The sequence below is a fragment of the Rhodococcus sp. IEGM 27 genome, assembly GCF_033142305.1.
GTDB classification, from domain to species: domain Bacteria; phylum Actinomycetota; class Actinomycetes; order Mycobacteriales; family Mycobacteriaceae; genus Rhodococcus_F; species Rhodococcus_F oxybenzonivorans.
On the sequence record NZ_JAWLSG010000008.1, the window covers coordinates 57,342 to 115,012 of the forward strand.

Here is a 57,671-nt window from a genome sequence, read left to right on the forward strand (position 1 = left end):
CAGAAGGCCGGACAGTCCCAGCGCGGCGAGTGCGCCTGCGCCGACGAGAGCGAGTCCGCCGCCGATCCCGGGACCTTCGTTCACCTGGACGCGAGGCGTGATGACCGCCGGATCCGGCGGGGGGACGAAGGCGAGCGCGAGACTCTCCTGGGTAGTGGCCGCCCACGCGGTCGCGAAGAGCAGCATCCGGCACGTCAGGTAGATGAAGACCAGGAGACCGATGATGGGTCCGAACGCCACGCCGGCCGGACCGCTGGTGACGATCGAGAGATAGATGGCCCCGACCTGCTTGAAGGCCTCGAACACCACCGCGGCGAGCACAGCCGCCTTCATCGCACTGCGGAAGGCAACAGGTTCGCGGGGTAGGCGGGAGATCACCCAGGTGAACACCGCCCAGGTAGCGACCACGGACACCAGCGTCGACAGGACGCGCAAACCGAGGTCGATGCCCGCGATGTTGCCGAGGTTCAACACACTCACGACTGTGCCTGCCACCGGACCGCTACTGAGGGCCGATGCGCCCAGCGACACCACCATCGCCAGACCGAGTCCGATGAGAGCCCCCGCATCACCCAGCTTGGTCTTCAGGAAGCCCGGCGATTCGTGGGTACTTTCCCACATCGCGGTGAGGGCATCGCGCAGATTCGCCATCCACCCGAGCCCCGCGTAGGCGGCGCCGAGCAGGCCGAGGACACCCACGCCGGCGCGGGACGCAATCGCCGAATCGATGACGGTGTTGAGCGTGTCCCCGAGACTCCCGGGAACATTCTTGGTGATGCTCTCCTGCAGTTCCTGCAACAACTCGGGCTGGCCGGCGAGTACGAAACCGGCGATGGCGAACGCGATCATCAGAATCGGAATGAGTGCCAGCACACTGAAATACGTGATTCCTGCGGCGTAGTAGTCGCCCTTCTGCTGCTGATATCGCCCGGCGGCCCGTATCACGTGGTCGAACCAGGGGCGCGCTGCCCGCTGTTTCTCGAGGATGCTCGCTTCGTCCGCCACGGTGCTCAACCCTTCGGTGTCAGGAACCCGACCTTCTCGTACACGGTCGCCAGCGTCTGCGACGACACCTCACGGGCGCGGTGCGCACCGGCTGCGATGATCCGATCCAGTTCGGCCTCGTCCGCGAGGAACTCGTCGACCTTCGCCCGTAACGGTGTCACGAAGTCGGTGAGAACGTCGGCCGTATCGGATTTCAGATCGCCGTATCCCTTGCCCTCGTAGCCCGCCACCAATGTCTCGATAGGCGTGCCGGACAGTGCGGACTGAATGGTCAGCAGGTTGCTCACACCAGGTTTGGTCTCCCGGTCGTAGCGGATCTCCCGCTCGTTGTCGGTCACGGCGGACTTGATCTTCTTCGCGGATACCTTGGGGTCGTCGAGCAGATTGATCAAACCGGAGGGACTCGGCCCCGATTTGCTCATCTTCGACGTCGGATCCTGCAGGTCGAAGATCTTGGCGGTGCCCTTGATGATCTGGGCCTCGGGGATCACGAACGCCTTGCCGAACCGGGTGTTGAACCGCTGGGCGAGATCGCGGGCCAATTCGAGGTGCTGGCGCTGGTCTTCGCCGACTGGTACACGCTGCGGCCGGTAGAGCAGGATGTCGGCGGCCATCAGCACCGGGTAGGTGAACAGGCCGACGCTGGCGTTCTCGGTGCCCTGTTTTGCGGACTTGTCCTTGAACTGCGTCATGCGGCTGGCCTCACCGAAACCGGTGATGCAGTTGAGCACCCACGCCAACTGCGCATGCTCCGGAACCTGGCTCTGCACGAACAGCGTCGAGCGGTCGGGGTCGATTCCGACGGCGAGCAACTGGGCCACAGCGATCTTGGTGCGACGACGCAACTCCTTGGGATCCTGCGCGACGGTGATCGCGTGCAGATCCGGGATGAAGTAGAACGCGTCGAATTCGTCCTGCAGAGGAACCCACTGCTGCAGCGCGCCCAGGAAGTTGCCGAGGTGGAACGAGTCGGCGGTGGGCTGGATGCCGGAGAGCACCCGGGGCCTGGCGGTGGGCTTCTGATCTGCAGGGGTCGACATGAGTACTGATCTTTTCACGTGGGGCGGAACGAGACGAATCAGATACCGGGGTCAGCGGTACTGGACGGTGACGGGTGCGTGATCCGACCACCGCTGGTCGTAACTCTCAGCTCTCTCGACCACGGCCTGCTTGGCGCGTTCCGCGAGCGCTCTGGTGGCGATCTGGTAGTCGATGCGCCACCCGGAGTCGTTGTCGAACGCCTTTCCCCGGTAGGACCACCACGAGTACGGGCCTGCGATGTCGGGGTGGAGGAGACGCACCACGTCAGCCCAATGGGCGTCCTCCGCGAAGAGAGCGCTCATCCATTCCCGCTCGTGTGGCAGGAACCCGGAATTCTTCTTGTTGGTCTTCCAGTTCTTCAGGTCGAGTTCGGTGTGAGCGATGTTCCAGTCGCCGCATACCACCATGTGCCGCCCGGCGGCGACCGCAGCGCGGGCGCTGTCCGCCAGGTAGCGGCCGAAGGACTGCATGAACCGTTCCTTCTCCTCCTGCCGGGGCGTTTGCGCCTCGCCGGACGGCAGGTACAGGCTCGCGACCGTCAGATCGTCGAAGTCGGCCTCGAGGTACCGGCCCGCTCCCAGGAACTCCTCGTCACCGTGACCCACCCGAAAGGCGTCCGCCGGTCTACGCGAGAGGACGGCGACACCGTTGCGTCCCTTCGCCGACGGCTCTGCGGACGCGAGATGCCAGCCGCTCGCCAGCGCAGGCGCGAGAGTCTCGGCCAGCTGTTCGTCGGACGCCCGCGTCTCCTGCAGGCACACGACGTCGGCCTCTGTGCGCTCGATCCACTCGGTGAGCCCCTTGCGGGCGGCGGCGCGAACGCCGTTGACATTGACGGTGGTGATGATGTGTGGCACGGCAAGCACCGTAGCGGACGCGTACGACAGCGCGGCTACCGAGACGAACGGGAGCTGCGGCGTTCCATGGCGACCGCCACGGTGAGGACCACGAGCCCGGCCACGGCGAGCAGCGCACCGACCGCGGCGGGCGCGGTGTACCCGTAGCCGGCCGCGATCACGACACCACCGATCCAGGCTCCGAAGGCGTTCGCGATGTTGAGCGCGGCGTGGTTGAGGGACGCCGCGAGCGTTTGGGCGTCCGCGGCGACGTCCATCAGCCGGGTCTGCAGCCCCGGCACCATCGAGGCACCGGCCGCGCCCACGCCGAAGACGAGCACGAGCGCCGTGTACGGGTTGCGGGAGGCGAAAACGAAAACCGCGAGGAGCACCCCGAGCGCCGTCATCGAGACGAAGAGACCGGGAACCAGTGCCCGGTCGGCCAGTCGGCCGCCGAGGAGATTGCCCGCCACCATGCCGAGCCCGTAGATCATCAGCGCCAGTGGCACCAGGGACCGCGAGAGGCCGGCGACATCGGTGAGCGTCGTACTGATGTACGTGTAGACGGCGAACATGCCGCCGAACCCCACCATGCCGATGATCAGCGTCATCCACACCTGAGGACGGCGGAGGGCGCCGAGTTCGGTGAGCGGATTGGTCATCCGCATCGCCGCGAGTGGAGGCAGCCAGGACCAGATGGCGACGAGGGTCACCGTGCCGATGCCGGCAACGAGGACGAAGGCGCTACGCCAGCCGAGATTCTGGCCCAGCCACGACGCGGCGGGCACACCCACGACGTTGGCCACGGACAGTCCCATCATCACGAGGGCCACGGCCTTGGCCCGCTTGCCACGCTCCGCGAGGTGTGCGGCGACGAGTGCTGCGACACCGAAATAGGCACCGTGCGGTAGGCCCGCCACGAAGCGTGCAGCCATCAGGACCCCATAGTTCGGTGCCAGCACGGTGGCGAAGTTGCCGAGCGTGAAGGCGGCCATCAACGCGATCAGCAGCGTCTTGCGTTGCACTCGCGCCGTCAGGGCGGCGATGAGCGGCGCCCCGACGACCACTCCCAGCGCGTACGACGAGATGACGTGCCCCGCAGTCGGCTCGCTGATGCCCAGGCTCGCCGCCATGTCGGGCAGGAGGCCCATGGCGACGAACTCGGTGGTCCCGATGCCGAAGCCACCCAGGGCGAGCGCGACCATGGCGAGCGTGCGGACCGACGAATGATGCGCGACGACACCGGCCGGCTCGGGGCGGACGGACGTGGAGGTGCTCACAGAAGACACACTTTCGAATAGGGACGTACACGACTACACGGCAGAGAGCGCCTCAGTCGGCAACCACCTCCGGAAGGATTCTCTTCCCTGTTCCGGCCCGGACGTGCAGAGAACGGCCGTGAGCTCACTCACCCACGGCTGACCTGCGAACACAGAACGGGACGTCCCCACAGAGGGAACGTCCCGTATCTGTACTGCTGGAGGTGCTGTGTGCTTACTGCTCGGCGATGGCCTTCTGGAGGTTGATGTCGAGCGCACCGAGGAACTCCTCGGTGGTCAGGAAGCCCTGATCGCCGCCGACCAGCATCGCGAGGTCCTTGGTCATCTGGCCACCCTCGACGGTCTTGATGACCACGTCCTCGAGCTTCTGCGCGAAGGCGATGACGTCGGGGGTGTTGTCCAGCTTGCCGCGGTGCTCGAGTCCACGGGTCCAGGCGAAGATGGACGCGATGGGGTTCGTGGACGTCGGCTTGCCCTGCTGGTGCTGACGGAAGTGACGCGTCACGGTGCCGTGTGCGGCCTCCGCTTCACAGGTCTTTCCGTCCGGGGTCAGCAGCACGGAGGTCATGAGGCCGAGCGATCCGAAGCCCTGGGCCACAGTGTCGGACTGCACGTCGCCGTCGTAGTTCTTGCACGCCCAGACGTAGCCGCCCTCCCACTTGAGCGCCGACGCCACCATGTCGTCGATGAGGCGGTGCTCATAGGTCAGACCTGCCGCGTCGAACTCCGACTTGAACTCGGTTTCGTAGACGTGCTGGAAGATGTCCTTGAACGCGCCGTCGTACGCCTTGAGGATCGTGTTCTTGGTCGACAGGTAGACCGGGTAGTTCTGCTGCAGGCCGTAGTTGAGCGAGGCCCGGGCGAAGTCCGTGATGGACTTGGTGAAGTTGTACTGACCCTGGACGACGCCGCCGTCCTCGGGGAAGTTCACCAGCTCGTGCTCGATCGGCTCGCTGCCGTCCTCGGGCGTGTAGGTGATCATCACCTTGCCGGGGCCGGGAACCTTGAAGTCGGTGGCGCGGTACTGGTCACCGAACGCGTGGCGGCCGATGATGATCGGCTTGGTCCAGCCCGGAACCAGTCGCGGAACGTTGGAGATGATGATCGGCGCACGGAAGATCGTTCCACCGAGGATGTTACGGATGGTGCCGTTGGGCGACCGCCACATCTTCTTCAGGCCGAACTCCTCGACACGGGCCTCGTCCGGGGTGATGGTCGCGCACTTGACGCCCACGCCGTGCTTCTTGATGGCGTTGGCCGCGTCGACGGTCACCTGGTCGTCGGTCTCGTCCCGGTATTCGATGCCGAGGTCGTAGTACTCGAGGTTCACATCCAGGTAAGGATGGATCAATTTGTCTTTGATGAACTGCCAGATAATGCGCGTCATCTCGTCGCCGTCGAGTTCGACGACGGTGCCCTCAACCTTGATTTTGGACATGGGTGCTTCGCGTCCTCCTAGGAAGTTTCCCTGGTTACACGGTTGCGGGCACACTTTGTGAGTGGGTCCGCGAACGGTTCGCTTATCAAACGTAGACGGTCAGGACGGTCGCTGGGAGACCGCGCCTAAACAAGACAAGCGTACTGCTATGCGCCGGGCTCGCAACACCTGGGGCCCTGCAACCTGCTCCTACTCGCGGGTAACTTTTCCCTGCTAGGGGCCCTGATCGGTGCCGTTTCCGGTCGTTCGGCTCCAGCCGCTAAGATCACCAGAGGTCATGAGTGCCAGCAACGAGCCCCGGCTAGCTGGCCGGCAACCCTCCACCGCGGTGGGGTGCCCCGGGTGATGACCTGGTTCCCTGATTAACACGCAGTCGGGTGACAAGCGCGGGTCCGACATCGGAGGTTCATGATGTGTTGTTGTTGTCGTAGATAGACCCCAGCCACGCCCTGTGCGCGAACGATCCCGAATATGTCGTCCGCGCCTCGTCAGACCACTGGAGTAGACAGCACATGACCGAGAACTGGTCGTTCGAGACCAAGCAGATCCACGCCGGGCAGACATCCGACGCCACCACGAAGGCGCGGGCACTGCCGATCTACCAGACCACCTCGTACACCTTCGACAACACCGATCATGCTGCCGCACTGTTCGGCCTGGCCGAGCCGGGCAACATCTACACCCGCATCATGAACCCCACCCAGGACGCCGTCGAGCAGCGCATCGCCGCACTCGAAGGGGGCGTCGCGGCCCTGCTGCTGTCCTCCGGGCAGGCCGCGGAGACCTTCGCGATCCTCAACCTCGCCGAGGCCGGCGACCACATCGTCTCCAGCCCCCGTCTCTACGGCGGCACCTACAACCTCTTCCACTACACGCTGCCCAAGCTCGGCATCGAGGTCTCGTTCGTCGAGGATCCCGACGACCTCGAGCAGTGGCGCGGCGCGATTCGCGACAACACCAAGGCCTTCTACGGCGAGACCGTGTCGAATCCGCGGAACGACGTCCTCGACCTCCCGGGCATCTCCGGCATCGCGCATCAGCACGGCATACCGCTGATCGTCGACAACACCGTACCCACGCCCTACCTCATCCGCCCGCTCGAACACGGCGCGGACATCGTGGTCCATTCGGCCACCAAGTACCTCGGCGGCCACGGCACGGCGATCGCCGGTGTGATCGTCGACGGCGGCACCTTCGACTGGACCCAAGGCCGGCACCCGAACTTCACTACCCCTGACCCCAGCTACCACGGGGTCGTCTTCGCCGAACTCGGTCCACCGGCCTACGCCCTCAAAGCGCGGGTGCAACTGCTGCGCGACCTCGGTTCCGCGATCTCGCCCTTCAACGCGTTCCTCATCGCACAGGGCCTCGAAACGCTGAGCCTGCGTATGGAACGGCACGTGTCGAACGCGACCACCGTGGCCCAGTACCTCGAAGCCCGGCCCGAGGTCGTCTCGGTCGGGTACACCGGGCTCGCTTCCTCACCCTGGCACGAGCGCGCCAAGCAGATCGCTCCCAAGGGCGCAGGCGCCATCGTGACGTTCGAACTCGCCGGCGGAATCGACGCCGGAAAGAAGTTCGTCAACGCTCTCACCTTGCACAGCCACGTCGCCAACATCGGTGACGTGCGTTCCCTGGTGATCCATCCCGCGTCCACCACCCATTCGCAGCTGACCCCCGAGGAGCAGGCTGCCAGCGGCGTCACCCCCGGGCTGGTCCGCCTCGCCGTGGGCATCGAGGGAATCGACGACATCATCGCCGATATCGAAACCGGCCTGACGGCGGCGGCATCTTGACCGTGAGCGCACTGCAGCAGCTGCCCGTGTCGGACGGACGTCTGGGCTACATCGACATCGGTTCTCTCGAGCTCGAGAGTGGAGCCGTCCTTCCGTCGGTCACCCTCGCCGTGCAGCGCTGGGGCGAGCTGTCCCCTACTCGGGACAACGTGGTTCTGGTCGAGCACGCTCTGACCGGCGACTCCCACGTGACCGGCCCCATGTCCGACGAACATCCTTCACCCGGCTGGTGGAGCGGGATGGTGGGTCCGGGTGCACCGATCGACACCGACGAATGGTGCGTCGTCGCCACCAACGTGCTCGGCGGTTGCCGGGGCACGACAGGGCCGGGTTCGCTCGCCGAAGACGGCCGTCCGTGGGGCAGCCGCTTTCCCGAGATCTCCATCCGCGACCAGATTGCGGCCGAGAAGAAACTCACCGACCTTCTCGGCATCGGGAAGCTGGCGTCGGTCATCGGCGGGTCGATGGGCGGAATGCGCGCCCTCGAATGGGCCGTCACCTACCCCGACCGGATCGCGTCCGCACTCGTCCTGGCCGTCGGTGCCCGCGCGACCGCGGACCAGATCGGTACCCAGACCACGCAGATCGAAGCGATCATCAGCGACCCCGACTGGCAGGGCGGCGACTATCACGGCACCGGGCGGATTCCCCGTACCGGGCTCGGCATCGCCCGCAGGATCGCGCATCTCACCTACCGCAGCGAGAGCGAGCTCGATTCGCGGTTCGCGAACTCCCCGCAGGTGGGCGAGGACCCGTGGCGCGGCGGCCGGTATTCCGTCGAGAGCTATCTGCAGCACCAGGCGGACAAGCTGGTCGGCAGGTTCGATCCGAGCACCTATGTGCTTCTCAGCGAGGCGATGAACCGGCACGACGTCGGCCGCGGCCGCGGTGGGGTCGCCGCTGCGCTCGCCACCGTGACTGCACCGGTGATCGTGGGCGGCGTCGATTCGGATCGGCTCTATCCGATCCGCCTGCAGGAGGACCTCGCCAACGAGATCCCCACCTGCGACGGCCTCCGGGTACTCAACTCCCGGGACGGCCACGACGGGTTCCTCACCGAGGCCGATGCCGTGGCCAAGCTGCTTGCCGAGACGATGGAATTTGCCCGCACAGGGCGCTGACGTTCCGCCTGCTCGGGACCGTCAGTCGGTCCCGAGCGGGTCGATCGACACGGCGAGCCAGACGATGGCTCCCCCGACGGCCACCAGCGCGCCGACGTCGAACGACTTGCTGCGGACGGCGAGAAGGCCCACGCGCTCGGAGGGCATCGTCAAGCGGAAGATCGCGGCCAGCAGCGTCGCGGCACCGAAGACGAACGCTCCCCGTCGCCACCGTTCGGCCAGCACGAAGACGACGGCCACCGCGATGACGAGGAGAACGGCGAGCATCGGCAGATTCTTTTTCGCGAACTGCCCCCAGTCCGCCATCTCAGCCGCGAGAAGCCGCGACGCGCTCGGCCCGCTCCACGACGTTGCTCAGCAGGAATGCGCGGGTGAGGGGTCCGACACCGCCCGGGTTCGGTGACAGGAAGCCGGCGACCTCGGCGACGTCGGCCGCCACGTCTCCGCGCAAACCGTCCTCGGTCCGGCTGACACCCACGTCCAGCACGGCCGCGCCGGGCTTGACCATGTCGGCCGTGACCAGCCCGGGAACACCCGCCGCGGCGATCACAATGTCGGCGCGGCGGACCTCGCCGGCCAGGTCCCGCGTACGGGTGTGGCAGAGCGTGACGGTGGCATTCTCGCTGCGCCGGGTGAACAGCAGACCGATCGGGCGGCCCACGGTGACACCGCGACCGACGACCACCACGTGCGCCCCCTCGATCGGCACCTCGTAGCGCCGGAGAAGGTGCAGGATTCCGCGCGGCGTGCACGGCAGCGGCGCCTCCTTGCCCAGGACGAGCCGGCCGAGGTTGACGGGGTGCAGTCCGTCCGCGTCCTTGTCGGGGTCGATGCGCTCGAGGGCGGCGTTCTCGTCGAGCTGCCGGGGCAGCGGCAGCTGCACGATGTATCCCGTGCAGTCCGGGTTGGCGTTGAGCTCGTCGATCGTGGCGTCGAGCTTCTCCTGGGTGATATCACCAGGAAGGTCTCGACGGATCGACGTGATCCCGACCTTGGCGCAGTCGTTGTGCTTGCCGCGCACGTACGCCGCCGATCCCGGATCGTCGCCCACCAGGACGGTCCCGAGCCCGGGTGTGATGCCCTGGTCCCTCAGTGCGGTCACCCGCACCTTCAGGTCTTCGAAAATCTCGTCACGGGTGGCCTTGCCATCGAGGATCGTTGCAGTCACGGAGCCCATTCTCTCAGGTACCCGATACATGCGTCAGGTCGGTTCCACCACCAGCCCGTGAGCGGCGGCGTAGGCGATGGCCTGGGTCAGTTCGATCTGTGCCCCGTCGAGTGAGGCCGCCGTCCACAGATGTGCGTCCACGTGGGCGCCCCGCAGGTCAGCGCCGCCCAGTTTAGCGCCCCCTGTCCGGGCACCGAGGAGGTCAGCCGCACGCAGAACCGTGCCCCGCAGGTCGGTTCGCACGAGGTTGGCCTCACGGAACCGACAGTCGGTGAAGTCGAGGTCCCGCAGATCGGCGCCGCCGAGCGAGGCGAGCGTGAAATCGCATTCCTCGACGATCATCGGGCGCAACCGGCAGCCGTCGAACTCGGAACCGAGGAAGCTGCAATGCCGGAACGTGCTGTGCCACAACGTTGCCCGCGTGAACGAACAGGACCGAAAGGCCGTTCCGACATGCTGCGACTCCGACAGGTCGGCACCGGTGAAGTCGCAGTCCGTGAAGATCACCGATTCCGTGCGCAATCCACTGAGATCGGCGTCGCGGAAGTGGCACTTCGTGTAGTGCCGCCGACGCCAGTCCTGACCCGGGAGTCGCGCGTCGCCGAAGTCCTCACCCACCACTTCTTCCACTGCATCCATCCGTCCATCATGCCGCCCGACGGCATACCCCTAAGCTGTGCGGGTGTTCCGAGTGATGTTCCACGAACCCCGTATCCCACCCAACACCGGCAACGCCATCCGCCTGGTGGCAGGCACGGGATGTGAGCTGCATCTGGTGGGGCCGCTGGGGTTCGACCTCTCGGAACCGAAACTCAAGCGCGCGGGGCTCGATTACCACGACCTGGCGTCTGTGACCGTCCACGAAAATCTGGACGCCGCGTGGGCGGCAGTCGAACCGGCGCGAGTGTTCGCCTTCACAGCCCATGCCACCGTGTCGTACGCCGATATCTCCTACGAACCGGGCGACGTACTGCTCTTCGGCCCCGAACCCACCGGGCTGTCGCAGGATGTGCTGTCCGACCCGCACGTGACGGAACGCCTGCGCATCCCGATGTTGCCCGGCCGGCGGTCGTTGAATCTGTCGAATGCCGCTGCCCTGGTGACGTACGAGGCGTGGCGGCAGCACGGATTCAGAGGGGCTGCGCTGTAAGTCCCGCTCCCGCGGTGGCCCCGACCGCGATGTCGAGGAAGTCCCGTGCGGCACCGCGCACTCCCCGCACCGGATCCCAGACGGCCGACAACCGCCGCGGGAGGGTCAACCCCTCTACCTGCACCGAGGCCAGCCGCCCGTCGGTGAGGTCGGCTGCTACCGCGAGGGAAGACAGCACTGCCGGCGCGTTTCCGGCGATCACCGCGGCCTTCACCGCGGTGCACGAGGTGAGCTCCAATAGAGGTGGGACACAGTGCGGTACCGCATTCTCGAGCGTGGTGCGCGTTCCCGAACCCGACTCCCGTTGGATCATCGGCGTGGTTGCCAACTCCGACACGGGGATCGGCGAGCGTCGAACCCAGTGATGGTCCGGCGGGACGACCACGACGAGATGATCCCGGCCGATCTCCCGGGACTGCAGCCCCGGCGGAATGTCGGGTCCCTCGACGAAACCGAGGTCGGCCTCACCGGACAACACGCGCGCCGTCACCTCGGACGAGTTGAGCAGGCGCACCGATGTGACCACGTTGGGGTATTTGCGCCGCATCGCGACCGTCCAGCCCGGAACGAGGTACTCGGCGATGGTCATGCTGGCCGCCACCGTGAGCCCGGCCTGCCTCTCACCCCGCAGTGCCGCGACTCCGGACGCGAGCTCCTCCGCTGTCGCCAGGATGTGACTGGCCCATTCGAGAATGAGAGCACCTTCGGCCGTGGGCCGCACTCCGCTGGCGCCGCGGCTGAACACCTTGATGCCGAACAGACGCTCCGCCGTGCGGACCCGCGCGCTGACCGCCTGCTGACTGAGTCCGTGTTCGCGGCCCGCCGCACCCATGCTCCCGAGACGCTCGACCGACAGCAGTACATCGAGGGCATTGAGTTCGGGGACTCGGGGAGAGAGCGGCACATCCCAAGGCTAGTCCCACAAACGCAATTTGTGGGTACGCAACCGCAAGCCTTCTACCGGCGGCGACAGGTACTCGGCAGGCTGTGGGCATGACACCGAATTGGTTCGCAGCCGTGATGGGAACCGGCATCGTCGCGGTCGTGGCCGCCTCGCTGCCGACCGAGGTTCCCGGCGTACGCGGCGTGTCCGAGGTGTTCTGGCTGCTCGCCGCCGCGCTACTTCTCACATTGGCCACCGCTCTCGGGCGCCACTGGTTCCGGTGTCGCGACGAGGCCCTGGCCGACGTCCGCAGCCACACCATGTTCCCCTTCTACGGTGCCGTGTCGATGGCCCTGTCGACGGTCGGCGCGGCCACCGGCTCGGCCGGTCACCACCGTCTCGGCGAACTGTCGGTGACCGTGGCGGCGGCGCTGTGGTCGATCGGGACGGTCGTCGGCGTCGTCACCTACGCAGTGATGGCCGGCCGACTGCTGCAGCCGTACCGGGTGACGCCCACGCCGTCGTGGTTGCTGCCGGTGGTTCCCCCGATGGTGTCCGCCTCGGGCGGCGCCGCACTGGTCCGGCACCTCCCGGAAGGCGCGCCGCAGATCACGTTGCTGGTGTTCTGCTACGCACTGTTCGCGCTGGCTCTCACCGCGGCAGTGGCGGTCACCGTCGTCGTCGGCCGGCAATTGCTGCGCGACGGCCTTCCGGGCACCGCCCTCGTCCCGACCTTGTGGATACCGCTGGGAGTGATCGGGCAGTCGGTCGCGGCGATCAACCTACTCGGCGCCGCGTCCGGGCACGCCTGGCTCCACACGGTCGGCGTCGTCTACGGAACTACCGTGGGCGCGGGCGGTGTTCTCGCGCTCGCAACCGTGATCACGGTGACGGCGCGGGCATTTCACCGAGGACTCGACTTCACGCCCGCCTGGTGGAGTTTCACGTTTCCCGTCGGTACCTGCGCTCTGGGCGCGAACGCACTGGGCAGCGCGATGCACTCGACGGTGATCGTGGGCGCGGCAACGACGCTGTGGTGTGCGTTGCTTCTGATCTGGAGCGTCGTGGTGTTCCGCACGCTGCGCTACCTGCATCGACTGCTGGTCGAGCGTGCGCTAACCGGTTTCGACGGGTCGTCCCGACTGCAGCCAGGCCGAGGTGCCGCCGGCGACCGACACGGCGTTGATTCCTCGACCGTTCAGGTATTCAGCGGCCTGCAGGCTGCGCCCACCGACCGCACAGATCACGTACACGACGTCGGCGTCGGGTATCTCCCCGACTCGGGAGACGAACTCGCTCAACGGGATGAGGGTCACGCCCGGCACCCTCACCTGCGCGTACTCGTCGGCTTCACGCACGTCGATGACGGGGGCGCCTGACGCCAACGCCTCGTCCAACGCCGACAGGTCGACTTCGATCATTCGGTGTTCGCCTCTTCTTTCTGCGGCGCCGTACCGGTCGTGGGCCGGCGCGGCGTGTTGTACATCCGGCGCAGACGGTACGCGCCGTAGACGACCAGTGCGATGACGGCCACGAAACCGAACCAGGGAATCAGCGCCCCGACGACCACCGCGCCGCCCTTGATCGCCGACAGCAGAGCGTGCCACCCGGCGACGAGACCCTCCCAGAAGTTGTCGGGGCCCGAGCTCGGTCTTTCCGTGTCAGTGGTGGTGACGTCGATCGTGAGGGTGGCGAGTGCGATCTGATCGCTGAGCAACCGCTTCTGCGCGGTAAGGCTGTCCAGTTCGCCCTGCCGCTCCGACAGTGCCCTCTCCGCTTCGATCAGATCGGCGGTGTTCGCGGCCGACGCGATGAGCCCCTGGAGCCGGGTGACCGACGCTGTCAACGCACCGATCCGGGCATCGAGATCCTGCGACTGCATCGTCACATCGCTCTTGGTGACGCTGACGCTGGTGACCTTGCCGAGTTCTCGCAGATCGTCCAGCGTGCGGGTGAGGTCGTCGGCGGGCACGCGGATGGTGAGGGAACTGCTGGCATCCTGATCTTCCGAGCCGGGCTGCTCGGTGAGCTGATCGACACGACCACCCACCGCATCGACCTTGTCGACGATCTGCCTGCCCACCGCAACCGGGTCGTCGGCAGTGATCGACACCTGGCCGGTGATGATTTCCTGCCGTTCGGTGGGTGCCTGATCCTTCGCGGGCGCCTGCAGCGCACCCCCCGCTTCCAGCGACCTGCTGTCACCGGGCACCGGCGCGGGCGCGGGCGCGGGCTGGGAAGAGTCGCTGTCGGATCCGCCACACCCCGCCAGCACCAGCGACATGAGGACGATGGCCGACAGAACGTATCTCTTCATGCCCGAATGTTAGCGGTGTGCCGAAGGCCCGGTTGACGATCGACGACGACATGTGCCCGCACGCGATCACCGAGCGCGCTCAGCGGAAGTCCCGGGACTTGGCCTTCATCCGCAAGTCCATCAACTGCAGGCGATCCGCCACCACCGTGACGGCCCCCTCCGCATTTTGGACCTTGCCCCGCACCAGGAGCGCAGGTGCAGTGTTCGCGAGCTTGCGGTACTTCGCCCACAGGCCCACCGAACACACCACATTGACCATCCCGGTCTCGTCCTCGAGGTTGATGAACGTGACACCGGCCGCAGTCGCCGGGCGTTGCCTGTGTGTCACGGCACCGCCCACCAGGACCCGATCGCCGTCGGGAATCTGCAGCAACCGGGCTGCCGGAATCACCCCGAGCGCATCGAGTTGCGGGCGAAGGAACTGGGTGGGATAGGTGTCCGGGGACACTCCGGTAGCCCACACATCCGCTGCCGCCAGTTCGAGATCGCTCATTCCCGGCAGGGTCGGCGCCCGAGTGGACGCCCCCATTCCGGGAAGCCGGTCACGCCGCTCCCCTGCCGCGGCGCCCGCGGCCCACAACGCCTCCCGCCGGGTGATACCGAAACTGTCGAGGGCCCCTGCAGTGGCGAGCGACTCGGCCTGGGCCGTGTTCAGTTCCACCCGGCCCGTGAGATCGAGGAAGGAGGTGAACGGACCCCCGTCGTTCCGGACTTCGACCATGCGCTCGGCCAGTGCGGTACCGATGTGCCGCACCTCCCCGAGACCGAGCCGCACCTCCAGGCCCCCGGCCTCGACGGTGGCGTGCGCGAGACTGGCGTTGATGTCGGCACCGTGCACCCGCACCCCGTGCCGTCGGGCGTCGGCCACCAGCGACTGCGGCGAGTAGAACCCCATCGGCTGTGCCCGCAGCAGACCTGCGCAGAATGCGGCCGGATGATGCAGTTTGAACCACGACGAATAGAACACCAGCGCCGCAAAGCTCTGCGAGTGACTCTCGGGAAACCCGAAATTGGCGAAGGCGTACAGCTTCTCATAGATCCGGTCGGCCACGTCGCTACCGATTCCGTGAACGTCCCGCATGCCCTGATAGAGCCGGTCCTTCAGCTGCTCCATCTTCTCCGTCGAGCGTTTGGACCCCATGGCCCGGCGAAGCTGGTCGGCCTCGGCCGGAGTGAACCCCGCGACATCGACCGCTACCTGCATCAGCTGCTCCTGAAACAACGGCACCCCCAGGGTGCGTTCGAGCGCCTTCTCCAGCGACGGGTGGTCGTAGGTGACCGGTTCGAGCTTGTTGCGACGGCGGATGTAGGGATGCACCGAACCACCCTGAATGGGTCCGGGCCGGATGAGAGCCACCTCCACCACCAGGTCATAGAAATTCCGCGGCTTCAGCCTCGGGAGGGTGGCCATCTGCGCCCGCGACTCCACCTGGAACACCCCGACCGAGTCGGCCCGCTGCAACATGTCGTAGACGGCCTCCTCGGACAAGTCCAGTTGCGCCAGATCCACTTCGATCCCTTTGTGCTCGGCCACCAGATCGATCATGTAGTGCAGGGCCGAGAGCATGCCGAGTCCCAGCATGTCGAACTTCACCAGGCCCACCGCCGCGCAGTCGTCCTTGTCCCATTGCAGGACGCTGCGGTTCTCCATGCGCGCCCACTCCACCGGGCACACGTCGGCGATGGGCCGATCGCAGATCACCATGCCGCCGGAGTGGATGCCGAGATGCCGTGGATATCCCTCGATCTGGGCTGCCAGTTCGAGCACGGCAGGGGGTATGTCGGTGCCCTTCCCCTTTCCGACGCCTCCCCAGCGATCGACCTGTTTGCTCCACGCATCCTGTTGGCCCTGCGAGAAGCCCAGGGCCCGTGCCATGTCCCGCACCGAGGACTTCCCCCGGTACGTGATGACGTTGGCCACCTGCGCCGCGTACTGCCGCCCGTACTTCGCGTAGACGTGCTGGATGGCCTCTTCGCGGCGGTCCGATTCGATGTCGACATCGATGTCCGGCGGGCCGTCGCGTTCGGGTGAGAGAAAACGTTCGAACAACAATTTGTTGCGCACAGGATCGACGTTGGTGATGCCGATGGCGTAGCAGACCGCCGAGTTGGCCGCCGAACCCCGTCCCTGGCAGAGGATGTCGTTGTTCTTGCAGAACGACACGATGTCGTGGACCACCAGGAAGTAGCCAGGGAAGTTCAACGTCGTGATGGTATCGAGCTCGTGCTCGATCTGCCGGTACGCCTGCGGGTGGTCCTCCGGTGCACCGTAACGGCGGCGCGCCCCTTCCATCGTGAGCTGACGCAACCAACTGGCCTCGGTGTGGCCGTCGGGCACGTCGAAGGGTGGTAGCTGCGGTGCGATGAGCCGGAGGTCGAAGGCGCATTCCAGCCCGAGTTTCGCCGCACCGCTGACCGCTTCCGGGTACGCGGCGAAGAGGTGGGCCATCTCCTCGCCGGAACGCAGGTGGGATCCGCCCGTCGGAGGTAGCTGCCCGGCCGCGTCGTCGAGGCTGCGGCGACCCCGGACCGCGGCCATCGCCATCGCCAGCCGCCGGCGCGGGGGGGCTGCGAAATGTGCTGCAGTGGTAGCTATTACACCCAGTTCGTGCTGTTGCGCGAGTTCGGCGAGGCAGTCGTTGCGTTCACCGTCCTCCGGAATGCCGTGGTGTGTGAGTTCCACCGTGACCCGCTCGGCCCCGAACCGGTCGATCAGCTCGCGCAACCGGCGGGCCGCCGCGTCCGGACCGCCGTGAGCCAAGGCCTGACGCACCTGCCCCTTGCGGCAACCGGTCAGGATCTGCCAATGACCTCCCGCCGCATCGGCGAGCCGGTCCATGTCGTAGAGAACTTTGCCTTTCTCTCCTCCTGCCAGGTGCGCTGCCGCGATTTCCCGGGACAGTCGGCGATATCCCTCCTGTCCTCGTGCAAGGACCAGCAGATGGGCGTCGCCCACGGTGAGCTCGGAACCGAACACCGTGCGCATGTTCAATTCCTTCGCCGCCTCCGCGAACCGGACCACACCGTAGAACCCGTCGTGATCGGTGAGCGCGATGGCCTCGAGACCCAGCCTGACCGCCTCTTCCACCAATTCCTCCGGCGGGGAGGCACCGTCGAGGAAGCTGAACGCCGAATGCGCGTGCAGTTCGGCGTAGGGGACGGTGGAGCCGGCACGTATCTGCTCGCCTGCCCGATACTCTCCCCGCTTGCGTGACCACGCCGGACTGTCGCTGCCGTCGCCCGGATACAGCGACTGCGGGTCGACGCGTCCGGGTCGGCCCGACAGGACCCGCTCCATCTCCGACCACGACGGCGGACCGTTGCCCCAACCCACTACTACACACCTCTTCATGCCGAGCACGTGCCGTGCCGAAACCATGGAAGATGCCACCGGGGAAGACGCATCATTCGAACGCAAGTTCGAACACTCTCAGTCTGCCATCACACTCGCAGGCAGGTCAACGCGGGCCACCGGACTCACGTCACGAGCGCGGCCAGACCACCCAGACGGTCCTCGGCCGGCCTCCGCGGGCAGCTCACACACTTGGCCGAACCGGGCGTCTCGTAGATCAGGCAACACGACGCCCGCTGCGTGAACCGGCGGGTCAACGTACCGGCGTGCACGTCGACGAACCGCGGTCGGGGCAGAACCACCCCGTCGGCACGCATGGCGTCGACGAGCTGCCGGGCGAACATGCTCCCTCTCATACGATCACCGATCCCGTCGCCGGCGTCGAGCGCGCGGTTGGCGATCGAATCGGTGGTGATCGCCCACAACACTGCCCGCCGCACTCCGGACGCCTCGGCCAGTGCGTCGACGAGAACGGTCAACGTCCCCGCGAGTTCCGACGCCAGATCCGCCACCGGCAGCACCGACGATGCCGTCAGACCGCCGAGGTATCCATCGGCGGTCAGGAACGCCCGAGCACCCTCCAATCGAGGGCAGGCAGCGACACCGGTGACGAGGGCCGTCGCGATCGGGATCCCGGTCAGGGTGGAACTGGCCGAATACCACCACAGGGTGCCGTTGACCCGGGGATTCCCACTGCCCCACCGGCGCGCGGTGTCCGCGAGACGGTGGGCCATCCACTCGGCGTCTGCCATGTCTGCTGCCGGAAACGAGCGGCCGTCGGGAAGCGCCGTCCAGGTGGCCAGCAGCGGAACCCGACGGGCGGTCAGCGCGTACGTCTGCGCCAGGTGCTCATCCATCGGCCAACCCCAGAATGTCCATCGACCGCCTCGGCCCCGACCGCACAACGGCGCGGATTCCGAACACCTCGCCCAGCACCGTGTCGTCGAGGACATCGGGTGGTGGGCCGGCGGTGATCACCCGTCCATGCTGCATCACCGCCAGCGTGTCGCAGTACTGCACCGCCAACCTGAGATCGTGCATGGTCACCACGAGTGCGAGTCCGCCGGCGGCGAGATCGCGCAGCAATTCCATCAGGATGAGCTGATGACGAAGGTCGAGGTGATTCGTGGGTTCGTCGAGGAGCAGGACGCGCGGTTGCTGCGTGAGCGCCCGCGCGATCGCCACCCGTTGACGCTCACCTCCCGAGAGCGCCTGTACGTCGCGCCCCGCGAGTTCCGCCAACCCCACCTGCTGCAGGGACCTCTCGACGATCTCGCGGTCGGCGGCGCTGTCGCGCTCGAACCAACCCTGGTGGGGAATCCGGCCCAGCGACACCGACTCGCGCACCGTCACCCCCGTCGACGACTGCGGCTCCTGCGGAACCGCCCCGACCGTGCGGGCGAGTTGTCGCCGGGCCAGGTCGGCAACGTTCACCCCGCCGACGACGACGGCGCCCGCGGTGGCGGACACCGCGCGGTAGCAGCAGCGCAGCGCCGTCGTCTTGCCGGACCCGTTGGGCCCTACCAGGCCGAGCAGCTCGCCGGGCCGGACAGCGAAGTCGACCCCGTGCAGCACGTCGCGTGAGCCGAGTTGGGCCCGGAGTCCTTGCACGCCCAGCCCGGTCATCGTTCGGCCCGCCGGTAGCGGCGCTGCAGCATCCACACGAACAGCGGGGCGCCGACGAGCGCAGTGACGACACCGACCGGCACCTCGAGGCTCGACGTGATCGACCGCGCCGCGGTGTCGGCTCCCACCATGGCGATCGCACCGAGCAGCGCGGCGACCGGTAACAACCTGGCGGCGCGGATACCGACGACGTAACCGGCCAGGTGTGGTACGAGGAGGCCGATGAAGCCGATACCCCCGGCGACCGAGACTGCAGCGCCGGCCAGTAGTGACACTCCCAGCAGTTGGACGATCCGGAAGCGGGGCACGTTCATGCCGAGCGCGGCCGCTCCGTCGTCCCCGGTCTGCAGCACGTCGATCCGGCGGGCACTCCACAGCATGGCAGTGCCGACCGTCGCGAGCGCCGATACGGGAAAGATCATCGTCGACCAGCGCGCGTCACCGAATCCGCCTGCGAGCCAATGCATCACCGAACCGAGTTGCCGTTCGTCGGCGAGCACGAGGAGCGAGAAGGTGATCAGTGCCGAGAAGACCTGTGCCAGCGCGACACCGACGAGGATGATCGCAGTGGGTTGCGGATACCGTCCGCCGATTGCCAGCGACAGGAACAACGGCACCATCGCGCCGACGAACGCCGCCACGGGAACGGTGAAGACCCCGAGCATTCCGGCGCCGAACCCGAGCACCGTCACGATCACGACACCGAAACCGGCACCCGAGGACACGCCGAGCAGGTATGGGTCGGCCAGCGGGTTGCGGGTCACGAGTTGCGCCACCGCACCGGACAGTGCCAGCGCGGCGCCCACCGTCGCCGCGGTCAATGCCCGCGGCAGACGAGAACCGACGACGATGGATTCCCGTGCCTGCGACCACCAGACCTCGAACGCACCGGGCAGCATCCGGTTCACCGCGATCGCCCAGACGTCACCCACCGGTATGCGCACCGAACCGAACGACACGGCGAGCCCGACCACGAACAGCGTGGTCAGCACCAGAAGTACGATCAGCCCGGCAAATCCGAGAGGGGAACGAGCTGAGGGCGCGGATGGGCGCACCTCGGTCCGTTCGGTGAGCGCCGTCATCGCGCGGAGAAGGCGCCGGGATGGACGGCGCGCGCGATGGTCTCGACCGACCGCACGAGGCGGGGGCTCTCGAAGAAGTCGTCGAGCGGTACGACGACGAAGCGGCCTGCCTTCACGGCAGGCGTCGCCGACATGATCGGGTGTGCGGTCAGGAAGTCGATCTTGTGTTGTGCACTCGTCGCGCCGTAGTCGAGGACGACGATCACCTCGGGACTGCGTTCTCCGACAACCTCCCAGGTGGCCGTCGAAAACGGTTTCTGCCCCTCGGAGAAGATGTTCGCGGCACCCGCATGGTCCGCGATGAGCTGACCGATTCCGACACCGCCGACAGTCAGCGGGACGTCCTCGCCGGAATCGTAGAAGAACACCGGGACGGCGGTACTGCCCGCAAGTGTCGCGCGCACGGACTGCAATCCGGACGTCACTCGGTCGCTGATCGCACGCGCCCTGTCCGGAACTGCGAGGACTTCGCCCAGCTGTGTGAAGTCGTCCCGCAGCAGAGCGATGTCGGGGAAGCCCTGCCCGCAGTACTCGGAGAACAGGAACGTGGGAATGCCCTGGTCGGCGAGGAACTCTCGCGAACGCCCCTCCTTCTCGTCGAATGCGCTCCGCATTCCCCCCACGACCAGGTCTGGCTCGAGGTCGAGTAACTGCTCTCGCGTCGGATACTCCTTCGACCGATGCGGGATCTTCGCGAATTCCTCGGCGAATGGGGGTAGCGGGGTGGCGTCACCGTACCCGGTGCCGACGATACGGTCGCCGACACCCATCTCGATCAGAACCTCGGTGACATGATCGTTCATGCTGACGATGCGCTGGGGTGGTGCATCGAAGCTCTGCGCGAGCGAACAATTGGTGATCGTCACCGCGGCGGTGAACGGCTCGACGGAAGTAGTGCCCGGGCCAGGTTCCCCACGCGAGCAGGCGGCAGCGAGCAGCACTGCCACGGCGGCGGTGAGCAATCCGGACCTTCGGAACAACAGACGGTGCATGTAAACCTCATTGCGGCTCAGAGCCACGAATGAAAGTCGTGCAGGTCACTCCACGACCGGAGTCGCGGTGCGCCTGCGGGACTCCGCTTCGTAGACCACGACGAATGGATGTCGCACACCACACACCGGGTAATCGGGCTCGCCACCGGAAAATACTCCGATGGCCCACCGTTGCGGGTCAGCGCCGGATTCGGACCGGCTTCCCCCATGTGTGTGGCTGCACGTGCACATCCGAGTATGCATCATGGCGCGGGAGCCGGATCACACCACCGCCGCTCACCGCAGCACGCGCACTACAGTCGGCAGTCGCACAATGCCGACGACGACCCGGAGATGACGCATGACACGTTGGGCCTCGACCGTTGTTTCCCGGCGATGGTGGATTCTGGTGCTTTCCGTGGCCGCCGTACTGGTGAGCGGCGTCTGGGGTACGGGGGTGTTCGCGACATTGGGCTCGGGCGGCTACACCGACCCCGGCAGCGAGTCCGCTGAAGTGGCGAGGATCGTCGAGGCCAACCTGGGTCCGCAGACCGCGGACATCATCGTCGTCTACACCGCGCCCGAAGGGAGAACGCTCGACGACATCGGTCCCGAGGTGACCGCCGATCTCGAACGGTTCGCCGCCGAGGTCCCCACGCACAAGATCACCTCATACTGGACCGCGGACACCACGACGAAGCAGCGGATGGTGTCGGAGGACGGCACCAAGGCGTCGGCCGCGGTCACCGTCGACCCCGAAGCCGGAATCACGGTGGCCGCCTTCAACGGCCTGCTACCCAAGCTCGAAGTCGAGGGCATCGACACCGAGTTCGCGGGCAACTCGGTGGTGGGTGTGGCTTTCAACAACCGGCTCCAGCAGGATCTGGTGCTGGCGGAGGCGATTGCGCTTCCCATCACACTGGTCCTGCTGGTCTTCCTCTTCGGCGGCGTGGTCGCCGCGGCCGTACCCGTCTTCGTCGGACTGCTCTCCATCTTCAGCGCGCTGGCAACCCTTCGGGTGCTCACCCTGTTCACCGACGTCAACTCCTTCGCGATCAATGTCGCCTCTCTGCTCGGTCTCGGGTTGGCAATCGACTACGGGCTCTTCGTCGTCGGACGTTTCCGTGAAGAACTGGAGTCGGGCGCCGACACTGCCGAGGCCACCCGGCGCACCGTGCTCACGGCCGGCCGCACCGTTCTGTTCTCCGGACTGCTGCTGGTGTGCGCCTTCTCGGGCATGCTCGTGTTTCCCCAGGACGTCATCGCATCGCTGGGATTCGGTGCCATGGCCGCGGTCGCGAGTGCGGCGCTGCTGTCCCTGACCGCCGTCCCCGCTCTCCTCGCGATCCTCGGCCCACGCATCAACGCAGGGAGCTGGCGCAAGGACGCAGCCCCGCGCAGCGAGGCGAGGGCCCGCATGTTCTGGGGGTCCGTCGTCACGTGGGTGATGCGCAGGCCGGCCGCGATCGCAGTCGGAATCGTCGCCGGACTTCTCGTCCTGGCAGCTCCCCTCCTCAGCGCCTCCCTCGGAGAGGTCACCTACACCGCGCTGCCCGCGGACGACCCTGCGCGCATCGCCACCGACACACTCACCCAGGAGTTCCCGACGACGGGCAACGGAGCCACCCTTGTTCTGCGGGGCACAGACGGCAGCGGACCGACTGCCGCGGACGGTGCCGCCGTCGCCGAAAAGGCCGGACAGGTCGAGGGCATCGGTGCGGCCACTGTCGTGGCGTCGAACGGTGAACTGGTCGCCGTCCAGGCGGTATACGCGGAGGGCGTCGACAGCGACGACCAGAGTGGTGCGGTCGCGGCCCTGCGAGACATCGCAGTACCGGAAGGGACCGAACTCCTCGTCGGCGGTGGACAGGCCACCGTCGACGACAGCAACGCGGCGATCGTCCGCTGGTTGCCCGCGATGGTGGCGATCATGGTGCTGTCGACGCTGGTGCTGCTGTTCCTGGCATTCGGCTCGGTGGTCCTGCCGCTCAAGGCGGTGGCCATGGCGGGACTGAGCCTGGCCGCCACCTTCGGTGTCCTGACCTGGATCTTCCAGCTCGGCCACGGCGCGAGCCTGCTCGGGGTCAGTCCGGCACCGCTCGAGGCGACGTTCGTCGTCCTGATCCTCGCGGTCGTGTTCGGATTGTCCACCGACTACGAGGTGTTCCTGATGTCACGGATGGTGGAGGCGCACGCGGCGGGGGCGACCACGGAGGAAGCGGTGCGCTTCGGAACGGAGCGCACGGGGCGGATCGTGACCGCGGCCGCTCTGCTGCTCGTCGTGGTCACCGGAGCATTTACCGTGTCCGGCCTGTCGATCATGCGGTTCCTCGGGGTGGGCATGATCGTGGCGCTGCTCGTGGACGCCACCGTGGTGCGCATGTTGCTCGTGCCGTCGCTGGTGAAGCTGATGGGTCCGGCCAACTGGTGGGCTCCGGCGTGGATGACGAAGGTCCATTCCAAGGTCGGAATCCGTCACTAGTGCATCATCTTACTTCGGAGTAAGTTCGGGGAATGGCCACCTACCTCGTCACGGGCGGAACCGGATTTCTGGGTCGACACGTCCTGCCTCTGATCCTCGACCGCGATGACACAGCAGAGATACTCGTCCTCGTCCGCCCCTCCTCGCTGACCAAACTCGATGCCCTCACCGAAAGCATGCCCGGCGGCGATCGTGTGCATCCGCTGATCGGCGACCTGACCGAGCCCGGCCTCGGCCTCGCCGCGGTGCCGGCGGCCCAGCACGTTCTGCACCTCGGCGCGATCTACGACCTCACCGTCGGCGACGAGCAGGCGTCGACCAATGTCGACGGCACGCGCGCGGTGGCCGCCCTCGCGACAGAGCTGGGCGCAACCCTTCATCACGTGTCGTCGATTGCGGTCGCGGGCGATTACGCGGGCACCTTCGCCGAGTCGGATTTCGATCGGGGACAGAGTTTTCCGACGCCCTACCACCGCACCAAGTTCGAGGCGGAGAAGATCGTTCGCGACAGCGAGGGACTGCGCTGGCGGATCTACCGCCCGGCCGTGGTGGTCGGCAGTTCGGTCACCGGTGAGATGGACAAGATCGACGGGCCATACTACCTGTTCCCCGCCATCTCGACTCTCGCCAAGCTCCCGGCCGCACTCCCGGTGGCTGTCCCCGACATCGGATCGACCAACGTCGTTCCCGTGGACTATGTGGCGGCGGCCATCGTGGAGCTGATGTCGGCACCGGACCGCGACGGTCAGGTGTTCCACCTGGTCAATCCGCGCCCGCAGCCGGTCCGCGAGATCTACGCGGGGCTCGCCAAGGCCGCCGGTGCCCCGCGCCCGGCGGCGAGCCTGCCCGGCGGACTGGTCCGTCCCTTTCTGACACCCACCCCGGACTCGACTCTCGACACGGGCCGCAAGTTGGTCCTCGACGGGCTCGGCATCCCGCCCGTGCTCATGGCGAACATGACGCTGCCTACCGTCCTCGTCAACGAAGAGACGCGAAATGCTCTGCAGGGTACGGGAATCGAGGTTCCGCCCTTCGCCTCCTACACGAAGGCGCTGTGGACCTACTGGCAGAACCATCTCGATCCCCATCGGGCCCGCCGCTCCCACCCCGGCGGACCGCTCGTGGGACGGCACGTCGTCATCACCGGGGCCTCCTCCGGGATCGGTCGCAGCGCGGCGATCGCCGTGGCCCGCAAGGGCGCGAAAGTTCTTCTCCTCGCGAGACGTACCGAGGAACTCGAGGCCGTGGTCACAGAGATTCGCGCGGCGGGCGGTGCGGCGTTCGGATATCCGTGCGACATCACCGACGAGACGTCGGTCGAACGCACGGTCGCCGCGATCCTCACCGAGCACGGTCACGTGGACATGCTGGTCAACAATGCCGGCCGGTCGATCCGGCGGGGCCTCTACCGCTCGACCGAGCGGTTCCACGACTTCGAACGCACCATGGCCGTCAACTACTTCGGTGCCGTTCGACTCGTCCTCGCGTTCCTTCCGCAGATGCGTGAACGCCGGTTCGGGCACATCGTCAACATCAGCAGCGCCGGGGTCCAGGGGGCAACGCCGCGATTCGCCGCCTACGTCGCCAGCAAGGCGGCGCTCGACGGGTTCACCGATGTTGCCGCCGCTGAAACACTGTCGGACGGCATCACGTACACCACCATCCACATGCCACTCGTCGAGACGCCGATGATCGCACCGACCGGCAACTACAACGTCGGACCCATCACCTCACCGGAGAAGGCGGCGGCCATGGTGGTCCGGGCCCTGGTCGAGCGGCCGAAGCGCATCGATGTCCCCAGCGGCACTCTCGGGGAACTCGGCAGTATGTTCGCGCCTGCCGTCAAAGACCGGGTGATGCATCAGATGTATCGCATGTTCCCCGACTCGCCGGCGGCCAAGGGACAGAGCGTCACCGAGAGGACACCCGAACCTCCACGAGCCGGCGAGGTACGCGCGCACAGGTCGACACCGTGGGGACGCGCCGCCCGCAGGGTCGGAAGGCTTGTACCCGGCGCCCATTGGTGAGCGCACTCGGTCAGCACAGCGGGCGTACCCCGGTGGCGACGACGGGACGAACCGGTTTCGGGGCGGCTCCGCAACTGGGCGGCCTGGGCGCGAGTTCCCGCTCCTCCACATCGACGGACCACCGGCGTCCGTCGATGTGGGTGACCACCGACGCCCCGTCCACCGCCAGCTCGTTCGGGCCCGCGGTCACCAGTTCCCGGACCGCGAGTTCGGCAACCTGGCCCCGCTCGTCCCAGCAGCTTCGTCCCCGTAGTCCCTGCGCGTACACCTCGTCCCGGGCGGCGGCGCGCACCGCCTCGACGCTCTGTTCCGCAGAGAGCCGGCCGTACGTATATCCGGTGGGCAGCAGAATCATCGAAGGCGCGAACCGGTGTCCTCCCGTGTGCGAGCATTCCCACACGGTGTCGCCGAACTCTGTGGACAGCCGGGCGGCGATGGGACGTCCCAGGACGGCACAGCACTGATCCCGTTTACCGTGCGCGCACACCAGCACGACCGGCTCCGCGACCGGCTCCCCCCACCGCGGAGCCGGACCGGCGACCACACCGAGGTCGAGGTCGAGGAGGTCGGCCGGACTGCCGATGTCCAGGCGTTCGCACCAGGCCGACGCGGGATGAGAGTGTGCAAGGAGAACTGTGCGCATCGCCGGATCGGTCGTGCTTCGTCCTGGCCGGCGGATGAACATGAACCGTACTCCGGCCGCCTTCGCACGGGCGTCGAGTTCCCCGGCGAGTTCGCTGCCCAGCGCGGTGCCGTCCACCACGTCCCGGCCCCACGCACCCGGGTGTTCGAGACACACCCAGCCCGTGACGTGCGCCGCCGTTCCCGGCAGGGGTTCGTCGGCGGCGGACAGCGCGGAGCAGGTGGTAGAGGTGATCGTGTCGTTCACGAGGCCATTGTGTCAGGCCGATTTTTCGCTCAGTCGTGGAACTTGCGCCGCTCCGACAACTGCTGAACGAACTTTTCGATGCGCCGGGCACGCGTCTCCGGACGTTTCGCGTCCTGTAACCGGTAGATGACGGCGTAGCGGTTGTGGCTGTTCAGTGTCGCAAAGAACGCCTCCGCCTCCGGATTTTGCGCGAGGGCGGCAAGGAAGTCCTCCGGGATTTCAGCCGCCTTCTGTCCGGCATAGGCACGGTCCCACCGCCCGTCGGCTCTGGCCTTCTCCACTTCCGCCGCTCCGGCAGCCTCGAGGGCCCCGGCGGCTTCCAGTTTCTCGGCATATTCGCGGTTGCGTTTCGACCACGGACTGCGCGCCGATCGTGGGGTGAACCGTTGGACGAAGAAATCGTCGTCGATCCGGCGGACTTGGCTGTCGATCCAGCCGTAACACAACGCCACCTCGAGTGCCTGGTCGTAGGTGATCGACGAGTGGGCCGATCCCTTCTTCGCCATCTTCAGCCAGATACCGGGTGAGGTGGCGTGATGAACTGCGAGCCACTGGCGGAATTCGATCTGCCCGGCGAAGTACTCGACCGGCAACTCTGCTGCACCCATGCGCCGGAATCTATCGGCCTCGTGCCCACACCCGCACGAAACCCTGCGACAGATACGCAAGCGAGCCGAGGGCCAGCACCCACTTGGTGATGCTGACCGCGGAGGTGGCGCGGACGGTGGCATCGGTGATGTGCTCCCGATGTGTCAGCAGATGCAGGCCGACGACATTCTCGACGTAGTCACCGGCCGCGGCCACGACCGGCGCAGCCGCCAGCATCTTTTGCGTTGTAGGCGACAACGGCGTCAACTCCGCCAGCCGTCGCGCACCCGTACGCAGAGCGACGGCGTAGATGGCGGGATGGACGAAGTCGGGGTAGTAATGACTCCGATATCGCGCGGTCTCGGTGGCGTCCATGCCGTCGAGGATCGCGATGTAGTTCCGGGCGGATCGCGCCGTCTGAATCTCGGCCACCCGAGGGGCAGCAGGACCGAGCAATCGGGCGATATTCGCCTGCGAGATCACGAACGCGGCAGACCAGCCGAGGAGCTTGCGGTCGAGCGAGGTGAGCGCCATGGCCAGATCCTGCCATGGATACCCGACGGTTGATCGTCCCTTCGTCCGAGTCCGCTCAGCCTGCTGCCTCGGTCAGCGCCTTGGCGTCCTCCTCGCCGAACCGCTCCTCGAGCACCTCCGGGGAGTAGTCGAGGTCGATTTCCTCGACCGGCCGGCCGCGTGCCGACTCGATCGCCGAGAGCCGACGCTGCGCACGGTCCGCGGCGTAGGCCAGGAACTCGTCGTTGTCGAGCCCGAACGGCTGAACCTCGAATTGTGCATTGACCCAATCGATCATGCCCAGTGCCATCGGCATCAGCTCCGCCATCCGCTCCTGCACCACATTCCAGTTGTTGTCGTCGGCCGCGACATGCCGTCGGCAGGTGAAGGTTCCCCAGGCCATGTGACGACGTTCGTCGTCGCCGATCCGCTTGACGAGATCCTGCATGCCGGGAAGTATCCCGCGGGTCGCGCACACCTTCTGCCACGCGTAGTACCCGGTCAGCGCAAGACTGCCCTCGATGACATGGTTATAGGTGACGCTGGCGCGAATCTGGTTGGCGGGGCTCGGATCCGTCTCGAGAACGCCCAGAGATCCGGGAAGCTCCTCGTAGAACAATTGGCGGTAGTACGGATTGTCGGCGACGAACGGATGCAAGTCCTGCGTGAGCCCGACCGCGTCCATCCACAACCGGAACACCTGCGTGTGCTTGGCCTCTTCGAAACAGAACTGAGTCAGGTACATCTCGTCACCGAACCGGCCCTCTGCGGCCATCGCCTTCATGAAGGGCTGAATGTCCTCGGTGACCGCCTCCTCACCGGCGATGAACTGCGCGCACAGGTACGTCGCGCTCCGCTGCTGCTCGCTGTTCAACTCCTCCCAGTCCTGCGCATCCCGGCTGAAATCGAGATCGACGGGATTCCAGAACTTGGCATTCCCCTTGGTGAACAGTCGCAGCGGAAAGGCGTCCCAGTTCAGGCCGCCGGAGCGGAGCGAGCTGAACCCCTCCCTGCCGGGTGCGTACGGTCGTCCGGGTGTGATCGTCGACATCTCGTGCCTTCTTCCCGATGTACGAATACCTGTGCAGCCGGGTCCGAGCCCCCGCTTCTACTCCACGCTAGTCCTGCCCAGCCAGCTGCGGGTTTACATTTGCGGACTTTTGTCTGAATCCGGCCGACGGTGAACAGCACACGCTCAATTCGGCTCGGACTCCATCAGGAACGGCATCGCCGCCGCCTCGAACTCGTCGTACCGATCACGGTGAATGCTGTGCCCCCCGGGAAAAACCACCACCCGGCATCTCGGTATCGCGGCGACTGCGGATTCGAGTCGACGGGCATCCACCATCCCGCCGGGACCGCCGCGCAGGATCAGTGTGTCCGCCTCGATCCGTGGCAGCTGGTCCCACCACAACGGGTCCGGGCGGCGGAACTGCTCGAGCGCCGAGCGTGTCATCGACCGGTCGAAGGCGAACGCGGCCCGCGGGTGCCGGATCAGGCTGGTCGTCGCATGCCACAGCTCCGGCAGGGACGGCAGCCGGTTCGAGAAGACCTGCTCCGGGTCACCGGGCCGCAGCGGAAGTGGGGCCTCCTCGATGACCAACCGCCGCACCAGCTCGGGGCGGGTCTGGGCTGCGAGTGAGGCGGCATGACCACCGAGCGAATGACCGACGAGATCGACCTGCGACAGGCCCAGGTTGTCGCACACTTCCACCACATCCGAACCGAATTCTTCGAACAGGTACGACGCAGCGCGGGCACTGCGACCGTGTCCCCGTAGATCGAGCACGACGACCCGGCGCCCGCGGGAGACCAGCGCCCGCATGAACCGATCCCACGTTCCGCCGTCACCGCCCATTCCGTGCACGAGAACCACGGGCACGAGATGAGCGGCCGGGCCACTGCGCACTCCGCTGTCGCGGTACGCGATGGCGACACCGGTGCGGGTCGCGGTCGTCCTGCTCGTCTCCACGAGAAACAAGCCTAGGCGGACGGCCGCGCCGCACGGGCGGTCCGTTCACAAGTTGGGTTTCACGGTGTGGCGGGGACGACCCGATAGCGCAGCGTCACGATCCCCGACTCGTAACCCTTCGCCTCGAGGAGCGTGAGGGCGTGCATCCCGGTGTCCTCGTCGAGAAGGCGCTGCCCGCGCCCCAGCAGCACCGGCACCACGCGTAACTGAATCTCGTCGACCAGATCTGCCGCGAGTAGCGACTTGGCCAGCGTGATACTTCCCCACACGACCACGTCACCACCGGGCTCCCGCAGCAACTGCCGCACCCGCTCGATCACGTTCCCGTCGTACACCTGCGCCGGTTCCCACGATCCCCACGGCGCCCTGCCGAGGGTGGACGAGAACACGAGCTTGGGAAGCGTGTTCACCACCTCGGCCACCACCTCGCCTTCCGCGGTGGGCCAGTACTCGACGAACATCTGATAGGTGTTGCGGCCCAACAGAACCAGATCCACATCGGCGAGAAGATCTATGTTGTCCCGATCGACCTCACCGAAATCGGACACCGCCTCGAAGAAGTCGAGCTCGCCCGACGGCCCGGCGACGAACCCGTCGAGAGTGGTCAGTTCCTGCACGATCACCCGGCGAACTGCGGGCGTAGACAGCTCACTCATAGATTCCCTCCACCGTCCACCGATCCGCCGTGCAGATCACCAGCAGCGCCCGCGACTCCTCGAGCAGCACCTGCGCCCTGGCCGCCGTCCGGGCGGCGGGCGGATCCCACCACCGCTCGTCCACCGGCCACGGTCCCGCCCATCCGCACACCGTCCACTCTTTACTCCCCCAGCGCAACCGAGCGGGAGGCGCACTGAACACACCGCGTTCCGTGACCGTCACGGCAGCACCCCGTGCGTCCACGATGCCGACCTCGGGATGTGCCGTCAACACAGCGGAAGGTGCCGGTTCGGGAAGCGTTCCCGGCCACGGCTCCGACGGATCGGAACGAGGAATCAGCTCATCCCCCAACGGCAGCAGGGTGATGCGCTCCGCCGGACCCCGCCCACCACTGAGAACACCCACCTGCACGGCTTCACCGCCGAGAAGTCCCTGCACCCGCACCAGGGCTCGCCGGGCCCTCTCGTCCTGATCTCCGACTCCACCCCACAGCCCCAACTGCAGGGCGCCGGAAGCCACCACCTCCACCGGCTCGAGCCGCAGGACCGCGATACCCGCGGTGGGACGCTTCTCGCTGCGCCCGGTCAACCACCCGTCCAACTGCCACCTCACCCGGTCCGCCGTCGCCTCCGGCGTCAACGGCTCCGCGCATCGCCACGTCCGGGACAACTGCTCCCCGTTGCCGGTGATTGCCGACACCGACAGCCGAGTACAGGCCACCCCCGCGTCGGACAGGGTGCGGTGCAGTTTCTCCGCCAACGCCCTGCCTGCGAACGCTGCGGCGTCGACCCGTTCGATCACGGGGTCGCAGTGTTCTTCCACCTCCAGGTCGGGAGGTAGCGATCGCGGCGACGGGGGACGCTCCGGCTCACCCCGCGCCGCACGATGGGCAAGCACCGCGTCGGTTCCGAAGCGGGACGCCACATCACCTGCCGGCAGCGCCGCGAAGGCGCCGATGGTGCGAAGTCCCAGACGGTGCAGCAGATCGACCAGTTCACCACGGTGAGCTGCCGCGAGACTGGGTTCGGCAGCCAGTTCCCTCATCGGCAGCGGCGCCAGGAACTCCGCTCCCCGGCCGGGAGGCACGAGCACCCCTCTGCGAGCGGCGATCACGGCCGTGGACAGTTGATCGGCAATGCCCACCTGGCACTCGACCCCCACAGCCGACACCTGGTCCACCAACCGCTCCGCAGCGGCTTCCTCGGAGCCGAAATATCTGCTGACACCCCGCGCCGACAACACCACGAGCCCGGGACGCAGCACCTCGACTCCGGGAGCCACGGCGTCGATGGTCGCGGCAACCGGCTCGAACAACCGCGCGTCCCGCTCGGCATCCGCTGTCACCACGTGCAACCGGGGGCACCGGGCCTGGGACTCGCGGCGACGCAGTCCCCGGTGCACCCCGTCCGCCCGGGCCGTCGCCGAACAGGCCACCACACGATTACCCGACGTCACCGCCACCGGATGAGTGGGCGGGAGGTCAACGGCTGCAGCAGCTGCGACCGCAGGCCAGTCGGGACACCACAACGCCACTACGCGGCTCACAGCCCCACCACTTCCGCCGCTTCCGGAAAACCTGCCTCCGGGAGAGCGTTGTCCGGCGTGCTCACCCACTCCACTCGACCCTGCGCCGAACGCACGTCCAGCCGGGTGGTGCGCGGCTGAAACGACCGCCCCCGGGCGCACACTGCCAGGCTGAGTGAACGTAGCCGGCCGCACCCCCGTTCCTGGGATCCATTGCCCAGTCCCGCATATCCGCGGACCCGGGCATCCAGTCGCATCTCAGCACCGTCCCAGTGTCCGTCGGTGACCACCAGGGTCGAACCCTTGCTCCGCGCGCGGGCCATCACCGCGCGGGCACGGGACGGCGCCACCGAGGCTCCACCCAGGCCGAGTACCACCAGATCCATACCGTCCAGCAGCACCGCGGCGATCTCCACCGGATCAGCTCCGGGGTCGGGAATCAGAGCGAGGCGTTCGAGCTGCGCCCCCATCTCGACAGCGGCGAGCAACCCGAGCTGGGGATGCCCGATCACAGCGACATGTCCCCCGTCTGCGGTGACCGACGCGACCAGCCCCAGCAGAAGTGAGGTGGCACCGGAAACCGATACCACGGAACCCCGCACCAGCCCGCCTCTCGGAAGAAGGTCGGCCAGCGCAGCCGGAACCGGGAGCACCCCGGCCGTGTCCGAATCGGGGGCCGAAGACTTGCCCGGTGTGTGCAGCGCTCCCTCCATCGGAGCGCGATTCGCCACCGATTCCCCGCGAGCGGGGACCGCCGCCATCCTTCGCCGGAGGAAGTCCAGACGCTCCTGACGGGAGAGCCCCGACAACTCCGGCGGCGCAGCAGACTCCGGAACTGCGGCCACATCAGCCAACTCGACACCCCTGTCACTCGACATCAACAGCGGTCGGCAACCACGGGGAAGACGCGGCTCGAACAGACGCTACGTTCGAACGTATTTTCGAACTCGTTTCCAGTAAAGCCGGTCGGTGAGTGCCCGTCAAGTGGACCACGTATTCGCAGGTCAGGAGCGTCGCACCGCCCGTGTCCGCATCATCCTCTAACCTGAACGCGTGACTGAGCAGGCGCAGAGCGAAAGGGGCATCGGACCCGAATATCTGGTGGCGGGAAGGTACCGTCTGAGGTCCAAACTGGGCGGCGGCGGCATGGGTGCCGTGTGGCTGGCGAGAGACACCCTGCTGCACCGGGACGTAGCCGTCAAACAGGTCACCACGACGGCCGGACTCGACCCCGACGAGGCCCGCCGCGTCCGTGAACGCACTCTCCGGGAAGGGCGCAACGCCGCCAAACTCACCCACCGCCATTCCATTGCGATGTACGACGTGGCGCTCGAAGCCGGGGAGCCCTGGCTGGTCATGGAATACCTACCGTCCCGCAGCCTCGCCCAGGCGATGAATATCGCCGACACGCTGCCGCCTCTCGAGGTAGCTCAGATCGGTGCGCAGGTGGCGGACGCCCTGGTGGCCGCGCATGCCGCGGGCATCGTGCACCGGGACATAAAACCGGGCAACATCCTCGTCGCCGACCGGGGCCGGGAACTCGGCACGGTCAAGATCAGTGACTTCGGCATCGCCCGCGCCAAGGGCGACGCCGCCGAATCCACGAACGGCGTCATCACCGGAACCCCCGCGTACTTCTCCCCCGAGGTTGCCCGCGGCCAGGATCCCACCGAGGCCAGCGATGTCTTCTCCCTCGGGTCCACTCTGTATACCGTGGTCGAGGGGCAGCCGCCGTTCGGCATCGATTCCGACTCCATCGCACTCCTCCATCGCGTCGCGAAGGCCGAGATCTACCGCCCGGCCAAGGCCGGGCCGCTCACCGAAACGCTGTTGCACCTACTCGAACCCGACCCGGCGCGACGTCCCACGATGGCCGAGGCCCGCGATGCGCTGGCCCGGGTGGCCATGGGCGGGGACGGTGATGTCGCCCACCTCGTCGGCTCACCCGTCTATTCCGCCGACGGCACGATTCCCTCCTGGGCCCACCGTTCCACTCCGTTGCCCCCTCCGCACCGACGGAGCAAGATCGGCTCCACTCAGGCCGGCCTCCCCGCGGTGCCCCAGAGCACGCCCTTGAAGAACGTTCCCCGCCCGCTGGGCAAACTGCAGTGGCCGCCGCGGCCCACTCCGCCCGCCCCCGGTGCACCCGAACCCACGGTCCGCGATCAGGTGGTGGCGTGGGCACCGATCGCCATGGGCGTGATGGTCGCCATCTTGATACTGGCCGTGCTCGTCGCCGTGGTCGTCCTGCTGGCCCAGCCCTGAGCGGCCGTACGTATCAGTCGATCCGACGACGGTGCGCCCACCGGGTCAGCGCATTGCGGTTCGACTGCTGCGTTTTGCGCAGCACGTTGGACGCATGGGTTTCCACCGTCTTCACCGAGATGACCAGTTCCTCGGCGATCTCACGGTACGTGTACCCCCGCGCGAGCAGCCGCAGAACTTCCATCTCGCGCGGGGTGAGCGAATCGAGTTCCGGATCCAGCTGCGGTTCGGGAGCATTGGAGCGGCCGGTGAAGGAGTCCAGCACGAATCCGGCCAGCCTCGGGCTGAACACGGCGTCACCGCCGGCGACCCGGCGGACTCCGTCGGCCAGCTCCCCACCCGAGATCGTCTTGGTTACATAACCGCGTGCACCCGCCCGGATCACGGCGATCACATCCTCGGCGGCGTCGGACACGCTCAGCGCCAGACACACCGGCCCCTCCTCGATGCCGCGCAATACGGCGACACCACCACCGTCGGGCATGTGAACGTCGAGGAGGACGACGTGCGGGGCGGTGGCGTTGATACCCGACACCGCCTCTGCCACACCGCCGGCCTCCCCCACGACCTCCATGTCTGCTTCCCGTCCGAGTTCGGCACGCACACCGGACCGGAAGACGGCGTGATCATCTACGAGAAAGACGCGATACGGCGGTGTTTCAGGCAAGCTCACTGTGGCTGTTCCTCGGCGTGGACGGTAGTGTCGCCCCACTCTAGGCCAGCGTCGTCCGTAATCTCGGTAGCATCCGCCCCGGCCTTGGCATGGCCGTTTCGCGGCATGGAGATCCGGACCTCGGTGCCCTTGCCCGGTGCCGACCGCACGTCCACGTGTCCACCCCGGCGATCGATCCGCCCGCGGATCGACTTCGCCAGTCCCTGCCGATCCGGCGGCACTTCCTCGATGTCGAAGCCGACACCACGGTCCCGGACGAACACACTGACCTGTTCGCGCTCCGCCTCGGCGAAGAGGTTGATGTCGGTCTCGCCGGAATGCTTGGCCGCGTTGACGAGTGCCTCCCGCGTCGCACCGAGCAAGGCTGTGAAGCTTTCCTTCGACAGCCCCTCTCCCGTCCCCTCCACATCGAGGGGGACGTCGCCCACCGTCACCGGCCGCACCGTCACACCGTGCTGGTCCTCGACCTCACCGGCGATGATGCGCAGCGCCTCCGCGAGACTCGACTGGTCGGCGTCACCGCCGCCGAACAACCACTTGCGCAGTTCGCGTTCCTGTCCCCGCGCGAGCCGGGCCACCTCCTGTGGGTGATCTGCCTGCTTCTGGATCAGCGCCAGCGTCTGCAGGACCGAGTCGTGCAGATGGGAGGCGATCTCCTCACGCTCCTCGTTGCGAATCCTCGCTGCCCGTTCCGCTCCGAGCGCACGCCACAGCCGCAACCACAGGGGCACGGTCAGTAGGCCGGCGCCGACAAGGGTCACCACGACCGCCAGCAACGACGACCGCAGGGCCTCCAGATCGACCTGAGCGAGGATCACCACGCCCAGCCCGGAGACGATCAGTGTCACGCCACCGAGAACCCGCGCCCACGTGAGAACGGTGGGTCGCTGCGGCAGCCCGATCACGGTGCGCGGGCCCTCCGAATCGAATTCCCGCCACACCAACGCCGCACCCACCGCGACCACGATGATCGGCGCAATCACCGATCCCGCACGGCCACTGAACAACCACGACAATGCGGAGGCACCAGCGAGACCGATGGCGATCAGGCCGATGGCCCTGCGTCGTTCGGACGCGCTGGGCTTCTCCGTGTCGGCACCCGCCGACGTGAAGATCCACAGGAGGCCGTACGCGACGATGCCGGCACCGGCCAGCGCCGCCAGAGCGGCGAACACGACGCGCACCTTCAGGACGTCGACACCCAGCTGATCGGCGATACCGCCCGCGACGCCACCGACGACACGACCCGCAGCCCGGCGTTCGAGCCGCGGCATCGGCACATCGCCCGGCGCCACCGGTGGCATCAGCGGGCCACCACCGGTCTGCGCTGCAGAAGGCACGGCGTTCGACACAGATTGCACATACTCGATACTGGCACGATCACCCCGCCCGGGCATCAGGGTCCAACCCTGACTTCGCGGACCGGCACGGCCAATTCCGGGCGGAAAGATCAGGGTAGTTCCCGATGTACGCGCGGGGCGTCGGCCGCAACGATGGTCGTATGAGCAATGGGAGTTTCCAAGAGCAGATGCACGATCTGTGGCGGACCCGGCCGGTGCGGTTGCCCGGGCGAGGTCACGTCGCCGGTGTCTGTGCGGGAATCGGATACCGTTACGGCGTCGATCCCGTACTGATACGAGTCGCTTTCGTGGTGTCGACCATCTTCGGCGGCGCCGGTGTACTCCTCTATCTGGTGTGCTGGCTCGGCCTCACCAAATCCGGTGACCCGGCCTCGCCGGCGGAGTCCCTCGTCGGTCGCGGCCACAGCTCGGATTCGGGCACCAAGACCGTCGTCCTCCTCGTCGCTCTCGCCATCGCCGCCAGCACGGTCGGGCCGTTCGGTGTCGGACTCGGCGGATCGGGTCTGATCAGCATGGCGTTGATGCTCGGCGGACTGTGGTTGTTGTATCAACGGCAACCGGTGCCGCCGCCCCTCCCGCCCGGGGTCGCACCGACCGGTGTCGGAACTGGCTATCCGGGCACGAGTTACGCCCCCGGACCGTTCGGCGGCAACCCGTTCGGCGCCGACCCGTATGGAGCCGGTGTCTACGGCGGCAGCGCGTACGGCGCCGGCCCGCACCCCACCTACAGTCCGTACACCACGCTTCCCGATTCCTACACGCCGAGCCCCGCGGCCACTCCCACCGCGGACAGCACGGATCGAACGAACACACCGTCCCCCACCGAACCCCCAGCGAGCGAGCAGAAGACGGTGTCGTTCGAGAAGTCTTCCGAGCCGACCCCCAGCAGCTTCGCGCCTCCGACACCGTTCGCACCACTCGAACCACGTCCACCGGCCTGGGATCCGCTCGGAGTGGCCCCCTTCGCCTGGGACCTTCCCGAGCCGGCCGGAACTCCCACACCCGCCGCAGCACCCGGGCGTAAGCACTCGCGCCTGACCACCATGGTCATCGGACTCGCCATCCTCGCCGCCGCAGCAGCGACGGCACTGTCGGTCGCCACCGGATCGGAATGGCTGAACCCGGGACGTATCGGTGCCGTCGCACTCGCTGTGATCGGTGCAGGCCTCGTAGTCGGGAGTGTTGTCCGCAAGGGCTACGGATTGCTCGTCGTCGCCGGACCACTGGTGGGATTCGTCGTTCTGGCCTCGCTCGTCGGCTCACTGAACTTCGACGGACGCAGCATGGGCGAACAGAGATGGGAGCCCATGTCGGCGGCCGACCTCGATTCCGAATACTCGGGCGGTTTCGGCAGCTTCACCCTCGACCTCCGCAGGGTCGAGCTCACCGAGGACAAGACGGTGACCGTGAACGGAAACGGTGAGGTGATCGTGCTCCTGCCACCGAACATGAACGTCCGCAACGACTGCTCGGTTCAGTTCGGTGACAGCCAGTGCCTGCCCGACGGTCTCGACGGCGGAGCGGACGGACCGGAAGGACCCGTATTGAATCTCGACGTGAACGCACAATTCGGAAATGTGGAGGTGCGTCGTGGATGACATCGACGACACTCAGGACACCGGCACCACCTCACGGAAACGGCCGTCCCCGCTCCTGTTCCTCGCAGGTCTGGCAGCACTGCTCGTGAGCGGCTGGGCCCTCGTCGGTCCCTTTTCCCTCGAACCCCTCGCGAATGTCGAATTCCGCTGGTTGTTCGTCCTGGTCGCCGTGGTCGTCGGGGCAGTTCTCGTCTTCGCACCGAATAGAAAGAGATAGTCCGGCAACACGAAAGCGCGGTGGGCGGGTCCTCGGACTCGCCCACCGCACTTTTCAGTGCGTCACTCCCACTCGATGGTTCCCGGCGGCTTGCTGGTGATGTCGAGCACCACTCGGTTGACGTCGTGCACCTCATTGGTGATGCGGGTGGAGATGCGCTCGAGCACCTCGTACGGCACTCGTGTCCAGTCCGCCGTCATCGCGTCTTCACTCGACACGGGCCGCAACACGATCGGGTGACCGTACGTCCGCCCGTCACCCTGCACCCCTACGCTGCGGACGTCGGCCAACAGCACCACCGGGCACTGCCAGATCAACTTGTCCAGCCCGGCGACCGTCAACTCTTCGCGCGCAATGGAATCGGCGTGCCGCAGGATGTCGAGGCGCTCTTCGGTGACCTCGCCGATGATGCGGATACCGAGCCCCGGCCCCGGGAACGGCTGGCGTCCCACGATCTCCTCGGGCAGGCCGAGTTCGCGGCCGACCGCACGCACCTCGTCCTTGAACAGCAACCGGAGTGGTTCGACGAGCGTGAACTGCAAATCTTCCGGCAACCCGCCCACATTGTGGTGACTCTTGATATTGGCGGTTCCGGTGCCTCCGCCCGACTCGACCACATCCGGGTAGAGCGTGCCCTGCACCAGGAAGTCGACGGTGTCACCGTGCGCAGCGTTCTCACCCAGCACGTCGCTGACCGCGCCCTCGAAGCTGCGAATGAACTCGCGGCCGATGATCTTGCGCTTGGTTTCGGGATCCGACACCCCGGCCAGGGCGCCGAGGAAGGTGTCCGCGGCATCGACGGTGATCAGTTTCGCACCTGTCGCAGCCACGAAGTCCTGTTCGACCTGCACTCGTTCCCCGGCACGCATCAAACCGTGATCGACGAACACACAGGTCAGTCGGTCGCCGATCGCGCGCTGCACGAGGGCCGCCGCGACCGCGGAATCGACACCACCGGACAACCCACAGATCGCCTTGCCGTCTCCGACCTGCTCGCGCACCTGCTCGATCAGGGCGTCGGCAATGTTCGCGGCCGTCCACGCCGGCGGAATGTTCGCGATCTCGTGCAGGAATCGGCTGAGTACCTGCTGGCCGTGCGGCGAATGCAGGACCTCGGGGTGGTACTGCACTCCCGCGAGTTTGCGGGCCCGGTCCTCGAACGCGGCCACGGGGGCGCCCTCACTGGTCGCGGTCACCTCGAAGCCTTCCGGCGCTTCGGTGACCGCATCCCCGTGACTCATCCACACCGGCTGGTTCTTGGGCAGGCCGTCGTGCAGCAGCCCGCCCTGCACCGTCAAGTCGGTGCGGCCGTACTCGCGTGTGCCCGTGTGCGCCACCGTGCCGCCGAGAGCGCCGGCCATGGCCTGAAATCCGTAGCAGATTCCGAACACCGGGACGTCCAGATCGAACAACGCCGGGTCCAGCTGCGGCGCACCCTCGGCATACACGCTCGACGGCCCACCCGAGAGCACCACGGCGAGAGGTTTCTTCGCCTCGATCTCCGCGACGGTCGCGGTGTGCGGGACCACCTCGGAGTAGACCTTCGCCTCACGCACCCGCCGGGCGATCAGCTGCGCGTACTGCGCGCCGAAGTCGACGACGAGGACGGGTCTCTGTTGCTCGATATCTGTCACCGGGTCAGTCTAATCGGCGCAGCTCTGTGGTCTACGCGACCCCATGTCCGTGCACAACCGCCGCCCTTCGAACGACCTGCCATTCAGCCGACACTGCGATTCAGGCGACGCCGTGGCTCTGGGCGACACCCTGGTTCTGGGTGACACCCTGTTCCTTCGCGGCCGTCGTCGAGGAACCGTTGCGGATTTCGACGATCGGCAGCACCAGCGCTGCGGGCGCGTCGGCGGGAACCACCGGCGCGGTCGGCGGCACCGGGTTCAGGCGGCGGTATCCCTCACCCTGGGCGGGGCGTAAGTCCTTCTCACCCTTGTTCGGCCACAGCGACGCTGCCCGCTCTGCCTGCGCCGAGATCGTCAGCGACGGGTTCACCCCCAGGTTCGCCGACACCGCGGCACCATCGACCACGCTGAGCGTCGGGTATCCCCACACGCGGTGGTAGGGGTCGATGACACCGTGCTCGGGGTCCGAGGCGATCGTGCAGCCACCGAGGAAGTGCGCCGTGAGCGGAATGTTGAACACATCACCCCACGTGCCTCCCGCGCGGCCGTCGATTTTCTCCGCGATGCGCCTCGTGGCCTCGTTGCCCGCAGGAATCCAGCTGGGGTTCGGCTCACCGTGACCCTGCTTGCTCGTGAACTTGCGCCGGCCGAACAGGCCCTTCTTGGTGTACGTCGTGATGGAGTTGTCGAGATTCTGCATTACCAGCGCAATGATGGTGCGCTCACTCCACCGGTACGGGGTGAGCACCTTCAGCGCCTTCGGATCCTTCGCGAGTTCCCTGAGGAACGTCATCCACCGTCGGCCGCCGCCGTCGGTCAGGAGCGTCTGCAGCAGCGCCATCGAGTTCGAACCCTTGCCGTAGCGCACGGGCTCGACGTGGGTGTCCGAGGTGGGATGGAACGACGACGTGATGGCGACGCCCTTGGTCAGCTCCAGCGCGGGATCGACCTTGTTCTTGGCCGCGCCGAGAATCGACTCCGAGTTGGTACGGGTCAGCACACCCAGTTGATCGGAGATCTTCGGGAGCGCGCCCGTCTCCTTCTGGTCGAACAGCAGGTGCTGCGTGCCCCACGTTCCGGCGGCCAGCACGACCTGGGCAGCCGTGTACGTCTTGCGCTTGCGATTCTTGACCGGGCCGGTCCGCCGGGTGAAGACGTCCCAGGTGCCGTCCGACGCCTCCCGCAGACCGGTGACCGTCGTCATCGGGATGATGTCGGCGCCCGCCTTTTCGGCAAGACCGAGGTAGTTCTTCAGCAGGGTGTTCTTGGCACCGTGCCGGCAGCCGGTCATACATTCACCACACTCGATGCACCCGGTGCGGTCGGGGCCCACTCCGCCGAAGTAGGGGTCGGGCACCGTCTTGCCCGGCTCACCGAAGAACACGCCGACCGGGGTCTGGATGAACGTGTCACCCGCCCCCATGTCCTCGGCCACCGCCTTGATGATTTCGTCGGCCGGCGTCATGTGCGGGTTCTGAACCACGCCGAGCATCTTCCGTGCCTGGTCGTAGTAGGGGCTGAGCTCGTCGTACCAGTCGGTGATGTGCGCCCACTGCCGGTCCTGGAAGAAGGAGGCGGGCGGCTTGTACAGCGTGTTGGCGTAATTGAGCGATCCGCCGCCCACTCCGGCGCCCGCGAGGATCAGGCAGTCGCGCAGGAGGTGAACCCGCTGGATGCCGAAAAGTCCCAGCGCAGGTGCCCAGAGGAACTTCTTCAGGTCCCAGCTGGTCTTGGCGAAGTCGGCATCGGCATAACGCCGGCCGGCTTCGAGGATGCCGACCTTGTATCCCTTCTCCACCAGCCGGAGCGCGGTGACGCTGCCACCGAATCCGGACCCGACGATGAGAACGTCATAGTCCGTCGCGCGTTGCTTCTTCATCCTCGACCTCCACCGAACCTGGGTTATTACTCGCCAGTATGCACCCCAGCGCTGTGACAGCTGCCACAGGGGTTACCTTAACTGTAACGATTGGTATCAGGAACGGCTGCGCACCTGCACAAGAAAATCGCCCAACGCCGCACCGGTGCTGTCGATTTGACACCGGGGGCATTGGGCGATGAGAGAAAGTGGAGCGGAACGAGGCCCTACGCGCGGACCGTCAAGCCCACCTTCTGGAATTCCTTGAGGTCCGAGTAGCCGGACTTCGCCATGGATCTGCGTAGGCCGCCGACGAAGTTCAGGGAACCGTACGGATCGTTCGACGGGCCCGCGAGGACCTGGTCGAGCGACGGTCGTTCGCCGAAGGACACCGGCAGCATCGTGCCACGGGGAACCGACGGATGGGCTGCCGCCGACGGCCAGTACCAGCCGCCGCCGGGTGCTTCGGCCGCGACCGCGAGCGGCGCACCCAGCACCGCCGCGTCCGCACCACAGGCGATCGCCTTGGCGAGATCACCCGACGACGCGATGTCCCCGTCCGCGATGACATGGACGTACCGCCCACCGGTCTCGTCGAGGTAGTCACGTCGAGCGGCCGCTGCGTCGGCAATGGCGGTGGCCATGGGAAGACCGATGCCGAGCACTTCACCGGTGGTGGTAGCCCCTTCCGTGGAGCCGTACCCGACGATGACACCCGCCGCTCCCGTGCGCATCAGGTGGAGCGCGGTGCGGTGATCGCTCACCCCACCGGCCACGACGGGAACGTCCAGTTCGGAGATGAACGTCTTGAGGTTGAGCGGCTCACTGTCGCCATGGGCGACGTGCTCGGCGGAGATGATCGTGCCGTGGACGACGAGGAGGTCGATGCCGGCCTCGATCAGATGCGGAGTCAGTGCCCGCGCATTCTGGGGGCTCACCCGCACAGCGGTGGTGACCCCGGAGTCACGGACCTGCGCCACCGCGGCAGCGAGCAGGTTCGGCTGCAGCGGCGCAGCATGCAGTTCCTGCAGCTTCCGGATGGGAGCTTCGACGTCGACGTCCGATTCCGCGAGGGCGACGAGCTCGGCGAGTTTCGCCTCGACATCGGCGTGGCGGCCCCACAGTCCTTCACCGTTGATGACGCCGAGACCACCACGCTTGCCCAGCTCGATCGCGAACGCCGGCGACACCAGCGCGTCGGTGGGATGCGCGAGCACGGGAATGTCGAAGCGGTAGGCATCGAGCTGCCAGGACGTCGACACCTCCTTGGAGGAGCGTGTCCGCCGGGAGGGGACGATGTCGATGTCGTCCAGCTCATAGGTTCGTCGGGCTGTTCGGCCCATGCCGATCTCAACGAGGTCGCGCACGCGCGCCCCTTTCTCGTGACTGGTTGCTAGCGAGCGGTGTAGTTGGGAGCTTCCACCGTCATGGTGATGTCATGCGGGTGGCTTTCCTTCAGACCCGCCGCGGTGATCTGCACGAACTGGGCGTTCTGCAGCTCCTCGATGGTCGACGCTCCCGTGTAACCCATGGCGGCCCGCAGACCGCCGGTGAGCTGATGCGTGACCTGGGACAGGGGGCCGCGGAACGCGACCCGGCCCTCGATGCCCTCGGGAACCAGCTTGTCCTCGGACAGCACGTCGTCCTGGAAGTAGCGGTCCTTCGAGTACGACTTGGCGGCGCCGCGGCTCTGCATGGCGCCGAGGGAACCCATTCCCCGGTAGCTCTTGAACTGCTTGCCGTTGACGAGGATCAGTTCGCCCGGCGACTCCGCGGTGCCGGCGAGCAGCGACCCGAGCATCGCCGTCGACGCGCCCGCGGCGAGCGCCTTCGCGATGTCGCCGGAGAACTGCAGGCCACCGTCTGCGATGACCGGCACACCGTGCGGTTTCGCGGCGGCGACCGCCTCGAGGATCGCAGTGATCTGCGGGGCGCCGACGCCGGCGATCACACGGGTGGTGCAGATCGAACCGGGGCCCACACCGACCTTGACGGCGTCGACTCCTGCCTCGATGAGTGCAGCCGCACCGCTACGGGTGGCGACGTTGCCTCCGATGATCTGGACCCGCTCGTCCACTTCGGCTTTGAGCTTCGAGATCATGTCCAGCACGCCGGCGGAGTGCCCGTGCGCACTGTCGACGACCAGAACGTCGACGCCGGCGTCGGTGAGCGCCATCGCCCGACTCCACGCCTCGTCGCCGACACCCACCGCCGCACCGACCAGCAGGCGCCCGTCTCGGTCCTTGGTGGCATCGGGATGCTGTTCCGTCTTCACGAAGTCCTTGACCGTGATGAGGCCGGTGAGCTTGCCTTGACCATCCACGATCGGGAGCTTCTCGATCTTGTGGCGACGGAGCAGACCCAACGCCACCTCCGCGGTCACACCCTCCTGGGCGGTGATCAACGGCGACTTGGTCATGACTTCCGACACGGCGCGGTTCTGGTCGACTTCGAAGCGCATGTCACGATTCGTGATGATGCCGACGAGCTGACCGGCGTCATCCGTTACCGGGAGTCCGGAGATGCGGAAGCGCGCGCACTTGGCGTCGACCTCGGCGAGGGTGTCGGACGGCTTGCACGTGACCGGGTCGGTGACCATGCCCGCTTCGGATCGCTTGACCGTCTCGACCTGCCCGGCCTGAGCGTCGATGGACAGGTTCCTGTGCAGAACACCCATACCGCCTGCGCGGGCCATGGCGATGGCCATGCGCGCTTCGGTGACAGTGTCCATCGCGGAACTGACGAGGGGAACCCGCAGTCTGATGTCGCGAGTCAGCTGGCTGGACGTATCGACCTGGCCAGGGATGACGTTCGACGCCGCCGGTAAGAGCAGGACGTCGTCGTACGTGAGACCCAGCATTGCGACCTTGTTCGGGTCGTCACCGCCGGTGTGTACATGCCCTGCTGAACTGGTCATGCGGTTCGGGCCCTCCATGGAACTCGGATGCAGCGCCGGTAGCGCCGTCGTGGAAATTTCGGGAATGCGGATACAGACAGAAAGTACGGAGCAACGATCGATATTCCCAGCTCCTCAGACCATGGTATCGGCTCCCCGGGATCCTCATGCGAGCCCACCCACGCTGGGCCTACGCCGAACGGCTGGCGCAGACCGGCCTGACCTGCGTACCGTGGTGCTGTGCGCGATCAACTGCCTCCCGGTCTGCCCCCGGACCCCTTTGCCGGCGACCCCGCCGACCCGTCCGCAGCTCTCGATGCGATCGAACCGGGCCAGCCACTCGACCCCCACGAGCGACTCGCTGTGGAGGAAGACCTGGCCGACCTCGCCGTATACGAGGCTTTGCTGGCCCATCGCGGGATCCGTGGCCTCGTCGTGTGCTGTGAAGACTGCCAACAGGATCACTATCACGACTGGGACATGCTCCGGGCCAACCTCCTCCAGCTCCTCGTGGACGGCACCGTCCGGCCACACGAGCCTGCCTACGACCCGACACCTGAGGCGTACGTCACCTGGGACTACTGCCGCGGCTACGCCGACGCCTCGATGAACGACGCTCTGCACGGTGACGGCTTCGACGCCTGATCCGAACAACCCGTAGACGCAGCTGTGGCCCGACACGCGAAGTGTCGGGCCACAGTTGTGTGCGCCGGTAACGGCGCACCATGTCAGCTGGTGGGGGGCGGAGGCACCGGAACGGTGGTCGTGGTGGGCAAGGGCACCGTCGACTGCTGCTGTTGCTGCGTCGGCGGCTCAAAGGTCGGGAGATCGTCCGTCGGCTGTGTGGGAACCAACATGATCGTCGGATCGACCGTGGAGGGCGGCGGAGGCTCGGTCTGCGGCAGTTGAGGCAACTGCGGCAACGGAATCGGGGGGAGTCCCGGCAACTGGAGGTCGGTGCTCGGCAGAGTAGTTCCTGGCTGCGGTTCGACGCCCGGCAACGTGGTGCCCGGCAGTCCTGGCAGCGACGTCGGTAGCTCAGTGGTCTGAGCGGGCGCGTCCGTCGTGGTCGTACCGGGCGCGGGCGCCTGCGCGGTCGTGGTGGGTGCAATCTCGGCCAGCTGGGCTGCGAGCTTCGCACGCCAGACCTCGAGTTCGCGCCGCTGGTCGGCATCGCGGATACCGCCGGCCCGGTCGGCCGCGTTGTCGAGGAGGTTCTTGACGGACTCGGCGTCGCCGGTCGCGAGCATGCGCTCGGCTTCCTGCAGCTGTGACGTGGTGTCGATCTGCGCCACCGTCGAATCGGCCTGCTGGCTGAAGACCACCGATTTGACGCTCCACAGCGGATCGCCCGGTTCGGCGTTGTAGGAGAAAATGGTGGCGCCGCCCATCACGACGGCGATCGCTGCGGCAGCGCCCGCGATCGGCCGTAGTAGACGCAACTTGCCGCGAGCGGCGCTCCGGGCTTCGCGAGCATCCGCCTCGTCCATGGCCGCGATGACGTCGTCGAGCAGCGGCCCGTCCGGCATCGGTGTCGCGACGATGTCTGCACGCCAATTCGCGAGCAGGAGTGCCAGCTCGTATTGCTCCGGCGAATCCGTCGCAACAGGACCACCACCGGCGATTGCGTCGATCAGTGCATCGTCACGGCGCACTGCCGCAACGTCCACTGGTGCGTCGCCGCCTGGGAGATCGGCATCGGGATTGCCGATCCGCTTGTTTCCCCTAGCCAAACCTCTCACCTGCCTTTGTCACTTCTTTTTTCAGTTTCGCGATAGCTCGGTGTTGAGCTACGCGGACAGCTCCCGCGGTACTACCCACGGCCGCAGCCGTCTCCTCTGCCGACATTCCGACCACGAGGCGGAGGATCAAGATCTCCCGGTGCTTCTCCGGCAGCGTGCTGAGCAGATCGTTCATCTGCCTGCTCGCTTCCGAGTCGAGCGCCCTCTGTTCGGGTCCGTCATCGTTGGCTACGACATCTGGTACTTCGGCGACCGGTTCCGATTTGTTACGTGCGGAGTTCCGATGCGCATCTGCGACCTTGTGTGCGGCGATCCCGTAGACGAATGCCATGAAAGGCCGTCCCTGGTCCTCGTAGCGAGGTAAGGCGGTCATCACAGCGAGGCACACTTCCTGTGCCACGTCATCCGCGGAGAGTTGTCCCCTCTCCGCAGCACCGACCCTGGCTCTGCAGTAGCGCACAACCAGGGGCCGAATGTTTTCCAGGACCAGAGCTAAAGCGGCCCGGTCGCCCTGCGTTGCAGCGGCGACAGCGGAGTCCAACTCCTCGCTCGTATTAGTCATCGTCCGTGAATATCCTGGCGTTACAGTGGCACCTCCCCCGATGGGTGTGCTCCCGCTCTCAGCGGAACACTTAAAGGGTAACGGTGCGGACCGAGCGGTATTCGCCCGGATTCGCCCGGAAGCGCCCCTGGACGTCCGACCAGGACCATCACCGCCGGAAGTGTCCGCCGCGGCCCGCGACGATCTCCTCACACTCTTCGCGTGCCTGCTGTGCGCGCGGATCGCCGGTCACGCCGGCGAGCAACATGGCAGCGGCCCACTTCAGGGGTATCAGACCGTGTTGTTCACATCCCTCGAGTACTTCGGCGGCGAGGTGCGCAGCCGGTCCGGAATCGGATTCCCCTGTCATCGATGCGCTACGGAGCAGTTGGGATTTCAGGTGGTGGCGGACCGAACCGACGTGCGCCGAAATTTCTGCCGCGTCCACGGCGTGGCGGCGCGCCGACGAGAAGTCGGCGCCCGCCAGGAAGAGTTCGGCGCTCACCCAATGCAACCGGACGTGCTGTCGCCAGAGATTCCCGGTGTCGTCCGTATCCGCACCTTCCCCTCCGAGGTGCTGTCCACAGCGATCGAGTAGACGCCATCCCAGGGCCAGGCGTCCGCATCCCAATGCGTCGGCGGCGAGCCCGGTGAGCGCATCGCACCGTGCCGCCAGCTCGAGCGCACTCCCCGCCGCGGGGTCGGCCGGTCCGCTGCCGATCAGGGCGAGCGCCCGGCCGTCGAGACCGGACGCGGCCCGGTGGTCCCCCAGCTGCCGTAACAACGAGGCTTGCGTGCTCCAGGCCAGGGATGCGACCGCCGGACCGGCCTGCCGGTCGCGGGTGATGTCCGTGAGCTCCGCCCGCGCCCTGCTGTAACGGCCTTGACCACCCAGCGCCACCGCCCGCATCCACCGCTCCACGGGTCGCGTGGACGTCGGTAGCGGGTGCCGTCCCGGATCGGCGCCGAACGCCGCGCCGGTCAAGATCCGGGTGATGTCGATGTGGCGACTAGTGGCGGGCACGACCGCATCCTGTCACCGCTGCGCCGCAGCTTCATGTCACCACTGCGCCGGGGCTGGTCAGATGAGTGCGGTGACGGCATCGACGGCGTCACCCAGATTCCCGACCGACTTCACCGACCGGGGCAGATGTGCCGCTGCGGCCCCGGGTCCGGCCGCCAGCAATGCAAGTCCACTGCGGCGACGTCGGATGGCGCGCGAGAGAGATGCCACGTCACAGTCTCCCGCCGGCAGCCAGAGCACGATCACGTCCGGTTCTGCGTTCGTCACGGACGCGAGTAGGGCGGTGCGGCCCACCGGCCTCGAGGTGCGGACGTCGACCGACGCCGTGGCCAGCGCGGCGCCGAGCGCGCGGAACCCGAGGTCGTGCGCGATTGACGGCCGTCGAAAGTCGAGGCCGGTGGGGACGTCCACGAGCAGCACCCGTCCGCCGACGGCGATCGGGGCGTCGAGTGTCATCGTCGACAGCATGCCCGTCACGCATTCGACGAAGGCACGACAGTTCACTGCGGCCGCGTCCGAGTTCCGCCCCTCGTTCGCCCAGTCGAGGACCGGGACGAGCACGGTCTCCCACACGGCAGGCAATCCGCGCTCGGCGGCGGCGCGGGAAACGATGCGGCGGATCGTGACGATGTCGCGAGCGATCAAGGCCCTCGACAGATTCCGCACCGCAGGCTCGGCGTCTTCGAGGACGGAAATCGTGGCCGAAAAGTGCGACGAGTTTGTTTTGCCTTCGTTTACAGAGTTGTCACCCAGAATTTGCGGAGAACTCGTCGGTTCCGAATTCGACGAATATGTAGCTATTGCGTTAATCGCATATCTCGCAGCCTCGGCCGGGCTCGCCCCCTCGTCGAGCGCTTGCTGCATACACTCCAGTCGAGCCACATCCCGCGGTGTGTATCGGCGGTGACTGCCGTGAGCATGCGCGGACGGCCCGATCCCATAACGACGGTCCCAGGTGCGCAGTGTCGACGGCGCCACGCCAAGCCGTCTGGCCAGGGCGGATACCGCCATCGTCGGCTCGCTGCCGACAGGATCGGGAGCGTGCTGAGCGTCGGACTCCGCTGACTGGGACACGTCGCCATCGTTACCTGTGACCCATGGTCTTTCAACCCGAAACCGAATCACGGACCGGCCGGAATGTAAATATTTTCCAGGTTAACTTTCAGTTTGTGGGATATGTAAATTCCCACTGTGAACAACTATTGACGCGATTTCCGAAACGACTCTACGGTTAGCGACGTGAAAGATTAGCGGCTTGAACATCGAGCCCACGGTCCGCTCGCCGCCCGAGGCGAGCTTGCAGCTAAGGAGTCCATATGCCTGCACCCAACCACCTCCCCGGTCCGAACGCCGATATCTGGGATTGGCAGATGCACGGACTGTGCCGCGGAGTCGACTCCTCGATGTTCTTCCATCCCGACGGCGAGCGTGGGCGGGCGCGAGCACAGCGGGAGACCCGCGCCAAGGAGATGTGCCGCCGCTGCCCCGTCCTCGCGCAATGCCGAAACCATGCGCTGAGCGTGTCCGAGCCGTACGGAATCTGGGGCGGAATGTCCGAGACCGAGCGTGAAATGCATGCGCGGCACCGCCGCGGGCGTATCGCGGTCTGACGCGCCGGGCGGACCGACCCCGGAACCCCTCGTCCACGGACGGGGGGTTCCGTGCATCACGCACCCGGCCCGATCACCCATCCACATCGATGCCGTCTCCGAATGCCTACCGGCTGGAGGAGATGACCGGACATGCACGCTACCGTGGTGCTCGATGAAGCGAGACGAGCGTTCGTGACCCACAACGAGGGCATCTCACCGGCCGAAGATCTGTGCCCGGTGGGCTCTGCCGATGCCGCTGCAGTGCGTGCCACCGACAACGCGGAACTTCGTGACGCGATGGTCCGCGTTGCGCGCGGTGATGCCGAGGCCTTCGCGGAGCTCTACGACCGCACGAGCGCCCGCGTCCACGGACTGGTCCTGCGCGTGCTGCGCGACCCCGGATACGCCGAGGAGACCACCCAGGAAGTGTTCCTTCAGGCATGGAACACCGCGTCGAATTTCGACCCGAGCCGCGGCTCGGTGATGTCCTGGCTGATGACGCTCGCCCACCGCCGGGCGGTCGACCGTGTGCGGTCCGAACAGGCGGGTACCGACCGTCAGGCGCTCTACGAGAGCACCTCTGTTGCGGGGCCGTTCGATCACGTCACCGAAGAGGTCACCCGCCGGCTCGAGCATCAATCGGTACTCGCGTGCCTCGACACTCTCACTGCCACCCAACGCGAATCGGTCGCGATGGCGTATTACGACGGACGCACCTATCGAGAGGTCGCCGCTCACCTGGGCGTAGCCCTGTCCACGGTGAAGACCCGTATACGTGACGGGTTGACACGTCTTCGTGGATGCCTGGGAGGTCTGTGAGATGAACGAAGACCTTCTGGGCATGGCCTATCCATACGCACTGGACGCGCTCGACGACCAGGAACGCCGCGAACTCGACGCCCGGGTCGCCGTCGCCGACGAGGACACCCGAGTCGCGTTCGCCGTCGAGGTACGGGCAATTCGCGAATCCCTCGCCGTGGTCAGCGAGGTGGGCGCCGTCGCCCCGCCACCCCAGCTGCGGGCCCGGTTGCTCGAACAGATCGGACAGGACGCACAGGCCGACACCTATGCGCCCGTCCACCTCGACCACCACCGCAACCGCCGGCATCGTTGGCGGATTGCGGTGGCAGCCGCCGCTGCGGTCGGAATACTCGCAGGCGGAACCGTCATCGCCCGGCAACTCACGGAAGGCCCCGACCCGACGGTAGCCGAGCAGGTACTCCAGGCAGCGGACATGCAGTCGTCGAGCACTCCCATTCCCGGGGGCGGCTCCGCCACGGCCAGCTACTCGAAGTCCGAGGATGCCGCCGTGCTCGTCATGAACGATGTCGTCCCGCCCGCCGCCGACAGCGTGTATCAGATGTGGCTACTGCCCGAGTCCGGCGACGCACCGGTCCCCGCCGGAACCATGACCCCCGACGACGTCCTGCCGACCACCACCGTCGTCCTCGACGACATCGGACCGATGACGAAGCTGGCCTTCACCATCGAGCCGCCCGGTGGCTCACCACAGCCGACGTCGAATCCGTTCGCCGTGCTCACGCTGAGCTGAGCGAACAGGGTCAGCGGGAATACGGCCGCGACACGACGAAACCCCCGCGCGGGAAATCCGCACGGGGGTTTCGTTCGGCCGAAAGATGAAGACATCGATCGGTTCGCGGCTACCGCCTCAGTGGCTGTGTCCGTGACCGGTCTGCTCCTGCTCTTCTTCGGGCTTCTCGACCACAGCGCTCTCGGTCGTGAGGATCATCCGTGCCACCGACGCCGCGTTCACGACAGCGGAGCGGGTGACCTTGACGGGGTCGACGACACCGTCAGCGAGCAGGTCACCGTAGGTGAGGGTCGCGGCGTTGAAGCCGTGCCCCTTGGGCTGCTCGGCGACCTTGCTGGTGACGACGGAACCGTCGAGACCGGCGTTGCTGGCGATCCAGAACAGGGGCGCCTGCAGCGCTTCGCGCACGACCTTGACGCCCGTGGCCTCGTCACCGGTCAGACCGAGGTTGTCGACCAGCTCGGTGCTCGCCTGCACGAGGGCTGATCCGCCACCGGGAACGATGCCCTCGGCGACAGCAGCCTTGGCGGCGTTGACGGCATCCTCGACGCGGAACTTGCGTTCCTTGAGGTCCGTCTCGGTTGCGGCACCCACCTTGATGACCGCGACACCGCCGGCCAGCTTCGCCAGACGCTCTTCGAGCTTCTCGCGATCCCAGTCGGAGTCGGTGTTCTCGATCTCCCGGCGCAGCTGCGCGACGCGGCCCTTGATGTCGGCGTCGGTGCCGGCGCCGTCGACGATCGTGGTCTCGTCCTTGCTGACCACAACGCGACGGGCACTGCCGAGGAGGTCCAGTCCGGCCTCCTTGAGGCTCAGCCCGACCTCGGAGTTGATGACCGTACCGCCGGTGACGATGGCGAGGTCGTCGAGGAACGCCTTGCGACGGTCACCGAAGAACGGCGCCTTCACCGCGACGGCCTTGATCGTCTTCCGGATGGAGTTGACCACCAGGGTCGAGAGAACCTCGCCCTCGACGTCCTCGGCGATGATGAGAAGCGGCTTGCCGCTCTCGGCAACCTTCTCCAGCAACGGCAGGAAGTCGGGAAGTGAGCTGATCTTCTCGCGGTAGAGCAGTACGAGGGCGTCCTCGTACACGGCTTTCTGCGCGTCGAGATCGGTCACGAAATACGGCGACAGGTAACCCTTGTCGAACTGGACGCCTTCGGTGATCACGAGCTCGGTTGCGAGGCTGGAGGATTCCTCCACCGTCACGACACCGTCCGTGCCCACGCGAGTGAGCGCCTCGCCGACCAGTTCGCCGATCTCTTCGTCACGCGAGGAAACCGTGGCGACCTGGGCGATGGACTTCTTACCCTCGACCGGGGTGGCGGCCGCGAGCAGCGCCTCGACGACCTTCTCGGCGGCGGCGTTGATGCCGACTCCGAGTGCCATCGGGTTGGCGCCTGCCGCAATGTTCTTCAGACCGCCGCGAACGATGGCCTGAGCCAGCACGGTGGCGGTGGTGGTGCCGTCACCCGCGACGTCATTGGTCTTGGTGGCGACGCTCTTGACCAGCTGCGCGCCGAGGTTCTCGAAGGGATCCTCGAGGTCGATCTCCCGCGCGATGCTGACGCCGTCGTTGGTGACGGTGGGGCCGCCGAAGGCCTTCGCCAGTACTACGTGGCGGCCACGCGGACCCAAGGTCACCTTGACCGCGTCGGCCAGCTTGTCGACCCCGCGCTCGAGAGACCGGCGTGCGGTCTCGTTGAACTCAATCTGCTTGGACATGTGTTCCGTCTTCTCCTGGATTTCAGGGTTCTGCGCGTGAACGCACTCCGCCCCGGGATCCTGTAGGGACTCCGGGGCGGATCACGTATGGCCTTACTTGGAGACGACAGCCAGCACGTCGCGTGCCGACAGGATCAGGTATTCCTGACCGGCGTACTTGATCTCGGTTCCGCCGTACTTGGAGTAGATGACGGTGTCACCCTCCTTGACGTCGACCGGGATGCGGTTGCCCTGCTCGTTGACGCGGCCTTCGCCGACTGCGACGACGGTGCCCTCCTGGGGCTTCTCCTTGGCCGTGTCGGGGATGACCAGGCCGGAGGCAGTCGTCGTCTCAGCCTCGTTGGCCTGGACGAGGATCTTGTCCTCGAGCGGCTTGATGTTGACGCTCGCCACGATGAGCCCTCCACTTTGGGGTATCTGGGTCCGAGGAACATCCTCGGACACCTGTTTGAGTGTTCCGTTTACGGCACTTCACACAGCCCCGTCGTCGCGGGTGCCGGAGCTCGATCGGCGCCACTTGGCACTCTATACGTGAGAGTGCCAACGCTCAAGGAGGAGCCCCCGGCTGATCGCGCTCAGCGGAATCCCACCCTCCGGACGGGTTGTCACCTAAGGTCGTCTGGTGTCTGACATGAACCGGCGTACCTTCCTCACGATTGCCGGACTCGGCGCCATCGGAGCGGTGGGCATCAGCGGACGTCCGTGGGGACTGCAGTACGCAGGCGCCGCCCCCCTTCCCACCTCAGGAGCGGGCACCACACTCGAAGCGACAGCCGTCCCGCTGGGAACGTCCGGATACCGCAAGCTCGGCGCGGGTGCGGGTTGGCCCACGATCGTGCGCACCGAACTCGCCGAGGCCCGGAACGGCCGCGAAGACCGCCGCACCGCGCTCGCGTCGCTGGTGCAGCTCACCGACGTCCACCTCGTCGATGCCCAGTCCCCGGTGCGGTTCGAATACGTCCATCCCTTCACAGGTTCCGCGTTCCGTCCGCAGGAAACCCTCACGGCGCACGGGGTGGTCGCCCTCGTTCACCGCGTCAACGCTCTCGCCGCCGGCCCCCACACCCAGCGGCCGTTCGACGCGGTCGTGAGCACCGGCGACAACACCGACAACAAAGAGTTCGCCGAGTTGAGCTGGTTTCTCACCGCCCTCAACGGTGGCACCATCGTCCCCAACACCGGTGCGCCCGACCGCTACGAGGGCGTGCAGAATTCGGGTGCGGATCTGTACTGGAACCCGGAGTCCCCGATCCAGGACATGTACAAGAAAGCCGGCTTCCCCGAAATCCCCGGCCTGCTCGGAGCCGCGATCGACCCCGTCACCAGCCCCGGACTCCGCACGCCGTGGTACTGCGTCTTCGGGAATCACGAAGACTCCGTCGAAGGCACTGTGCCCAGCGGTATCCCACCGCTCGACGCGATGTACACCGGTTCACTGAAGTTCGAGGTTCCGGGATCGCCCGAGCAGGCGAAGGCGGTCGACATCGCGACGAAGTACGACCCCGGCGCCATCGCCGGCGTCCTCTCCGCCTTCACGACGCCACCGCGGGTGGTCACCCCCGATCCGACGCGAGCCCCGTTCACACCACGCCAGTTCATCGCGGCCCATCTGGATCCGGCCAACACCGGCCCCGGGCCGGTAGGCCACGGGTTCGCTCCCGACGCGGGTGATACGGGAATCGGCTACTACGCCTTCGACATCGCTCCCGGTGTGGTCGGTATCAGCATGGATTCCACCAATCACGCCGGTTTCGTGGACGGCTCATTGGGCGCCGCCCAGTTCCGCTGGATCGAGGACACGTTACTCGCCGGCAGCAGCGTCTACTACGACTCCGCGGGCGCCCTCGTGTCGCAGTCGCGTTCGGACACCTGGTTCGTCCTCTTCAGCCATCACACGAGCACCACCATGGACAACCTCGTCCCGGACCCGGCCAATCCGACCGAACCCCGAATTCCGGCCGCACAATTGGTGAGCCTGCTCCATCGCTTCCCGAACGTGCTCGCCTGGGTCAACGGACACACCCACGAGAACCGGATCACTCCCTGGGCCGGACCCACACCGGAACAGTCGTTCTGGGAGGTCAATACCGCATCGCACATCGACTTTCCGCAGCACGGGCGAATCCTCGAAGTGGTCGACAACGCCGACGGCACAGTGTCGATCCTCACCACCTTGTTCGAAGCCGACAGCCCGTACTCGGTCGACTACACGGACCTGTCCCCGCTCGGACTCGCCTCTCTGTATCGGGAGCTGTCCTTCAACGACATTCACACCGACCCCGTCCGGCTGGGCGCTTCCGTCGACCACAACGTCGAACTGTTGCTGTCGTCGGGTCGTTAGTCACTTCCGTCCACGGGCCCAACCGACGGCTGCCGCCACCACGCGGATGCCGACGCCGATGAGAATCAGGTTCCCGATGATCTGGACACTGACGACAGCGCGGGACGGATCGGTCGTCGCCGTGATGTCCCCGAAGCCCACGGTCGAAAACACCGTCAATGAGAAGTAGAGCGCATCCATCCGGCTGAGCGGTTCGGAAAAGTATGTCGGGTAACTCTGGGACATCAGGCTGTATCCCACGGCGTAGCCGAGCAGATAGACGGGAAGAATCAGTGCCAGCGCCTCGATGGCCTGCAGCGTGGGCACGTCGGACCGCAGAATCTGCCGGATCTGCCACACGGCGACCAGCAGCACGACCAGCAGCCCCCCCACGAGGAGCGTGACCGTGGAGATGCCGTCGACCGAGGTCCACGGGAGCACGAAGTAGCTCACGCCGCAGAGCGCAACCGTCGCGACCGGGCGCACGAGCCCGCGGCGCAGCAGCCGCCGACGATCGCGCGGGTCGAGGTTGCGAAACTCGCTGGCATTTCCCATGAAATTCCTCCGGACAACTGCGCAGGTGGGACCGGATATCGAGCGCCATCCTCGTCTCGTTGGGTCGAAACTCGAGAGCGAAAGCCACCAGATTTCTGTAACGTTCGGGTAACGGTCGCCGATTCATGGGGCAGGGATGCTTCTCATGGAGGGCGTTCCGGGAAAGACAGCAGGGCACGACGCGACAATGTGGGAGGGGGTGTGGAATGAATATGTCCTTGGGCATGTCCACGGGTGCTGCCGGAGTCGGTTCCGCCCTCGTCACCACCGACTCCAACGGTTCGCAGAGCGTCGAGTTCCGATACCTGTCGGCCGACGAGGCTCACACCGACCTCGGTGACCTCGTCCGTTCCTCTATCTCCCTCATGACCACCCAGGTGCCTGCCGACCCCACGACCCCCGACGCATTCGCCGTCACGTACCGCACTCCGGAACAGGCCCATTCGATTCGCAGTGCCGTCAGCAGGCAGCGGCATCGTGTGCACGTCGTGCCGGAAGCCGCTGCCACCCTCACGTACCTACGCCACACCGGTGAAATTGCCCAGCACGCGACGGTCGCCATCGTCGACTTCGGCGAGTCCGGTTTGTCGGTCTCGGTGGTCGATCAGGTCGACGGCACCGTGCTGCACGCCGACCGCACCGCCCAGGTGAGTGGCAGCGTGATCGACGACCTCGTGTTCGAGTACGCCGTCGCCAATCTCGCCACCCCCCACCACCTGCGGCACCTCGATCGCGAACTGCTCTCGGAGCGTTGCCGCGTCGCGAAGGAGCAGCTGTCGACCGACCTGAATGCCACGGTCGACGTCGAGTTCCGGGGCATGGCGCCGATCCGGATCAGTCGCAGCGCCTTCGAAGACTTCGCGGCACCGGTGATTCGGGTCGCTGTCGAGTTCGTCCGATCCACCGTTGCGGACTCACCACGCGCACCGGAGGCCATCGCGCTGGTCGGGGGCGGAGCGAACATTCCCGCGTTGCGGGCAGCTGTACGCAGGGCCTTCACTGCCCGTGTCGTCGCCGTCCCCGAACCGGAAACCGCCACCGCCAAAGGCGCAGCACTCCTTGCCGTATCCAATGCGATCGAGCTGTACCCGCCCACGGAGTCGACGCGGCCGAGTTCGACGGCCAAGGTGTCCGGCGCACTCGTCGGCGCGTTGGTGGTGGGCGGACTGGTACTGGGATACGGGGTACGTGAACTCGCGCCGGCACCCGACCCCAATGTCGCGCCCGCCGGGAGCGACACCTTCCACACGTCGCAGCAGCACGCGCCCGGTACGGACACACCGGCTGCTACGCGAATTCCGTCGTACGATCCCACACCGACGTCGGACTTCACCCCGGAGCAGGGTGTGCCGACTACGTCGTCGTCTCAGGGGTGGGATCGAAGCTCTGTCCGGATGCCCGACTCCACGACGAGCACAACGCCTCCCACCACGACACCACCGGCGCCGACCACCACTCCCGCGCCGACGCCCCGGCCTCCGACCGATCCCACTCAACCGGATTGGCCGCACATAGAATGGCCGGCTATTCCTCCCCTGTGGCCGCAGGTTCCCGGGGAGTCGACCCCGGATCAACCGAGCCCTGTCGCACCCTTGCCTGGAGAGAGCGCACCGCCCGCTGAGCGTGCGCCACTGCCACCGCCGCCGGAAGGCGCGCCCGCGCCGCTGCCGCCTATCGGTGACGCCGAAGAGGGAATCGCGGTGGTTCCGGCGCCGATGCCCGTGGCGCCGACTCCCGCCTTCGCACCCCCGAGTGTCTTCCCGTTCAGGTGAATACTTGACTGGTCGCCACCGAGAGGCCAGGATCGCTCGCCACGGTGAGCAATGACGGCGCTGCACCCCCCGCGACGATGTGTGCTCCCAGCGAAGCGATCATGACCCCGTTGTCGGTGCACAACCGCGGTTTCGGCACGCGCAGCGTGAGACCGGCTTCGGCGCACCGTTCCTCGGCGAGCGAGCGGATGCGTGAGTTCGCGGTGGCACCGCCGCCGAGTACCAGCGTGTCCACGCCCGTGTCGCGGGCGGCGCGTACCGCCTTCATCGTAAGGACGTCGGCTACGGCTTCCTGGAAGCTGGCGGCGATGTCGGGGATCGAATAGGCCTCGCCGGCACGCTCCTTGGCTTCGACGTACCGCGCAACCGCGGTTTTCAAGCCGGAGAAGGAAAAGTCGTGCCGCGCGTCCCTCGGCCCGGTCATCCCGCGGGGGAAGGGAATCGCGTCCCGATCGCCTTCTCGAGCTGCGGCGTCCAGTGCGGGGCCGCCGGGAAATCCGAGTCCGAGGAGGCGGGCCACCTTGTCGAACGCCTCTCCCGCCGCGTCGTCCACGGTCGTGCCGAGCTCGGTGATCGGCTTCGCGAGATCCTCGACATGCAGGAGGTGAGTGTGTCCGCCCGACAC

The 57,671-nt window shown here is 66.7% G+C and carries 52 protein-coding genes, 2 pseudogenes and 2 riboswitches (2 of these 56 cut by a window edge); of the genes and pseudogenes, 15 read left to right on the forward strand and 39 right to left on the reverse strand.

The window, feature by feature from the left end:
* The 5 genes from yhjD to R4P95_RS24910 form a co-directional block, all read right to left on the reverse strand.
* Positions 1 to 1,005, reverse strand: partial view of an inner membrane protein YhjD gene (gene yhjD / locus R4P95_RS24890; protein WP_213577224.1) — the 5' portion only. 18 nt of this gene lie to the left of the window's left edge; the window shows 1,005 of its 1,023 coding nt (coding positions 1–1,005); its start codon is at positions 1,003 to 1,005; its stop codon lies off the left edge, out of view.
* A gap of 5 nt (positions 1,006 to 1,010) precedes the next feature.
* A complete protein-coding gene (trpS, locus tag R4P95_RS24895) occupies positions 1,011 to 2,045 on the reverse strand; it encodes a tryptophan--tRNA ligase (protein ID WP_208961217.1) in 1,035 nt (344 codons plus the stop codon).
* A 51-nt stretch (positions 2,046 to 2,096) separates the two neighbouring features.
* The gene (locus tag R4P95_RS24900; protein ID WP_213577223.1) at positions 2,097 to 2,903 is read right to left on the reverse strand and encodes an exodeoxyribonuclease III; all 807 of its coding nucleotides are present in this window, start codon (positions 2,901 to 2,903) and stop codon (positions 2,097 to 2,099) included.
* Between the two features lie 35 nt (positions 2,904 to 2,938).
* A complete protein-coding gene (locus tag R4P95_RS24905; RefSeq protein WP_213577222.1) occupies positions 2,939 to 4,162 on the reverse strand; it encodes an MFS transporter in 1,224 nt (407 codons plus the stop codon).
* A gap of 214 nt (positions 4,163 to 4,376) precedes the next feature.
* Positions 4,377 to 5,600, reverse strand: coding sequence for an NADP-dependent isocitrate dehydrogenase (locus tag R4P95_RS24910; protein WP_109331429.1), 1,224 nt, complete (start codon positions 5,598 to 5,600; stop codon positions 4,377 to 4,379).
* 273 nt (positions 5,601 to 5,873) lie between these two features.
* A riboswitch (SAM riboswitch) is annotated at positions 5,874 to 5,993 on the forward strand.
* Positions 5,994 to 6,112: 119 nt separating this feature from the next.
* On the opposite strand from R4P95_RS24910, the gene R4P95_RS24915 reads away from it, so the two are divergent.
* Together R4P95_RS24915 and metX are read left to right on the forward strand one after the other, a co-directional pair.
* Positions 6,113 to 7,396 (forward strand): bifunctional o-acetylhomoserine/o-acetylserine sulfhydrylase, encoded by a 1,284-nt coding sequence (locus tag R4P95_RS24915; protein WP_213577221.1) that lies wholly within the window; start codon positions 6,113 to 6,115, stop codon positions 7,394 to 7,396.
* A gap of 2 nt (positions 7,397 to 7,398) precedes the next feature.
* Positions 7,399 to 8,517: a homoserine O-acetyltransferase MetX gene (gene metX, locus R4P95_RS24920; RefSeq protein ID WP_397517753.1), complete on the forward strand. Its 1,119-nt coding sequence runs from the start codon at positions 7,399 to 7,401 to the stop codon at positions 8,515 to 8,517.
* 21 nt (positions 8,518 to 8,538) lie between these two features.
* Here the strand turns inward: metX and R4P95_RS24925 are convergent, their stop codons facing one another.
* The 3 genes from R4P95_RS24925 to R4P95_RS24935 are packed head-to-tail and all read right to left on the reverse strand — an operon-like array spanning position 8,539 to position 10,324.
* Complete coding sequence (locus R4P95_RS24925) at positions 8,539 to 8,823, reverse strand: DUF3017 domain-containing protein (RefSeq protein WP_109331438.1); 285 nt, start codon at positions 8,821 to 8,823, stop codon at positions 8,539 to 8,541.
* A gap of 1 nt (position 8,824) precedes the next feature.
* The gene (locus tag R4P95_RS24930) at positions 8,825 to 9,685 is read right to left on the reverse strand and encodes a bifunctional methylenetetrahydrofolate dehydrogenase/methenyltetrahydrofolate cyclohydrolase (protein ID WP_213577219.1); all 861 of its coding nucleotides are present in this window, start codon (positions 9,683 to 9,685) and stop codon (positions 8,825 to 8,827) included.
* Between the two features lie 33 nt (positions 9,686 to 9,718).
* Positions 9,719 to 10,324, reverse strand: a complete 606-nt coding sequence (locus tag R4P95_RS24935; RefSeq protein WP_109331440.1) for a pentapeptide repeat-containing protein — start codon at positions 10,322 to 10,324, stop codon at positions 9,719 to 9,721.
* A 43-nt stretch (positions 10,325 to 10,367) separates the two neighbouring features.
* Here R4P95_RS24935 and R4P95_RS24940 point away from each other — a divergent pair, with 43 nt between their 5' ends.
* A complete protein-coding gene (locus R4P95_RS24940; RefSeq protein ID WP_213577217.1) occupies positions 10,368 to 10,835 on the forward strand; it encodes a tRNA (cytidine(34)-2'-O)-methyltransferase in 468 nt (155 codons plus the stop codon).
* On the opposite strand, the gene R4P95_RS24945 is transcribed toward R4P95_RS24940, so the two are convergent.
* Positions 10,816 to 11,739, reverse strand: coding sequence for a LysR family transcriptional regulator (locus R4P95_RS24945; protein ID WP_250769087.1), 924 nt, complete (start codon positions 11,737 to 11,739; stop codon positions 10,816 to 10,818). The genes R4P95_RS24940 and R4P95_RS24945 overlap by 20 nt on opposite strands.
* 89 nt (positions 11,740 to 11,828) lie before the next feature.
* On the opposite strand from R4P95_RS24945, the pseudogene R4P95_RS24950 reads away from it, so the two are divergent.
* Positions 11,829 to 12,788 (forward strand): annotated as a pseudogene (locus R4P95_RS24950) (TDT family transporter); the annotation flags it as partial.
* Positions 12,789 to 12,833: 45 nt separating this feature from the next.
* On the opposite strand, the gene R4P95_RS24955 reads toward R4P95_RS24950, so the two are convergent.
* From R4P95_RS24955 to R4P95_RS24985, 7 genes are all read right to left on the reverse strand, one after another.
* Complete coding sequence (locus R4P95_RS24955; protein ID WP_159925735.1) at positions 12,834 to 13,139, reverse strand: rhodanese-like domain-containing protein; 306 nt, start codon at positions 13,137 to 13,139, stop codon at positions 12,834 to 12,836.
* A complete protein-coding gene (locus tag R4P95_RS24960) occupies positions 13,136 to 14,035 on the reverse strand; it encodes a DUF4349 domain-containing protein (RefSeq protein WP_317746896.1) in 900 nt (299 codons plus the stop codon). The genes R4P95_RS24955 and R4P95_RS24960 overlap by 4 nt, the downstream gene beginning before the upstream one ends.
* A gap of 79 nt (positions 14,036 to 14,114) precedes the next feature.
* Positions 14,115 to 17,369: an error-prone DNA polymerase gene (locus R4P95_RS24965; RefSeq protein WP_317746897.1), complete on the reverse strand. Its 3,255-nt coding sequence runs from the start codon at positions 17,367 to 17,369 to the stop codon at positions 14,115 to 14,117.
* A 143-nt stretch (positions 17,370 to 17,512) separates the two neighbouring features.
* The gene (locus tag R4P95_RS24970; RefSeq protein ID WP_317746898.1) at positions 17,513 to 18,244 is read right to left on the reverse strand and encodes a (2Fe-2S)-binding protein; all 732 of its coding nucleotides are present in this window, start codon (positions 18,242 to 18,244) and stop codon (positions 17,513 to 17,515) included.
* Positions 18,237 to 19,013, reverse strand: a complete 777-nt coding sequence (locus R4P95_RS24975) for an ABC transporter ATP-binding protein (protein ID WP_317746954.1) — start codon at positions 19,011 to 19,013, stop codon at positions 18,237 to 18,239. Before R4P95_RS24975 ends, R4P95_RS24970 begins: the two co-directional genes overlap by 8 nt.
* On the reverse strand, positions 19,010 to 20,095 hold the full coding sequence (locus R4P95_RS24980) for a FecCD family ABC transporter permease (protein ID WP_213577213.1): 1,086 nt from the start codon (positions 20,093 to 20,095) through the stop codon (positions 19,010 to 19,012). Before R4P95_RS24980 ends, R4P95_RS24975 begins: the two co-directional genes overlap by 4 nt.
* Positions 20,092 to 21,087 carry an ABC transporter substrate-binding protein gene (locus tag R4P95_RS24985; protein ID WP_317746899.1) on the reverse strand — a complete coding sequence of 332 codons (996 nt, stop codon included), beginning with the start codon at positions 21,085 to 21,087 and terminating at the stop codon, positions 20,092 to 20,094. Before R4P95_RS24985 ends, R4P95_RS24980 begins: the two co-directional genes overlap by 4 nt.
* Positions 21,088 to 21,193: 106 nt before the next feature.
* A riboswitch (cobalamin riboswitch) is annotated at positions 21,194 to 21,338 on the reverse strand.
* A gap of 89 nt (positions 21,339 to 21,427) precedes the next feature.
* Here R4P95_RS24985 and R4P95_RS24990 point away from each other — a divergent pair.
* Positions 21,428 to 23,548, forward strand: coding sequence for an MMPL family transporter (locus R4P95_RS24990; protein ID WP_317746900.1), 2,121 nt, complete (start codon positions 21,428 to 21,430; stop codon positions 23,546 to 23,548).
* A gap of 32 nt (positions 23,549 to 23,580) precedes the next feature.
* On the forward strand, positions 23,581 to 25,575 hold the full coding sequence (locus R4P95_RS24995) for an SDR family oxidoreductase (protein WP_317746901.1): 1,995 nt from the start codon (positions 23,581 to 23,583) through the stop codon (positions 25,573 to 25,575).
* Between the two features lie 10 nt (positions 25,576 to 25,585).
* Here R4P95_RS24995 and R4P95_RS25000 read toward each other — a convergent pair whose 3' ends face one another.
* The 8 genes from R4P95_RS25000 to R4P95_RS25035 form a co-directional block, all read right to left on the reverse strand.
* Positions 25,586 to 26,464: a sucrase ferredoxin gene (locus tag R4P95_RS25000; protein ID WP_317746902.1), complete on the reverse strand. Its 879-nt coding sequence runs from the start codon at positions 26,462 to 26,464 to the stop codon at positions 25,586 to 25,588.
* A 29-nt stretch (positions 26,465 to 26,493) separates the two neighbouring features.
* Positions 26,494 to 27,072 (reverse strand): YdeI/OmpD-associated family protein, encoded by a 579-nt coding sequence (locus R4P95_RS25005; protein WP_213577208.1) that lies wholly within the window; start codon positions 27,070 to 27,072, stop codon positions 26,494 to 26,496.
* A gap of 10 nt (positions 27,073 to 27,082) precedes the next feature.
* Complete coding sequence (locus R4P95_RS25010) at positions 27,083 to 27,586, reverse strand: hypothetical protein (RefSeq protein WP_317746903.1); 504 nt, start codon at positions 27,584 to 27,586, stop codon at positions 27,083 to 27,085.
* A 55-nt stretch (positions 27,587 to 27,641) separates the two neighbouring features.
* Positions 27,642 to 28,616 carry a R2-like ligand-binding oxidase gene (locus R4P95_RS25015; protein WP_213577206.1) on the reverse strand — a complete coding sequence of 325 codons (975 nt, stop codon included), beginning with the start codon at positions 28,614 to 28,616 and terminating at the stop codon, positions 27,642 to 27,644.
* Positions 28,617 to 28,760: 144 nt separating this feature from the next.
* Positions 28,761 to 29,537 carry an alpha/beta fold hydrolase gene (locus R4P95_RS25020; RefSeq protein ID WP_213577205.1) on the reverse strand — a complete coding sequence of 259 codons (777 nt, stop codon included), beginning with the start codon at positions 29,535 to 29,537 and terminating at the stop codon, positions 28,761 to 28,763.
* Positions 29,538 to 29,596: 59 nt separating this feature from the next.
* Positions 29,597 to 30,193: a dihydrofolate reductase family protein gene (locus R4P95_RS25025; RefSeq protein WP_213577204.1), complete on the reverse strand. Its 597-nt coding sequence runs from the start codon at positions 30,191 to 30,193 to the stop codon at positions 29,597 to 29,599.
* On the reverse strand, positions 30,186 to 31,739 hold the full coding sequence (locus R4P95_RS25030; protein WP_317746904.1) for a DNA polymerase Y family protein: 1,554 nt from the start codon (positions 31,737 to 31,739) through the stop codon (positions 30,186 to 30,188). The genes R4P95_RS25025 and R4P95_RS25030 overlap by 8 nt, the downstream gene beginning before the upstream one ends.
* The gene (locus R4P95_RS25035) at positions 31,736 to 32,596 is read right to left on the reverse strand and encodes a hypothetical protein (RefSeq protein WP_249354527.1); all 861 of its coding nucleotides are present in this window, start codon (positions 32,594 to 32,596) and stop codon (positions 31,736 to 31,738) included. Before R4P95_RS25035 ends, R4P95_RS25030 begins: the two co-directional genes overlap by 4 nt.
* Positions 32,597 to 32,771: 175 nt before the next feature.
* On the opposite strand from R4P95_RS25035, the gene R4P95_RS25040 reads away from it, so the two are divergent.
* Positions 32,772 to 33,983, forward strand: coding sequence for a serine/threonine-protein kinase (locus R4P95_RS25040; protein WP_109331477.1), 1,212 nt, complete (start codon positions 32,772 to 32,774; stop codon positions 33,981 to 33,983).
* A gap of 13 nt (positions 33,984 to 33,996) precedes the next feature.
* On the opposite strand, the gene R4P95_RS25045 is transcribed toward R4P95_RS25040, so the two are convergent.
* Together R4P95_RS25045 and R4P95_RS25050 are read right to left on the reverse strand one after the other, a co-directional pair.
* On the reverse strand, positions 33,997 to 34,656 hold the full coding sequence (locus R4P95_RS25045) for a response regulator (RefSeq protein WP_109331479.1): 660 nt from the start codon (positions 34,654 to 34,656) through the stop codon (positions 33,997 to 33,999).
* Complete coding sequence (locus R4P95_RS25050) at positions 34,653 to 36,008, reverse strand: sensor histidine kinase (protein ID WP_397517754.1); 1,356 nt, start codon at positions 36,006 to 36,008, stop codon at positions 34,653 to 34,655. The genes R4P95_RS25045 and R4P95_RS25050 overlap by 4 nt, the downstream gene beginning before the upstream one ends.
* Positions 36,009 to 36,157: 149 nt before the next feature.
* On the opposite strand from R4P95_RS25050, the gene R4P95_RS25055 reads away from it, so the two are divergent.
* Positions 36,158 to 37,615, forward strand: coding sequence for a PspC domain-containing protein (locus tag R4P95_RS25055; protein ID WP_317746905.1), 1,458 nt, complete (start codon positions 36,158 to 36,160; stop codon positions 37,613 to 37,615).
* A complete protein-coding gene (locus R4P95_RS25060) occupies positions 37,593 to 37,832 on the forward strand; it encodes a hypothetical protein (RefSeq protein WP_159925701.1) in 240 nt (79 codons plus the stop codon). Before R4P95_RS25055 ends, R4P95_RS25060 begins: the two co-directional genes overlap by 23 nt.
* A gap of 62 nt (positions 37,833 to 37,894) precedes the next feature.
* Here R4P95_RS25060 and guaA read toward each other — a convergent pair whose 3' ends face one another.
* From guaA to guaB, 4 genes are all read right to left on the reverse strand, one after another.
* A complete protein-coding gene (gene guaA, locus R4P95_RS25065; protein ID WP_159925699.1) occupies positions 37,895 to 39,466 on the reverse strand; it encodes a glutamine-hydrolyzing GMP synthase in 1,572 nt (523 codons plus the stop codon).
* Positions 39,467 to 39,566: 100 nt separating this feature from the next.
* Positions 39,567 to 41,345 (reverse strand): GMC family oxidoreductase N-terminal domain-containing protein, encoded by a 1,779-nt coding sequence (locus R4P95_RS25070; RefSeq protein WP_213577200.1) that lies wholly within the window; start codon positions 41,343 to 41,345, stop codon positions 39,567 to 39,569.
* Between the two features lie 206 nt (positions 41,346 to 41,551).
* Positions 41,552 to 42,691, reverse strand: a complete 1,140-nt coding sequence (locus tag R4P95_RS25075; RefSeq protein WP_159925695.1) for a GuaB3 family IMP dehydrogenase-related protein — start codon at positions 42,689 to 42,691, stop codon at positions 41,552 to 41,554.
* A gap of 26 nt (positions 42,692 to 42,717) precedes the next feature.
* Complete coding sequence (gene guaB / locus R4P95_RS25080) at positions 42,718 to 44,241, reverse strand: IMP dehydrogenase (protein WP_109331493.1); 1,524 nt, start codon at positions 44,239 to 44,241, stop codon at positions 42,718 to 42,720.
* A gap of 219 nt (positions 44,242 to 44,460) precedes the next feature.
* Between guaB and R4P95_RS25085 the strand changes: the two genes are divergently transcribed.
* Entirely contained in the window at positions 44,461 to 44,865 is a 405-nt protein-coding gene (locus tag R4P95_RS25085) for a DUF5319 domain-containing protein (RefSeq protein ID WP_005239778.1), read from the forward strand.
* A gap of 83 nt (positions 44,866 to 44,948) precedes the next feature.
* On the opposite strand, the gene R4P95_RS25090 is transcribed toward R4P95_RS25085, so the two are convergent.
* From R4P95_RS25090 to R4P95_RS25110, 5 genes and pseudogenes are all read right to left on the reverse strand, one after another.
* Positions 44,949 to 45,962, reverse strand: a complete 1,014-nt coding sequence (locus R4P95_RS25090) for an anti-sigma-D factor RsdA (RefSeq protein WP_213577199.1) — start codon at positions 45,960 to 45,962, stop codon at positions 44,949 to 44,951.
* Positions 45,946 to 46,524, reverse strand: coding sequence for a sigma-70 family RNA polymerase sigma factor (locus tag R4P95_RS25095; protein ID WP_109331498.1), 579 nt, complete (start codon positions 46,522 to 46,524; stop codon positions 45,946 to 45,948). Before R4P95_RS25095 ends, R4P95_RS25090 begins: the two co-directional genes overlap by 17 nt.
* Before the next feature lie 148 nt (positions 46,525 to 46,672).
* Positions 46,673 to 47,527: a hypothetical protein gene (locus R4P95_RS25100; RefSeq protein ID WP_249354523.1), complete on the reverse strand. Its 855-nt coding sequence runs from the start codon at positions 47,525 to 47,527 to the stop codon at positions 46,673 to 46,675.
* 57 nt (positions 47,528 to 47,584) lie between these two features.
* Complete coding sequence (locus tag R4P95_RS25105; protein ID WP_317746956.1) at positions 47,585 to 48,193, reverse strand: transcriptional regulator; 609 nt, start codon at positions 48,191 to 48,193, stop codon at positions 47,585 to 47,587.
* A gap of 207 nt (positions 48,194 to 48,400) precedes the next feature.
* Positions 48,401 to 48,538: pseudogene (locus tag R4P95_RS25110) on the reverse strand (MerR family transcriptional regulator); the annotation flags it as partial.
* Between the two features lie 305 nt (positions 48,539 to 48,843).
* Here R4P95_RS25110 and R4P95_RS25115 point away from each other — a divergent pair.
* From R4P95_RS25115 to R4P95_RS25125, 3 genes are all read left to right on the forward strand, one after another.
* The gene (locus R4P95_RS25115) at positions 48,844 to 49,137 is read left to right on the forward strand and encodes a WhiB family transcriptional regulator (RefSeq protein ID WP_005239766.1); all 294 of its coding nucleotides are present in this window, start codon (positions 48,844 to 48,846) and stop codon (positions 49,135 to 49,137) included.
* A gap of 132 nt (positions 49,138 to 49,269) precedes the next feature.
* Positions 49,270 to 49,938, forward strand: a complete 669-nt coding sequence (locus R4P95_RS25120) for a sigma-70 family RNA polymerase sigma factor (protein ID WP_213577198.1) — start codon at positions 49,270 to 49,272, stop codon at positions 49,936 to 49,938.
* Position 49,939: 1 nt separating this feature from the next.
* On the forward strand, positions 49,940 to 50,671 hold the full coding sequence (locus R4P95_RS25125) for an anti-sigma factor (RefSeq protein WP_317746906.1): 732 nt from the start codon (positions 49,940 to 49,942) through the stop codon (positions 50,669 to 50,671).
* 117 nt (positions 50,672 to 50,788) lie between these two features.
* On the opposite strand, the gene groL is transcribed toward R4P95_RS25125, so the two are convergent.
* Positions 50,789 to 52,399: a chaperonin GroEL gene (gene groL, locus R4P95_RS25130; RefSeq protein ID WP_109331503.1), complete on the reverse strand. Its 1,611-nt coding sequence runs from the start codon at positions 52,397 to 52,399 to the stop codon at positions 50,789 to 50,791.
* 93 nt (positions 52,400 to 52,492) lie between these two features.
* Positions 52,493 to 52,792, reverse strand: a complete 300-nt coding sequence (gene groES / locus R4P95_RS25135; protein ID WP_003940763.1) for a co-chaperone GroES — start codon at positions 52,790 to 52,792, stop codon at positions 52,493 to 52,495.
* A gap of 229 nt (positions 52,793 to 53,021) precedes the next feature.
* Here groES and R4P95_RS25140 point away from each other — a divergent pair, with 229 nt between their 5' ends.
* Positions 53,022 to 54,740: a TIGR03767 family metallophosphoesterase gene (locus tag R4P95_RS25140; RefSeq protein ID WP_317746907.1), complete on the forward strand. Its 1,719-nt coding sequence runs from the start codon at positions 53,022 to 53,024 to the stop codon at positions 54,738 to 54,740.
* Here R4P95_RS25140 and R4P95_RS25145 read toward each other — a convergent pair whose 3' ends face one another.
* Positions 54,741 to 55,274 carry a potassium channel family protein gene (locus R4P95_RS25145; protein WP_317746908.1) on the reverse strand — a complete coding sequence of 178 codons (534 nt, stop codon included), beginning with the start codon at positions 55,272 to 55,274 and terminating at the stop codon, positions 54,741 to 54,743. It lies immediately after the preceding gene.
* Between the two features lie 206 nt (positions 55,275 to 55,480).
* Here R4P95_RS25145 and R4P95_RS25150 point away from each other — a divergent pair, with 206 nt between their 5' ends.
* Positions 55,481 to 57,046 (forward strand): Hsp70 family protein, encoded by a 1,566-nt coding sequence (locus tag R4P95_RS25150; RefSeq protein WP_213577194.1) that lies wholly within the window; start codon positions 55,481 to 55,483, stop codon positions 57,044 to 57,046.
* Here the strand turns inward: R4P95_RS25150 and tsaD are convergent.
* A protein-coding gene (gene tsaD, locus R4P95_RS25155) for a tRNA (adenosine(37)-N6)-threonylcarbamoyltransferase complex transferase subunit TsaD (protein ID WP_317746909.1) crosses the window boundary here: on the reverse strand, positions 57,039 to 57,671 show its 3' portion. It continues 405 nt past the right edge of the window; 633 of the gene's 1,038 nt are visible here — the last part of the coding sequence; the start codon falls outside the window, past its right edge; its stop codon occupies positions 57,039 to 57,041. The genes R4P95_RS25150 and tsaD overlap by 8 nt on opposite strands.

Coding starts and splice junctions, on each gene's coding strand:
- trpS (WP_208961217.1), bottom strand. CDS start 2,045: ATGTCGACCCCTGCAGATCAGAAGCCCACCGCCAGGCCCCGGGTGCTC.
- R4P95_RS24910 (WP_109331429.1), bottom strand. CDS start 5,600: ATGTCCAAAATCAAGGTTGAGGGCACCGTCGTCGAACTCGACGGCGAC.
- R4P95_RS24915 (WP_213577221.1), top strand. CDS start 6,113: ATGACCGAGAACTGGTCGTTCGAGACCAAGCAGATCCACGCCGGGCAG.
- R4P95_RS24925 (WP_109331438.1), bottom strand. CDS start 8,823: ATGGCGGACTGGGGGCAGTTCGCGAAAAAGAATCTGCCGATGCTCGCC.
- R4P95_RS24935 (WP_109331440.1), bottom strand. CDS start 10,324: ATGGATGCAGTGGAAGAAGTGGTGGGTGAGGACTTCGGCGACGCGCGA.
- R4P95_RS24955 (WP_159925735.1), bottom strand. CDS start 13,139: ATGATCGAAGTCGACCTGTCGGCGTTGGACGAGGCGTTGGCGTCAGGC.
- R4P95_RS24960 (WP_317746896.1), bottom strand. CDS start 14,035: ATGAAGAGATACGTTCTGTCGGCCATCGTCCTCATGTCGCTGGTGCTG.
- R4P95_RS24970 (WP_317746898.1), bottom strand. CDS start 18,244: ATGGATGAGCACCTGGCGCAGACGTACGCGCTGACCGCCCGTCGGGTT.
- R4P95_RS24975 (WP_317746954.1), bottom strand. CDS start 19,013: ATGACCGGGCTGGGCGTGCAAGGACTCCGGGCCCAACTCGGCTCACGC.
- R4P95_RS24980 (WP_213577213.1), bottom strand. CDS start 20,095: ATGACGGCGCTCACCGAACGGACCGAGGTGCGCCCATCCGCGCCCTCA.
- R4P95_RS24985 (WP_317746899.1), bottom strand. CDS start 21,087: ATGCACCGTCTGTTGTTCCGAAGGTCCGGATTGCTCACCGCCGCCGTG.
- R4P95_RS24990 (WP_317746900.1), top strand. CDS start 21,428: ATGACACGTTGGGCCTCGACCGTTGTTTCCCGGCGATGGTGGATTCTG.
- R4P95_RS24995 (WP_317746901.1), top strand. CDS start 23,581: ATGGCCACCTACCTCGTCACGGGCGGAACCGGATTTCTGGGTCGACAC.
- R4P95_RS25005 (WP_213577208.1), bottom strand. CDS start 27,072: ATGGGTGCAGCAGAGTTGCCGGTCGAGTACTTCGCCGGGCAGATCGAA.
- R4P95_RS25010 (WP_317746903.1), bottom strand. CDS start 27,586: ATGGCGCTCACCTCGCTCGACCGCAAGCTCCTCGGCTGGTCTGCCGCG.
- R4P95_RS25015 (WP_213577206.1), bottom strand. CDS start 28,616: ATGTCGACGATCACACCCGGACGACCGTACGCACCCGGCAGGGAGGGG.
- R4P95_RS25025 (WP_213577204.1), bottom strand. CDS start 30,193: ATGAGTGAGCTGTCTACGCCCGCAGTTCGCCGGGTGATCGTGCAGGAA.
- R4P95_RS25035 (WP_249354527.1), bottom strand. CDS start 32,596: ATGTCGAGTGACAGGGGTGTCGAGTTGGCTGATGTGGCCGCAGTTCCG.
- R4P95_RS25055 (WP_317746905.1), top strand. CDS start 36,158: ATGAGCAATGGGAGTTTCCAAGAGCAGATGCACGATCTGTGGCGGACC.
- R4P95_RS25060 (WP_159925701.1), top strand. CDS start 37,593: ATGTGGAGGTGCGTCGTGGATGACATCGACGACACTCAGGACACCGGC.
- R4P95_RS25070 (WP_213577200.1), bottom strand. CDS start 41,345: ATGAAGAAGCAACGCGCGACGGACTATGACGTTCTCATCGTCGGGTCC.
- guaB (WP_109331493.1), bottom strand. CDS start 44,241: ATGACCAGTTCAGCAGGGCATGTACACACCGGCGGTGACGACCCGAAC.
- R4P95_RS25095 (WP_109331498.1), bottom strand. CDS start 46,524: ATGACTAATACGAGCGAGGAGTTGGACTCCGCTGTCGCCGCTGCAACG.
- R4P95_RS25115 (WP_005239766.1), top strand. CDS start 48,844: ATGCCTGCACCCAACCACCTCCCCGGTCCGAACGCCGATATCTGGGAT.
- R4P95_RS25120 (WP_213577198.1), top strand. CDS start 49,270: ATGCACGCTACCGTGGTGCTCGATGAAGCGAGACGAGCGTTCGTGACC.
- R4P95_RS25125 (WP_317746906.1), top strand. CDS start 49,940: ATGAACGAAGACCTTCTGGGCATGGCCTATCCATACGCACTGGACGCG.
- groL (WP_109331503.1), bottom strand. CDS start 52,399: ATGTCCAAGCAGATTGAGTTCAACGAGACCGCACGCCGGTCTCTCGAG.
- R4P95_RS25145 (WP_317746908.1), bottom strand. CDS start 55,274: ATGGGAAATGCCAGCGAGTTTCGCAACCTCGACCCGCGCGATCGTCGG.
- R4P95_RS25150 (WP_213577194.1), top strand. CDS start 55,481: ATGAATATGTCCTTGGGCATGTCCACGGGTGCTGCCGGAGTCGGTTCC.